General features: G+C 56.7%; 58 protein-coding genes (2 of these 58 running past the window's edge). 33 read left to right on the top strand and 25 right to left on the bottom strand.

Annotated features, from left to right (window positions below; genetic code table 11):
* The 16 genes from ruvB to GOV85_RS10945 all read left to right on the top strand — a co-directional run.
* On the top strand, positions 1-634 hold the 3' portion of the coding sequence (ruvB, locus tag GOV85_RS11020; protein WP_171177976.1) for a Holliday junction branch migration DNA helicase RuvB. It extends 386 nt beyond the left edge of the window; 634 of the gene's 1,020 nt are visible here — the last part of the coding sequence; its start codon lies beyond the left edge, outside the window; the stop codon is at positions 632-634.
* A 63-nt stretch (positions 635-697) separates the two neighbouring features.
* Complete coding sequence (locus GOV85_RS11015; protein WP_171178103.1) at positions 698-1,321, top strand: hypothetical protein; 624 nt, start codon at positions 698-700, stop codon at positions 1,319-1,321.
* Complete coding sequence (gene ybgC / locus GOV85_RS11010; RefSeq protein ID WP_171177974.1) at positions 1,318-1,701, top strand: tol-pal system-associated acyl-CoA thioesterase; 384 nt, start codon at positions 1,318-1,320, stop codon at positions 1,699-1,701. Before GOV85_RS11015 ends, ybgC begins: the two co-directional genes overlap by 4 nt.
* A 110-nt stretch (positions 1,702-1,811) precedes the next feature.
* Positions 1,812-2,507 carry a protein TolQ gene (gene tolQ / locus GOV85_RS11005; protein ID WP_171177972.1) on the top strand — a complete coding sequence of 232 codons (696 nt, stop codon included), beginning with the start codon at positions 1,812-1,814 and terminating at the stop codon, positions 2,505-2,507.
* 2 nt (positions 2,508-2,509) lie between these two features.
* Positions 2,510-2,986, top strand: coding sequence for a protein TolR (gene tolR / locus GOV85_RS11000; protein WP_171177969.1), 477 nt, complete (start codon positions 2,510-2,512; stop codon positions 2,984-2,986).
* A gap of 9 nt (positions 2,987-2,995) precedes the next feature.
* Positions 2,996-4,099, top strand: a complete 1,104-nt coding sequence (locus GOV85_RS10995; protein WP_171177967.1) for an energy transducer TonB — start codon at positions 2,996-2,998, stop codon at positions 4,097-4,099.
* Positions 4,096-5,415: a Tol-Pal system beta propeller repeat protein TolB gene (gene tolB, locus GOV85_RS10990; protein WP_171177964.1), complete on the top strand. Its 1,320-nt coding sequence runs from the start codon at positions 4,096-4,098 to the stop codon at positions 5,413-5,415. Before GOV85_RS10995 ends, tolB begins: the two co-directional genes overlap by 4 nt.
* A gap of 72 nt (positions 5,416-5,487) precedes the next feature.
* Complete coding sequence (gene pal / locus GOV85_RS10985) at positions 5,488-5,994, top strand: peptidoglycan-associated lipoprotein Pal (protein ID WP_171177962.1); 507 nt, start codon at positions 5,488-5,490, stop codon at positions 5,992-5,994.
* A gap of 4 nt (positions 5,995-5,998) precedes the next feature.
* The gene (gene ybgF / locus GOV85_RS10980) at positions 5,999-6,820 is read left to right on the top strand and encodes a tol-pal system protein YbgF (RefSeq protein WP_171178101.1); all 822 of its coding nucleotides are present in this window, start codon (positions 5,999-6,001) and stop codon (positions 6,818-6,820) included.
* Positions 6,811-8,070 (top strand): tRNA lysidine(34) synthetase TilS, encoded by a 1,260-nt coding sequence (gene tilS, locus GOV85_RS10975; protein ID WP_371813587.1) that lies wholly within the window; start codon positions 6,811-6,813, stop codon positions 8,068-8,070. Before ybgF ends, tilS begins: the two co-directional genes overlap by 10 nt.
* A 75-nt stretch (positions 8,071-8,145) precedes the next feature.
* A complete protein-coding gene (gene ftsH, locus GOV85_RS10970) occupies positions 8,146-10,062 on the top strand; it encodes an ATP-dependent zinc metalloprotease FtsH (RefSeq protein ID WP_171177949.1) in 1,917 nt (638 codons plus the stop codon).
* Between the two features lie 99 nt (positions 10,063-10,161).
* Positions 10,162-10,737, top strand: coding sequence for an MOSC domain-containing protein (locus GOV85_RS10965; RefSeq protein ID WP_171177946.1), 576 nt, complete (start codon positions 10,162-10,164; stop codon positions 10,735-10,737).
* A gap of 165 nt (positions 10,738-10,902) precedes the next feature.
* Complete coding sequence (locus tag GOV85_RS10960) at positions 10,903-12,579, top strand: formate--tetrahydrofolate ligase (protein ID WP_171177944.1); 1,677 nt, start codon at positions 10,903-10,905, stop codon at positions 12,577-12,579.
* Between the two features lie 58 nt (positions 12,580-12,637).
* Positions 12,638-12,943 (top strand): chorismate mutase, encoded by a 306-nt coding sequence (locus GOV85_RS10955; protein WP_171177942.1) that lies wholly within the window; start codon positions 12,638-12,640, stop codon positions 12,941-12,943.
* 53 nt (positions 12,944-12,996) lie between these two features.
* Positions 12,997-13,887 (top strand): bifunctional methylenetetrahydrofolate dehydrogenase/methenyltetrahydrofolate cyclohydrolase FolD, encoded by an 891-nt coding sequence (folD, locus tag GOV85_RS10950; RefSeq protein ID WP_171177940.1) that lies wholly within the window; start codon positions 12,997-12,999, stop codon positions 13,885-13,887.
* Between the two features lie 255 nt (positions 13,888-14,142).
* Positions 14,143-14,841 carry a LytTR family DNA-binding domain-containing protein gene (locus GOV85_RS10945; RefSeq protein WP_371813586.1) on the top strand — a complete coding sequence of 233 codons (699 nt, stop codon included), beginning with the start codon at positions 14,143-14,145 and terminating at the stop codon, positions 14,839-14,841.
* A gap of 2 nt (positions 14,842-14,843) precedes the next feature.
* Here the strand turns inward: GOV85_RS10945 and pdeM are convergent, their stop codons facing one another.
* The 15 genes from pdeM to GOV85_RS10870 all read right to left on the bottom strand — a co-directional run bounded on the left by pdeM (position 14,844) and on the right by GOV85_RS10870 (position 30,501).
* The gene (gene pdeM / locus GOV85_RS10940) at positions 14,844-15,506 is read right to left on the bottom strand and encodes a ligase-associated DNA damage response endonuclease PdeM (protein ID WP_171177936.1); all 663 of its coding nucleotides are present in this window, start codon (positions 15,504-15,506) and stop codon (positions 14,844-14,846) included.
* Positions 15,507-15,546: 40 nt separating this feature from the next.
* Complete coding sequence (locus GOV85_RS10935; RefSeq protein WP_171177934.1) at positions 15,547-17,958, bottom strand: ligase-associated DNA damage response DEXH box helicase; 2,412 nt, start codon at positions 17,956-17,958, stop codon at positions 15,547-15,549.
* A 40-nt stretch (positions 17,959-17,998) separates the two neighbouring features.
* Positions 17,999-19,306: an ATPase gene (locus tag GOV85_RS10930; protein WP_171177932.1), complete on the bottom strand. Its 1,308-nt coding sequence runs from the start codon at positions 19,304-19,306 to the stop codon at positions 17,999-18,001.
* Between the two features lie 117 nt (positions 19,307-19,423).
* Positions 19,424-19,969: a prepilin peptidase gene (locus tag GOV85_RS10925; protein WP_171177930.1), complete on the bottom strand. Its 546-nt coding sequence runs from the start codon at positions 19,967-19,969 to the stop codon at positions 19,424-19,426.
* Between the two features lie 3 nt (positions 19,970-19,972).
* A complete protein-coding gene (locus GOV85_RS10920) occupies positions 19,973-20,824 on the bottom strand; it encodes a lipopolysaccharide assembly protein LapB (protein WP_171177928.1) in 852 nt (283 codons plus the stop codon).
* Between the two features lie 29 nt (positions 20,825-20,853).
* Complete coding sequence (locus GOV85_RS10915) at positions 20,854-21,261, bottom strand: tetratricopeptide repeat protein (protein ID WP_371809073.1); 408 nt, start codon at positions 21,259-21,261, stop codon at positions 20,854-20,856.
* A gap of 180 nt (positions 21,262-21,441) precedes the next feature.
* Positions 21,442-22,425 carry a type II secretion system F family protein gene (locus tag GOV85_RS10910; protein ID WP_171177924.1) on the bottom strand — a complete coding sequence of 328 codons (984 nt, stop codon included), beginning with the start codon at positions 22,423-22,425 and terminating at the stop codon, positions 21,442-21,444.
* A gap of 9 nt (positions 22,426-22,434) precedes the next feature.
* Positions 22,435-23,403 (bottom strand): type II secretion system F family protein, encoded by a 969-nt coding sequence (locus GOV85_RS10905; protein WP_171177923.1) that lies wholly within the window; start codon positions 23,401-23,403, stop codon positions 22,435-22,437.
* A gap of 11 nt (positions 23,404-23,414) precedes the next feature.
* On the bottom strand, positions 23,415-24,857 hold the full coding sequence (locus tag GOV85_RS10900) for a CpaF family protein (RefSeq protein WP_171177914.1): 1,443 nt from the start codon (positions 24,855-24,857) through the stop codon (positions 23,415-23,417).
* A 24-nt stretch (positions 24,858-24,881) separates the two neighbouring features.
* Complete coding sequence (locus tag GOV85_RS10895) at positions 24,882-26,120, bottom strand: AAA family ATPase (protein ID WP_171177912.1); 1,239 nt, start codon at positions 26,118-26,120, stop codon at positions 24,882-24,884.
* Positions 26,121-26,319: 199 nt separating this feature from the next.
* Positions 26,320-26,946, bottom strand: a complete 627-nt coding sequence (locus GOV85_RS10890; RefSeq protein WP_171177910.1) for an OmpA family protein — start codon at positions 26,944-26,946, stop codon at positions 26,320-26,322.
* A gap of 17 nt (positions 26,947-26,963) precedes the next feature.
* Positions 26,964-28,370 (bottom strand): type II and III secretion system protein family protein, encoded by a 1,407-nt coding sequence (locus GOV85_RS10885; protein WP_171177908.1) that lies wholly within the window; start codon positions 28,368-28,370, stop codon positions 26,964-26,966.
* A gap of 193 nt (positions 28,371-28,563) precedes the next feature.
* Positions 28,564-29,445 carry a Flp pilus assembly protein CpaB gene (cpaB, locus tag GOV85_RS10880; RefSeq protein WP_171177906.1) on the bottom strand — a complete coding sequence of 294 codons (882 nt, stop codon included), beginning with the start codon at positions 29,443-29,445 and terminating at the stop codon, positions 28,564-28,566.
* Between the two features lie 276 nt (positions 29,446-29,721).
* On the bottom strand, positions 29,722-29,961 hold the full coding sequence (locus GOV85_RS10875; RefSeq protein ID WP_171177904.1) for a hypothetical protein: 240 nt from the start codon (positions 29,959-29,961) through the stop codon (positions 29,722-29,724).
* A 309-nt stretch (positions 29,962-30,270) separates the two neighbouring features.
* On the bottom strand, positions 30,271-30,501 hold the full coding sequence (locus GOV85_RS10870; RefSeq protein WP_171177902.1) for a Flp family type IVb pilin: 231 nt from the start codon (positions 30,499-30,501) through the stop codon (positions 30,271-30,273).
* A 353-nt stretch (positions 30,502-30,854) separates the two neighbouring features.
* Here GOV85_RS10870 and GOV85_RS10865 point away from each other — a divergent pair, with 353 nt between their 5' ends.
* Positions 30,855-31,721 carry a lytic transglycosylase domain-containing protein gene (locus GOV85_RS10865; protein ID WP_171177900.1) on the top strand — a complete coding sequence of 289 codons (867 nt, stop codon included), beginning with the start codon at positions 30,855-30,857 and terminating at the stop codon, positions 31,719-31,721.
* A gap of 36 nt (positions 31,722-31,757) precedes the next feature.
* Here the strand turns inward: GOV85_RS10865 and GOV85_RS10860 are convergent, their stop codons facing one another.
* The 5 genes from GOV85_RS10860 to tldD form a co-directional block, all read right to left on the bottom strand.
* Complete coding sequence (locus tag GOV85_RS10860) at positions 31,758-32,384, bottom strand: 3-oxoacid CoA-transferase subunit B (protein ID WP_050603192.1); 627 nt, start codon at positions 32,382-32,384, stop codon at positions 31,758-31,760.
* Positions 32,384-33,088 carry a CoA transferase subunit A gene (locus GOV85_RS10855; protein WP_171177898.1) on the bottom strand — a complete coding sequence of 235 codons (705 nt, stop codon included), beginning with the start codon at positions 33,086-33,088 and terminating at the stop codon, positions 32,384-32,386. The genes GOV85_RS10860 and GOV85_RS10855 overlap by 1 nt, the downstream gene beginning before the upstream one ends.
* Before the next feature lie 91 nt (positions 33,089-33,179).
* Positions 33,180-35,798 carry a type I DNA topoisomerase gene (gene topA, locus GOV85_RS10850; protein WP_171177896.1) on the bottom strand — a complete coding sequence of 873 codons (2,619 nt, stop codon included), beginning with the start codon at positions 35,796-35,798 and terminating at the stop codon, positions 33,180-33,182.
* A gap of 180 nt (positions 35,799-35,978) precedes the next feature.
* Positions 35,979-37,103 carry a DNA-processing protein DprA gene (gene dprA, locus GOV85_RS10845; RefSeq protein WP_171177894.1) on the bottom strand — a complete coding sequence of 375 codons (1,125 nt, stop codon included), beginning with the start codon at positions 37,101-37,103 and terminating at the stop codon, positions 35,979-35,981.
* A 238-nt stretch (positions 37,104-37,341) separates the two neighbouring features.
* The gene (gene tldD, locus GOV85_RS10840) at positions 37,342-38,763 is read right to left on the bottom strand and encodes a metalloprotease TldD (RefSeq protein ID WP_171177892.1); all 1,422 of its coding nucleotides are present in this window, start codon (positions 38,761-38,763) and stop codon (positions 37,342-37,344) included.
* A 176-nt stretch (positions 38,764-38,939) separates the two neighbouring features.
* On the opposite strand from tldD, the gene coxB reads away from it, so the two are divergent.
* From coxB to GOV85_RS10785, 11 genes are all read left to right on the top strand, one after another.
* Positions 38,940-39,851, top strand: a complete 912-nt coding sequence (gene coxB, locus GOV85_RS10835; protein WP_171177890.1) for a cytochrome c oxidase subunit II — start codon at positions 38,940-38,942, stop codon at positions 39,849-39,851.
* An 89-nt stretch (positions 39,852-39,940) separates the two neighbouring features.
* A complete protein-coding gene (cyoE, locus tag GOV85_RS10830; protein WP_171177888.1) occupies positions 39,941-40,891 on the top strand; it encodes a heme o synthase in 951 nt (316 codons plus the stop codon).
* A complete protein-coding gene (locus GOV85_RS10825) occupies positions 40,888-41,049 on the top strand; it encodes a hypothetical protein (RefSeq protein WP_171177886.1) in 162 nt (53 codons plus the stop codon). The genes cyoE and GOV85_RS10825 overlap by 4 nt, the downstream gene beginning before the upstream one ends.
* Complete coding sequence (locus tag GOV85_RS10820; protein WP_171177884.1) at positions 41,049-41,624, top strand: cytochrome c oxidase assembly protein; 576 nt, start codon at positions 41,049-41,051, stop codon at positions 41,622-41,624. The genes GOV85_RS10825 and GOV85_RS10820 overlap by 1 nt, the downstream gene beginning before the upstream one ends.
* A 22-nt stretch (positions 41,625-41,646) precedes the next feature.
* Positions 41,647-42,462 carry a cytochrome c oxidase subunit 3 gene (locus GOV85_RS10815; RefSeq protein ID WP_171177882.1) on the top strand — a complete coding sequence of 272 codons (816 nt, stop codon included), beginning with the start codon at positions 41,647-41,649 and terminating at the stop codon, positions 42,460-42,462.
* Positions 42,463-42,617: 155 nt separating this feature from the next.
* Positions 42,618-43,295, top strand: coding sequence for an SURF1 family protein (locus tag GOV85_RS10810; protein WP_171177880.1), 678 nt, complete (start codon positions 42,618-42,620; stop codon positions 43,293-43,295).
* Positions 43,292-44,680, top strand: coding sequence for a threonine synthase (gene thrC / locus GOV85_RS10805; RefSeq protein WP_171177878.1), 1,389 nt, complete (start codon positions 43,292-43,294; stop codon positions 44,678-44,680). Before GOV85_RS10810 ends, thrC begins: the two co-directional genes overlap by 4 nt.
* Positions 44,677-45,939, top strand: coding sequence for a pitrilysin family protein (locus tag GOV85_RS10800; RefSeq protein ID WP_171177876.1), 1,263 nt, complete (start codon positions 44,677-44,679; stop codon positions 45,937-45,939). The genes thrC and GOV85_RS10800 overlap by 4 nt, the downstream gene beginning before the upstream one ends.
* On the top strand, positions 45,939-46,523 hold the full coding sequence (locus GOV85_RS10795) for a GNAT family N-acetyltransferase (protein WP_171177874.1): 585 nt from the start codon (positions 45,939-45,941) through the stop codon (positions 46,521-46,523). The genes GOV85_RS10800 and GOV85_RS10795 overlap by 1 nt, the downstream gene beginning before the upstream one ends.
* A gap of 102 nt (positions 46,524-46,625) precedes the next feature.
* On the top strand, positions 46,626-47,444 hold the full coding sequence (locus GOV85_RS10790) for an MBL fold metallo-hydrolase (protein ID WP_171177871.1): 819 nt from the start codon (positions 46,626-46,628) through the stop codon (positions 47,442-47,444).
* 38 nt (positions 47,445-47,482) lie between these two features.
* Positions 47,483-48,898: an FAD-binding oxidoreductase gene (locus GOV85_RS10785; RefSeq protein ID WP_171177869.1), complete on the top strand. Its 1,416-nt coding sequence runs from the start codon at positions 47,483-47,485 to the stop codon at positions 48,896-48,898.
* A 37-nt stretch (positions 48,899-48,935) separates the two neighbouring features.
* Here the strand turns inward: GOV85_RS10785 and GOV85_RS10780 are convergent, their stop codons facing one another.
* Both GOV85_RS10780 and GOV85_RS10775 read right to left on the bottom strand, forming a co-directional pair.
* Positions 48,936-49,418 (bottom strand): fasciclin domain-containing protein, encoded by a 483-nt coding sequence (locus GOV85_RS10780; protein ID WP_171177866.1) that lies wholly within the window; start codon positions 49,416-49,418, stop codon positions 48,936-48,938.
* 170 nt (positions 49,419-49,588) lie between these two features.
* Positions 49,589-50,128 (bottom strand): adenine phosphoribosyltransferase, encoded by a 540-nt coding sequence (locus GOV85_RS10775; protein ID WP_171177863.1) that lies wholly within the window; start codon positions 50,126-50,128, stop codon positions 49,589-49,591.
* Between the two features lie 326 nt (positions 50,129-50,454).
* On the opposite strand from GOV85_RS10775, the gene GOV85_RS10770 reads away from it, so the two are divergent.
* Complete coding sequence (locus tag GOV85_RS10770) at positions 50,455-50,628, top strand: hypothetical protein (protein ID WP_171177861.1); 174 nt, start codon at positions 50,455-50,457, stop codon at positions 50,626-50,628.
* A 7-nt stretch (positions 50,629-50,635) separates the two neighbouring features.
* Here GOV85_RS10770 and GOV85_RS10765 read toward each other — a convergent pair whose 3' ends face one another.
* Positions 50,636-51,265: a LysE family translocator gene (locus GOV85_RS10765; RefSeq protein WP_171177859.1), complete on the bottom strand. Its 630-nt coding sequence runs from the start codon at positions 51,263-51,265 to the stop codon at positions 50,636-50,638.
* 221 nt (positions 51,266-51,486) lie between these two features.
* Between GOV85_RS10765 and GOV85_RS21705 the strand changes: the two genes are divergently transcribed.
* From GOV85_RS21705 to GOV85_RS10755, 3 genes are all read left to right on the top strand, one after another.
* On the top strand, positions 51,487-51,609 hold the full coding sequence (locus tag GOV85_RS21705; RefSeq protein WP_256368547.1) for a hypothetical protein: 123 nt from the start codon (positions 51,487-51,489) through the stop codon (positions 51,607-51,609).
* Positions 51,610-51,624: 15 nt separating this feature from the next.
* On the top strand, positions 51,625-52,290 hold the full coding sequence (locus tag GOV85_RS10760; protein WP_171177857.1) for a hypothetical protein: 666 nt from the start codon (positions 51,625-51,627) through the stop codon (positions 52,288-52,290).
* A 473-nt stretch (positions 52,291-52,763) separates the two neighbouring features.
* Positions 52,764-53,576, top strand: a complete 813-nt coding sequence (locus GOV85_RS10755) for an alpha/beta hydrolase (RefSeq protein WP_245222955.1) — start codon at positions 52,764-52,766, stop codon at positions 53,574-53,576.
* Positions 53,577-53,578: 2 nt separating this feature from the next.
* Here the strand turns inward: GOV85_RS10755 and GOV85_RS10750 are convergent, their stop codons facing one another.
* Both GOV85_RS10750 and GOV85_RS10745 read right to left on the bottom strand, forming a co-directional pair.
* Positions 53,579-54,451 carry an S-methyl-5'-thioadenosine phosphorylase gene (locus GOV85_RS10750; protein ID WP_171177853.1) on the bottom strand — a complete coding sequence of 291 codons (873 nt, stop codon included), beginning with the start codon at positions 54,449-54,451 and terminating at the stop codon, positions 53,579-53,581.
* A 66-nt stretch (positions 54,452-54,517) separates the two neighbouring features.
* Entirely contained in the window at positions 54,518-55,153 is a 636-nt protein-coding gene (locus tag GOV85_RS10745) for an invasion associated locus B family protein (protein WP_245222981.1), read from the bottom strand.
* Between the two features lie 91 nt (positions 55,154-55,244).
* Here GOV85_RS10745 and GOV85_RS10740 point away from each other — a divergent pair, with 91 nt between their 5' ends.
* On the top strand, positions 55,245-56,495 hold the 5' portion of the coding sequence (locus GOV85_RS10740) for a SulP family inorganic anion transporter (RefSeq protein ID WP_171177851.1). It continues 384 nt past the right edge of the window; only the first 1,251 of its 1,635 coding nucleotides appear in the window; its start codon is at positions 55,245-55,247; its stop codon lies beyond the right edge, outside the window.

Below are 56,495 nucleotides of genomic sequence, written 5' to 3'. Positions count from 1 at the left end.
AGATTTTGAGCTGGATCTGGTGATCGGCGAAGGACCTGCGGCCAGAACCGTGCGGATCGAATTGCAGCCGTTCACGCTGGTGGGGGCCACGACCCGAATGGGTTTGCTGACAACCCCTTTGCGCGACCGTTTCGGTATCCCGACGCGATTGCAGTTCTACACAGTCGATGAATTGCACGAGATCGTTACGCGCAACGCGCGAAAGCTGGGGGCTCCGGCAGATGATGACGGCGCGCGCGAGATTGCGCGCAGGTCACGTGGCACCCCTCGGATTGCGGGGCGGTTGCTGCGGCGGGTTGTGGATTTTGCCATCGTTGAAGGCGACGGTCGGATAACACGCGAACTGGCGGACGGAGCCTTAACGCGGCTGGGTGTGGACCACCTGGGGCTTGATGGGGCGGACCGCCGGTATCTAAAACTGATCGCCGAAAACTATGGGGGCGGCCCGGTCGGTATTGAAACAATGTCGGCAGCCTTGTCAGAAAGCCGCGACTCGCTGGAAGAAGTGATCGAACCCTTCTTGTTGCAGCAAGGTTTGATTCAACGAACCCCGCGTGGACGGATGTTGGCGCAGAAGGCGTGGACTCATTTGGGCATGACTGCGCCGAAGCGGCAGAGCGATCTGTTTGGTTGAAGCGGTGCGATCAGGGTTTTGTGCCTCCGGCGGCCGTATTTGAAACAAGAAGAAGGACTGGGTGTGACACCAGAAGAAATTGAGGCGCTGTTTACACGCGAAAGCGGTGAGTTCCTGTTTGCGCGTTGGGGACGTCCCATCGTGCCAATCGTGTTTGGTGTCGAAGACGAGACGCTGGTGACCGTCAAGGGCGCGTTCGAAGCCGTTGTAACTTTGGCTGGGCATAAGATGGCCGAGACCGATCCCGAGCTTGGTGCCAATTGCATGGTCTTCTTTTTTCGCGACTGGCAAGAACTGCTGGAAGTGCCTGATCTTGATCGGCTGGTCCCGGACCTTGGGCCTTTGGTGGAACGCCTGGTGGCTGCGGATGCCAATCAGTATCGAATATTCCGGTTCGAAGAAGATGGCGCAATCCGTGCGGCGTTTGTGTTCCTGCGTATGGACAAGGAATTGTCCAAGGTTCCGGCGGAAACGCTTGCCCTTAGCCAGGTGGTGCAGACCGTCTTGCTTTGGTCCGATACTGCGTTTCGCACGCAATCACCGCTGGCTGTCGCCGGTGAGGCAACGATCCTGCGCCCTGACATTGCTGCATTGATCCGGGCCGCCTATGATCCGGTCCTGCCTGGGGCGGCGCAGGATGCGTCTCATGCACTCAGGCTGTTTGCCCGGCTGGAGCTGCCACAATGAAACACGTGTACCCGGTTCGCGTTTACTATGAAGACACCGACATGGGCGGTGTTGTCTATCACGCGAATTATCTGCGGTACATTGAGCGTGCCCGCTCGGACTGGGTGCGCAATCTGGGCAATGATCAGAATGCCATGCGGGACGAGGGCATTGTTTGGGTCGTGCGGCGCGTTGAGGCCGATTACCTTTCGCCTGCCAAGTTTGATGACGAGTTGATCGTTGAAACCGAAGTGACTGAGATTTCCGGCGTGCGCCTGACGATGGCGCAGTTGGTTCGGCGGGGGGAAACCGAGATTTTTCGCGCTTCAGTTACGGCTGTGTGCATCAACAAGGAAGGCAAGCCGATCCGCCTTCCGGCAGAGATTCGCGCATTGATGTAACAATTTGCGGGCCAAGGGTGGTTCTATTGGCTTTTCAACCCCAATTGCGTTAGCGTTTGGCAAAACAAGGCCAAACAAACGGCCGTCAGGCAAAAACAAAGAGCAGGTTCATGGAAGCTGAAACGCTGGCGCTGGCGCAGGAGATCGATTTCTCCATGTGGGGGCTGTATGCCCGCGCGACCTTTATCGTCAAATTGGTGATGTTGATGCTGATCGGTGCATCGATCTGGTCCTGGGGCATTATCATCCAAAAGCTGATCAACTATCGGGCCGCACGTCGTGAGGCGCAGGTGTTTGATGAAAGCTTTTGGTCGGGCAACCCTTTGGATGAGCTGTTTGAGCAGATCGGAGCGCAACCGGACGGCAGTTCTGAAAAGATCTTTGCCGCAGGCATGATCGAATGGCGAAGGTCGCACCGAAATGATGGTGGGCTGATCGCCGGTGCAACTGCGCGGATCGACCGATCGATGGATGTTGCCATCGCAAAAGAGGCAGAGACCTTGCAGAAAGGGTTGCCCATTTTGGCCACGGTGGGATCAACCGCGCCGTTTATTGGCCTGTTCGGTACCGTATGGGGCATCATGAATGCCTTTATCGAGATTGCCGAGCAGCAGAACACCAATCTGGCCGTTGTCGCCCCCGGTATCGCCGAAGCGCTGTTGGCGACGGGCCTGGGTTTGTTGGCCGCGATCCCTGCGGTTATTTTCTATAACAAGCTTAGCGCGGATAGTGACCGGATTGTTGGTGGCTACGAAGCTTTTGCCGATGAGTTCGCCACCATTCTGTCGCGTCAGTTGGACAGCTGACCATGGGCGCGGCGGTTCAGCAATCTTCGGTTGGTAACGGGCGCAGACGCGGACGGCGTCGCGGGCGCGCTCAACCCATGGCCGAGATCAACGTGACGCCGTTTGTGGACGTGATGCTGGTGTTGCTGATCATATTCATGGTCGCGGCACCGCTGCTGACCGTGGGTGTTCCTGTCGATCTGCCTAAGACCGCGGCAAGCGCTTTGCCCGGTGACAACGAGGAACCATTGACCGTGACGCTCACCGCAGATGGGCGCGTGCAAATCCAGACGACTGATGTCTTGCGCGAAGAGTTGATTGGCAAGCTGCGCGCGATTGCGGCAGAGCGGAGCAGTGACCGTGTGTTCCTGCGCGCTGATGGTGCGATTCCATATGCACAGGTGATGCAGGTCATGGGCGCGCTGAATGCGGGCGGGTTTTCTAACGTTGGCCTTGTAACCGATACGGGCGGGCCAACGCTGGATGAAGGTGGAGAGTGAGGTCGCACGGTGGATACCGGCACCAAGATTTCGGCGATTGCGCATGTCAGCCTGATTGGCGTCGCACTTTTTGGCGGCACCTTTCGGTCCGAGCCGTTGCCGATGGCTGTCCAGGATGTTTCCGTGATCACCGCTGAACAATTCGCGGCTATGACCGCGCAGCGCGACGCGCCCGACGTCTCCGAAGTGCCTGCCGCTTTGCAACAACCGCCCGACCCTGAGCAGGCGGAAACCAGCCCGCCGGAACCGGTGGTTGAGCAACAGCCGCGCCCCGAACCCGTGGCGCCTGCTGAACCCGACCCTGAACCCGCGCCCGTTATCGTTGAAGCCCCGCCCGAGCCCGAGCTTCCGGAGGAGCCGCCTTCATTGGCCGAGCCTGAGGTTGAAACCGTTGCACAGCCCGTGCAGCCCGAACCAGAAGCGCAGCCGCGCCCCGCCGATCGCGTTGCGCCCGAGGCGATTGCGCCGCCACCGCCCGAGGCAACGCCGGATGAGTTTGAAACGCCTCCGGTGTCCTTGGATGAGGGCGCTGAGGTGCAGCAGGAACAGCAAGATCAAACCGCCCCGGAAGAGGCCGCGCCAGAGATTGTGACCGAGGCGGAAGAAACCAAGGAACCCCTGCTCAGTTCACCCCGCCCGCGCACACGCCCCAATCGGCCCAGCCCGCCGCCGGAACCGGAAGTTGCTGAAACGCCCGAGACGACCCCGGAACCCGAAACGCAGACAGACGAGACTGCGATAAACGATGCCTTGGCTGAAGCTCTGGGTGCTGGCACCGAGCCCTCGGGCCCGCCGCTCACCAGCGGTGAGAAAGATGCAATGCGACTGGCTGTATCCAGGTGTTGGAACGTAGGTTCACTGTCTACGGATGCGCTGAAAACGGTGGTCGTGGTTGCGTTTTCGCTGAACCGTGATGGTACAGTTGTAGGCGGCAGTATTCGGATGCTGGACAGCTCTGGCGGGTCTGCCGGTGCCGCCAATCAGGCATACCAGGCCGCGCGACGCGCGATTTTGCGCTGTGGAGCCAAAGGATATGACTTGCCTGCTGACAAATACGCTCAGTGGCAGGATGTTGAGATTACATTCAATCCCGAGAGGATGCGGATCAAATGATGAAACTTCTGACCAGCCTCTTTGTCGGCCTGACATTGATGTCCGCGCCGGTTTACGCACAAAACGGCCCCCTGCGGCTGGAATTGGACCAAGGCATAATCGAGCCCTTGCCCTTTGCGGTTCCCAATTTCGTGCCCGATGGCCCTTCGGCCGCGCAATATGCGCAGGATATTTCGCGCGTGGTGGCAGCGGATCTGACCGGAACAGGTCTGTTTCGCGAAATCTCGTCGGATGCGTTCATCAGTCGGGTTAGCAGTTTTGAAGCGCCGGTTCAGTTCGCTGACTGGAAAGCGATTAATGCTGATGCGTTGGTTACTGGGGCAGTCAATGTTTCGGGGAAACGATTGACGGTCCGGTTCCGTGTCTGGGATGTGTTCTCGGGTCAGGAACTGGGCACCGGCCTGCAACTGGCAGGTACAACCGAGGGCTGGCGCCGCATGGCGCACAAGGTTGCCGATCAGGTCTATAGCCGGATCACAGGTGAAGGAGGGTATTTCGACAGCCGCGTGGCCTTTGTGTCGGAAAGCGGACCCAAGGATCAACGCCTCAAGCGGTTGGCGATCATGGATTACGACGGCGCAAATGTACAATACCTGACCGACAGTTCCGCCATCGTTTTGGCGCCGCGCTTTTCGCCCACGGGCGACCGGTTGCTGTATACCAGCTACGAAAGCGGCAGCCCGCGCATCTATGTTCTGGATGTGGGGCGCGTGAAACGGCAAGAACTCAAGACTCAGGACGGCACCATGAGCTTCTCGCCCCGTTTCTCGCCCGATGGTCGGTCCATTGTGTATTCGCTGATTCAGGGCGGTAACACGGATTTGTGGAAGATGGATCTGGCCTCGGGTCAAAGTACACGCCTGACCAACACGCCCGCGATTGAAACAGCGCCCAGCTATTCTCCGGATGGCAGCCGCATCGTTTTTGAAAGCGACCGGTCGGGCACACCGCAGCTTTATGTGATGCCTGCAAATGGGGGTGAGGCAACGCGGATCAGCTTTGGCGCGGGGCGTTATGGCACCCCGGTTTGGTCGCCGCGCGGCGATTTAATCGCCTTTACCAAGCAAAACAAAGGCCGGTTCCACATTGGCGTCATGCGCACGGACGGGTCGGAAGAACGGTTGCTGACTGCTTCGTTCCTGGATGAAGGTCCCACCTGGTCGCCCAATGGACGCGTTATCATGTTCACCCGCGAAACGCAGGGGGCAAGCGGTCGGGCCTCGCTATATTCAGTGGATATATCGGGCCGAAATCTGCGCCCGGTGCGCACTCCGGATGGTGGCAGCGACCCGTCATGGGGCCCGTTGCAGAATTGATCGCAGCAAAGTTCACAACGAATCGCGCCTGTGGTAGACAGGCGGCAATAAACAAAACACGAGGCACTTGAAATGAACGTATTGAGCAAAGTTCTGGCGCTGGGCGCGCTGAGTGTGATTGCCGCCTGTTCAAATAACGACCCTTCCGCTTTGGGGGGCGGTGGCGCAGGTGGCACTGGCGCTATCGTGCCGGGTTCGCCAAGCGACCCACGTTCGCCGGCGTATTTCCAGCAAACAGTTGGCGACCGTGTCCTTTTCGCTGTTGATCAGTCGACCCTTACACCGCAGGCACAAACCGTTCTGCAGGGGCAGGCAGAGTGGTTGTTGGCTAACCCCGATTTTGTCGCCACGATAGAAGGTCACGCGGATGAACAGGGTACGCGGGAGTACAACCTTGGTTTGGGCGCAAAGCGCGCAAATGCCGCGCGCGAGTATCTGATTTCCCGCGGGGTGGCGGGTAACCGTCTTAAAACAGTCAGCTACGGCAAGGAACGCCCGATCGAGATTTGCAGCACCGAGGACTGCTACGCCAAGAACCGCCGTGCGGTGACGGTGCTGACAGGGTCAACTCTGGGGTAAGATGATGCGTATTGCAGGATGGGTTTTGGCGGCCGTCGTGGCGACGGCGGGTGTGGCGAAGGCACAGGATCAGCAGACCCTGGCGGATATTCGTCAGGAGCTGACGGTGCTGCATGTCGAGATACAGCGCCTGAAGCGCGAGTTTTCCACCACAGGATCGCCTGCGCCCAACCTGTCCGGCAGTTCGGTGCTTGAGCGTGTTGACGCGATCGAGGCTGAGTTGCAGCGCCTGACGCGCCAGACCGAGCAATTGAACCAACGGGTCCAGAACATAGTCACCGATGGCACGAACCGCATTGGCGATCTGGAGTTTCGGTTGGTCGAACTTGAAGGCGGAGACCTGTCGGCGCTTGAGGAAACCTCGACATTGGGCGGTGATACGGCGTCTGACACGGGCCCCGTAAGCGTTGCAACGCCACCAGCAACGGATCAAACCGAGCTTGCCGTGGGCGAACGCGCGGATTTCGATACGGCGTCGCAAGCTTTGGTCGATGGTGATTTCCAAACGGCCGCCACCATGTTCGCGCAGTTCGAGGCAAACTATCCCGGCAGCCCACTGGCCCCTGAAGCGAACCTGAAACGGGGTCACGCCCTTGAGGGACTGGGTGACACTCGCGAAGCGGCTCGCGCCTTTTTGGCCAGCTTCACCGGCGATTCCGAAGGTGCCTTTGCCCCCGAAGCCCTGTACGAGCTGGGCGCAGCGCTGGGCCGATTGGGACAAACCGATCAGGCTTGCATCACACTGAATGAGGTCGGGGTGCGATTCCCCTCTGCTCCTGCGCTGGCAAACGCCACGCAAGAGATGACTGCGCTGGGGTGTTCTTGAGCACTCAGCCAAACAGCCTGATTTCCGATCTTCGCAAAAGGTTGCCGGACAATCTGCCCCGCAAGCTGGGGGTTGCTGTATCAGGTGGCGGAGATTCCGTCGCCCTGATGCATCTGTTGCACACTGTCGCCCAAACAGAAGCGATCACACTCTATGCTGTCACAGTCGACCACGGGTTGCGCCCCGAAGCGGCGCAGGAGGCCGAGGCCGTTGCCCGTCAGGCTGCGACCCTGGGCTTGCAGCACGACACTCTGCGATGGTCGGGCTGGGACGGTGTGGGCAACCTGCAAGATCAAGCGCGTCAGGCGCGATACAACCTGATGACCAATTGGGCAAAGGACAATGGTATTGGTGCAATCGCTTTGGGGCATACCGCAGACGATCAGGCCGAAACTTTGCTCATGCGACTGGGGCGGTCCTCTGGCGTCACAGGCCTGTCAGGTATGTCGCCCATGCGGCAACGGGATGGGGTGACGTTGTTGCGACCAATGCTGGGTATCACCCGAGACAGGCTGCGCACTTACCTAACAGAAATCGAGGCGAGTTGGGTCGAGGACCCATCGAATCAGGACGCGCAATTTGACCGGATCAAGGCTCGTGAAGCTCTTCACGGTCTTGAACCCTTGGGAATCGATGCACTGTCTTTGTCACGCGTAGCAAATAATCTGGCGCAGGCGCATGAGGCTTTGGGTGTTTTTGCGCAGGAATCCGCGCGGAAAGTGACACGGGTCGATCAAAGCGATGTGAGGGTGGACCGGGCTGGGTTTGCTGCACTGCCGAAAGAGATTCAAAGGCGTGTTCTGCTGGGAATTCTCGAATGGATTGCCGGGCAGGGCTATCCCCCGCGTCAGGCGACTGTAGAGCAGGCAATGGATGCTATTGCCTGCGGTCAAGCCGGGTCAATTGCCGGGTGTCTGCTGGTGCCGAAAGGCGTGAGTGTTTGGATTTGCAGGGAATTTAAGTCCGTAGAGGGCCAAATTGCCGCATCTGGCACCGCCTGGGACAGCAAATGGGTGCTGACCGGCCCAGAAACGGAAGGCGCGGAAATTCGAGCGCTGGGCGAAAAAGGGCTGCACCAGGTCGTAAATTGGCAAAACACAGGGCGTCCCAGGCTTGCTTTGACTGCAACCCCTGCGGTTTGGGCGGGCGAAACGGTTGTTGCGGCTCCGCTTGCGGGATTTGCCAATGGATGGCGTGCGGAACCGGTCTCGGATTGGCCTGCATTTCACGCATCTTTTTTATCGCATTGAACATAGGACAATCCTCTCTATTTTAAGAGACAACTTGGCAGTTCCTCACCTGCCGAAACTTTTGGGAGATTTTCCTTGGGCAACGCTCGCAATATCGCGTTTTGGGTCGTTCTGTTCCTGCTTATTCTGGCACTGTTCAATCTGTTCAGTGGACCGGGTGGAACGCTTCAGAGCAATGAGAGAACATATTCCGACTTTGTCGGTGCCGTCCAAAGCGGTGAAGTCAAAAACGTGACGCTGGATGGAGAGCAGATTCGCTATACCACTGAAAACGGCGCGACCTATGTCACGATCAAACCAGGCGACGCCGAGGTCACCAAGCTGCTGATCGATGAGAACATCCCGGTTCAAGCGGTCAAGCAACAGCAGTCTGGGTTCCAGTCCTTCCTGATCACGCTGCTGCCTTTCTTGCTGCTGATCGGCGTATGGGTTTACTTCATGAACCGCATGCAGGGCGGCGGCAAAGGCGGTGCGATGGGCTTTGGCAAGTCCAAGGCCAAGATGCTGACCGAAAAGCATGGCCGTGTGACCTTCGATGATGTTGCTGGCATTGATGAGGCTAAGGAAGAGCTGGAAGAGATCGTGGAATTCCTGCGCAACCCGCAGAAGTTTTCGCGGCTTGGTGGAAAAATTCCAAAAGGCGCGCTTTTGGTTGGCCCTCCGGGTACCGGTAAAACACTGCTGGCCCGTGCGATTGCAGGTGAGGCAGGTGTACCGTTCTTCACCATTTCCGGTTCGGACTTCGTTGAGATGTTCGTGGGTGTTGGTGCATCCCGCGTGCGCGACATGTTCGAACAGGCCAAGAAGAACGCGCCGTGCATCGTGTTTATCGACGAGATCGATGCCGTGGGCCGTCACCGTGGTGCCGGCTACGGTGGTGGTAATGATGAACGCGAACAGACGCTCAACCAGCTGCTGGTTGAGATGGACGGGTTCGAGGCCAACGAAGGCGTGATCATACTGGCGGCGACGAACCGTAAGGATGTTCTGGACCCTGCGCTGCTGCGTCCGGGCCGGTTTGACCGCAACGTGACAGTTGGCAACCCCGACATCAAAGGCCGCGAGAAGATTCTGGGCGTGCACGCCCGCAAGACACCTTTGGGCCCCGATGTCGATCTGCGCATCATCGCGCGTGGTACTCCGGGTTTCTCGGGCGCTGATCTGGCGAACCTTGTGAACGAGGCTGCGCTGATGGCAGCGCGTGTGGGTCGTCGCTTTGTCACCATGGAAGATTTTGAGAACGCCAAGGACAAGGTGATGATGGGGGCCGAGCGCCGGTCGATGGTGCTGACTCAGGATCAGAAAGAAAAGACCGCTTATCACGAATCGGGCCACGCCGTCGTTGGCATGACCCTGCCGCTGTGTGATCCGGTCTATAAGGCGACGATCATCCCGCGTGGCGGTGCGCTTGGCATGGTTGTCAGCCTGCCCGAAATGGATCAGCTGAACTATCACCGGGACGAGTGTGAGCAGAAGCTGGCGATGACCATGGCGGGCAAAGCGGCCGAAGTGATCAAATACGGTGAAGACCACGTCTCGAACGGCCCCGCCGGTGACATCATGCAGGCCAGCCAGTTGGCCCGCGCCATGGTGATGCGCTGGGGTATGTCCGATAAAGTCGGCAATATCGATTATGCCGAGGCGCATGAGGGATATTCAGGCAACACTGCTGGTTTCTCAGTGTCGGCGCATACCAAAGAGCTGATCGAGGAAGAGGTAAAGCGCCTGATCCAGCAAGGCTATGAGCGCGCTCACAAGATTCTGACCGACAAGAACGAAGAATGGGAGCGTTTGGCCCAAGGCCTGCTGGAATACGAGACCCTGACCGGGGACGAGATCAAGCGTGTCATGAATGGTGAATCGCCGACCGAAGGCGATGACGAAGGGGACAGCCCGGATCAGGGCAGCGCACCCAGCGTTACGGCCATTCCCAAGACGAAGGCCAAGAAATCCCCTCCTGAGGGTGGGATGGAGCCAGAACCTACCGCATAAATCACAAAGACCCGGGCGAACGCTCGGGTCTTTTCTCTTTTCATCTGACGTTTGCTGGGCAATATGCCTTTCGAACTCCAGCGGAAAAGGGATGCCATTATGCCGTTTTTGCGTGAAACTGAATATGTAGGCGAAGTGGTTTGGTTGGGCCATGTTCCTGCTGGGAAGTCGCTTCGTGCGACAGCCGTGCAAGAGTTGGACCTGGCATTTGATGGTGTGGCTGGGGAACGGCACGAAGGGCGCAATCGGGCATCCTGTGTGCGGGTCAAGAACCTCTATCCCACAGGGACAGAAATCCGCAATGTACGTCAGTTGTCGGTTCTGTCAGTGGAAGAGCTTGACCAGATCGCGCAGGGTATGGGTTTGGAGGCGCTAGACCCCGCATATCTTGGCGCATCAATTGTCCTGAAAGGCATTCCCGATTTCTCGCACATTCCGCCATCATCACGCTTGCAGGCCGCGTTAGGTGCAACAATCACCGTCGACATGGAAAACGCTCCCTGCGTGTTACCGGGGCGCGAGGTCGAGGCGGATCAGCCCGGGTATGGTGCCGCGTTCAAACCGGCAGCGGTGGGGCGTCGCGGCATAACCGGATGGGTCGAACGCCCGGGGCGTATTCAGCTTGGGGATCATCTGACGTTGTTTGTTCCGGACCAGCCCGCCTGGGCTCCTTAAACGCGTCAGGTTTCCGATTAGAAACCGATGAAATGACCTTACGACGCTTCGCGACACCAGAATGTCGGAATCCATGGCTATTGAGATTGTACACAAGGGTATGGAATGCGCAGCGCCGACGTATCGCGTCGGTATTGCACGGCATTCAATTAGGGACCCCGGCCAATGAGCTACAAATCCGATATCGAAATCGCTCGTGAAGCGAACAAAAAGCCGATTCAGGAAATCGGTGCCAAGATCGGCATCGACTCAGCGGATCTGCTGCCTTACGGCCATGACAAAGCTAAAGTCAGTCAGGACTTCATCAACTCGGTTCAGGACCGCGAAGACGGCAAGCTGATTTTGGTGACCGCGATTAACCCGACCCCGGCAGGCGAAGGCAAGACCACCACCACCGTTGGTCTGGGTGACGGCCTGAACCGCATCGGCAAGAATGCGATGATCTGTATCCGCGAAGCCTCGCTGGGCCCGAACTTCGGCATGAAGGGCGGTGCTGCAGGTGGCGGTTACGCGCAGGTTGTTCCGATGGAAGAGATGAACCTGCACTTCACCGGCGACTTCCACGCCATCACCTCGGCGCACTCGCTGCTGTCGGCGATGATCGACAACCACATTTACTGGGGCAATGAAGCCGAAATCGACACGCGCCGTGTTGCATGGCGTCGTGTGGTCGACATGAACGACCGTGCCCTGCGTCAGATCACCGCCAGCTTGGGAGGTGTTTCGAACGGCTTCCCGCGCGAAGCAGGCTTTGACATCACCGTGGCATCCGAAGTCATGGCGATCCTGTGCCTGGCCAACGATCTGAAAGACCTTGAAAAGCGTCTGGGCGACATCATCGTTGCTTACCGCCGCGATAAAACCCCGGTTTATTGCCGCGACATCAAGGCCGAAGGCGCAATGACCGTTCTGCTGAAGGACGCCATGCAGCCGAACCTGGTGCAAACGCTGGAAAACAACCCGGCCTTTGTTCACGGTGGCCCGTTCGCGAACATCGCGCACGGCTGTAACTCGGTCATCGCGACCAAGACCGCGCTGAAAGTCGCTGACTATGTTGTGACCGAGGCTGGCTTTGGTGCGGACCTTGGCGCCGAAAAGTTCATGAACATCAAATGCCGTAAAGCGGGCATCGCCCCGTCGGCTGTTGTTCTGGTTGCCACTGTACGCGCGATGAAGATGAACGGTGGCGTGGCCAAGGCTGATCTGGGTGCTGAAAACGTTGACGCTGTTAAGTCGGGCTGCGCCAACCTGGGCCGCCACATCGAGAACGTGAAATCGTTCGGTGTGCCGGTTGTTGTCGCCATCAACCACTTCGTCACCGACACCGATGCCGAAGTCGAGGCCGTCAAGAACTACTGCGCCGATCACGGTGTCGAAGCAGTTCTGTCGCGTCACTGGGAACTGGGCTCGGAAGGCTCGGCTCCGCTGGCCGAGAAAGTGGTCGAAATCGTTGAAGGTGGCACCGCAAACTTCGCGCCGATCTACCCCGACGAAATGCCGCTGTTCGAAAAGATCGAAACCATCGCCAAGCGCATCTACCGCGCTGACGAGGTTCTGGCCGACAACAAGATCCGCAACCAACTGCGCGAGTGGGAAGACGCGGGCTATGGCAACCTGCCGGTCTGCATGGCGAAAACTCAGTACTCGTTCTCGACCGATCCGACCCTGCGCGGCGCGCCCACCGGCCACTCGGTTCCGGTGCGTGAGGTTCGCCTGTCCGCAGGTGCCGGTTTTATCGTAGTTGTCTGCGGTGAGATCATGACCATGCCTGGTCTGCCCCGCAAACCGGCTGCAGAAACCATCTGCCTTAACGACGCAGGTGATATCGAGGGCTTGTTCTAAGCCGTTTTTTGAACCATCTCGTGGTCCGGGGATTTCCCCGGGCCATGAGGAGACCGCGATGCCCACTCTGACACCGCCGCAAGACTGTGACACTATGCAGGAATTGCGGGTTCAGATCGACAGGCTGGACCGCCAACTGATCGAAATGCTGGTGAACCGTGCCAGTTACATCGACCGTGCGTCCCAGCTGAAACCCGGCGAGGGGCTGCCCGCCCGAATCCCGGATCGTGTTGAAGAGGTGGTGCAGCGCGTGCGCAAGAGTTCCGATGAACTGGGTATGGACCCTGAGCTTGCTGAAGAACTCTGGCGTATTTTGATAGATTGGTCGATTGCCCGCGAAGAGCGTGTGCTCGGCTCTGACTGACTGACCGGGCGCATCTTGCGCCCGATCCGTTTTTTGAAAGAAGGGATCAAAGGATGGTAGCGCAGGTTATCGACGGTAAGGCATTCGCGGCAAAAGTGCGCGCGCAAGTGGCCGATCAGGTTGCCAAGCTGAAAGAAGAAAACGGCATCACCCCCGGCCTTGCCGTGGTTCTGGTAGGCGAAGACCCCGCCAGCCAGGTTTATGTCCGCTCGAAGGGCAAGCAGACCGTCGAGGTCGGCATGAACTCGTATGAACACAAGCTGGACGTCGACACCTCGGAAGAGGACCTGCTGACTCTGATCGATAAGCTGAACAACGATCCCGCCGTCCATGGCATTCTGGTTCAGCTGCCTCTGCCAAAGCACTTGAACGAAGATCTTGTGATCAACTCGATTGATCCTGCCAAGGATGTCGATGGTTTTCACATCTCGAACGTGGGCCTGCTGGGCACCGGGCAGAAATCGATGGTGCCCTGCACGCCGCTTGGGTGCCTGATGATGCTGCGCGACTATCACGGCTCGCTGTCGGGCATGGATGCGGTTGTGATTGGCCGTTCAAACATCGTTGGCAAACCTATGGCACAGCTGTTGCTGGGCGACAGCTGCACCGTAACGATTGCGCATTCGCGCACCAAAGACCTGCCTGACGTCGTGCGTCGCGCAGACATTGTTGTCGCCGCTGTTGGCCGTCCTGAGATGGTGCCGGGCGACTGGATCAAGGAAGGTGCCACCGTGATCGACGTAGGCATCAACCGGATCGAGCGTGACGGCAAGAACAAGCTGGTTGGCGACGTAGACTACGCCAGCGCGGCTGAACGTGCGGGCGCAATCACTCCGGTTCCGGGCGGCGTAGGCCCGATGACTATCGCGTGTTTGCTGGCCAACACGCTGACCGCCTGCTGCCGGTCCAACGGATTGCCAGAACCGGAAGGTCTGACAGCCTAAACCAACTTGGGTCGGGCCGCTACAGACGGCCCGTCGCCTAACCTGACTGCGTGACACGCCAGGACTAAACCCAAGACAACATGAGCGACGTACTCATGAGTGGGTTTCCCAGCTTGAATTATCTTGATAAGCCTGTATTTCCAGTTGTTTACAGGTTTATTTTCCCTTGTGCCTATCGCGCTCGGGCTATGCACGCACAAAAGCAGTATGTCGTCTAAGTTAAATTCAATTCGAAAAGCTTGCACCCCGCAAAGAGTGTCAGCGGGCGTCGTTTTTCTTCCTGTGCTTGCCTATGCGTTCCCACCATTTCTGGTTGCCGAACTCAGCTTTGGTTTGCGCCTTCTGTTTTGGGTCGGCGTCATGGTCTTGGCACTTTCAGTGACCGGTTTAGTGCGAAAGCTGATGCTCAACAGCCCATTGCTTTTGAACATTCCAGCCCGGGATCTAGCTTACGCCGGTCTGATCCTGTCCTTTTTCACACCGTCGCTTTGGTTGCTGGCGTGGATTTTGTTCACTATCGGTGGTCATATGGCACCAGGTGCGCAAACAGTTGCTGTTTATGGGGTGTTGTTGGTGGCAGGGCTGGTTTTTGTGCAACGCAACGACTTGCAAGCTGCAGTGGCGTTGTCGCCAGACATTGAAAAGCCGCGTCTTGCCAAACGCTTACCTGCTGGTTTCAATGGTCAGATTTATCGCCTGACCGTAAGGGATCACAATGTGGATGTTGTGACTTCGGAAGGAGTTTTCACGCTCCGGTCGCGTTTCACGGACGCCATTGCCGAGATGGAACCGGTTCCCGGCCATTGCTCGCATCGCTCGCATTGGGTGACGGATGCTTCTATCACCGGTGTTGAAAAGACAAATGGCAAAACGTTCTTAAAGCTGGTCAACGGCGATCTGGTGCCAGTCAGCCGAAAGTACAAACCGATGTTGGAACAGGACGGTTTGATCTGACGTTAGCGCGGCATCGGCATCATCTGCGGGTGCGGGCCGGTTAGAATAGCCATGGCGCTTTGATCCATGAGGTCTGCCAGAACTTGATCCGAACTGCGCAGCCCGCCTGTGAAGGTACCGTAAGCCGGCAGGATCAGGCGTTTTTGATCCAATAGAAAAGCGGGTCGCGAAATGTGCCGCCCCCTTACCCTGATCCGCGCTTTTGGGTGGTAATGGCCGGAAACTTCTCCTTGTGCTTGATCCTCTGCAATATGGCGAAAGACAAGCGGGCCAATGCGCCATTCGAACAGGTGAGTTCCGCCCAGCTCAATTGGGCCGGGATCATGGTTTCCTTCGATCCATATCCATTTGCGCCCAGCTTGCAATGCTGCGATCCGTAGTCTTTCGGCTGAAGGCAGCGCTTGGGCGGCTTCAAGGTCGTCAAAGCTGTCACCCAAGCATAGAACAGTTTCCGCGTTGGTGCGCTCCAAATCATCCGCCAATCGATCCAGTGTTTCGCGGGTGTCGTAAGGGGGCAATGCAAGCCCGTTGCGCCGCGCCAATCGTTCGGATTTGCCCAAATGCAGGTCCGAGACACACAGCATTTGCTGCTCTGGCCACCACAGCGCACCCGAAGACAGAGCGCCGAGGCGCTGACTTGCAAAGAAAAACTCGCACACGTTCATGATACGTTCTTGGCGTGTTTCGTTGCCTGACGCAAGAGGATCAAAGCTGATCTAGCCCGGCTGATTGCAATAAACGCTCGCTTTCTTCCGCCAGCAGGCGTTCCTCTGCAGCGCCTTTCACGGGAACTTTTCCGACCTCAAGGAAAAGTGGGGCTGACAGTGGCGATATGCGATCCAGCCGCAGCAGATCCATTCGGTCGCCTATTCGCTCCAGCATGGCTTCAATCCGGCCAAAATCGACCAACCCGCGCATTGCTTTTTCACGGGTGATCTGCATCAACAGGTGATCCGGGTCGTATTTCCACAGAGTGTCATAGAGAATGTCCGACGAAAACGTTGCCTGCCGCCCGCTTTTGCGTTGGCCAACCGTGTTGCGTTCGATCAGGCCCGCTATGGTGGCAGAGGCGCGAAAGGTGCGTTTCATCACGGCATTGCCAGCGAGCCAAGTGTCCAACCCGTCGCGCAACGCGTCGCGTTGAAACAGTGGGGTAGGATCTGTAACTGCATCCAGCCCCCAGATCAGCGTGGCGTAATCCGTTGCAACAAAGCCCATCGGGGCCAGGCCAGTATCTTCCATCCGTTTCGTCAGCAGCAGACCCAGTGTTTGCTGCGCGTTACGACCGGCGAATCCGTAAACACATAGATTTTCCCGACCGTCGCTTGGAAAGCTTTCGATCAGCAAGCGGTCGCGCTGAGGCAGGCGCGAGATCTGCCGCTGCAAGGCCAGCCATTCCGCGGTATGAGAGGGCAGTTGCGGCCAATCTTCTTGGGCAAACATGCGCAGAATGCGGTCGCTGAGCTGGGTGGAGGTTGCAAATTTCGTACCCGAGAAGGTCGCGATCTTGGGTTTGCGATCAGCACGACGGCTGACCTCGACCACCATTTCGCGCAGGCCCTCATACCGCACAATTTGTCCACCTATCAAAAAAGTGTCGCCAGGCGTCAGAGAGGCGGCAAAGGCTTCCTCAACCTCTCCCAACGGCTTGCCGCCCCGGCTGCGCTTTAGACGGACCTTGAGCGTGTCAGTGTCCTGAATTGTGCCCAAATTCATGCGAATGCGCGACGCTGCGCGGGGATCACGCAGCTGCCATTTCCCGTCAGCACGTTTTTGCAGCCGTTGCCAGCGATCATATGCCTTCAAGGCGTAACCACCGGTGGCGCAGAAATCGAGACAGGCGTCAAACTCGGCACGGTTCAGGTGCGCGTAAGGCCCCGCAGCCGTCATTTCCTTGTACAGATCACCAGCCTCAAACGGTCCGGCGCAGGCGGCAATCAGAATATGCTGGCACAAGACATCGCGGGGGCCAGGGCCGCGGGGTTCGCCATCCAGATCATGGGCTTTTACCGCCTCCAGCGCAGCGACGCATTCGACCACTTCAAACCGGTTGGCAGGCACCAGCAGCGCCTTTGAGGGCGCGTTATAACGGTGATTGGCCCTCCCGATCCGTTGAACAAGACGTTTGACATTCTTGGGTGCACCGATCTGGATCACCAGATCCACATCGCCCCAGTCGATGCCCAGATCCAAAGAACCAGTGCAAACGATGGCGCGCAGATCCCCCCGGACCATCGCAGCCTCAACCCTCTCGCGTTGTTGCCGGTCAAGGCTGCCGTGATGAATGCCGATGGGCAGGCCGTCTTCATTGGCCAGCCACAGGTTGTGAAAGAAGATTTCGGCCTGAGCGCGCGTGTTATGAAAGATCAGTGTGGTTTTATGCTGCCGGATTTGATCCAGCACCGCCGGAATCGCATAGGCTGCGCCACCACCGGACCAGGGCGGCATCTCGGTTGTTTCCAGCATTTGGATATCCGGGTCCGGCCCCGGATCTGCCTGCACGATCTGGCAGGGGTCTGGGTGGCGGGCCAGAAAGCGGGCTATTGCTGCGGGGTCTTCAACGGTGGCTGACAAGCCGACGCGACGCAGAGCAGGGTTGAGGCGTTGCAGTCGTGCCAGCGCCAGCATCAGCTGATCACCCCGCGTGCTTTCTGCCAGCGCGTGGATTTCATCGACGATGATCCGTTGCACACCATCGAACATACGTGGCGCATCTTCGTAAGAGGTCAGCAGTGCCAGGCTTTCGGGTGTGGTTAGCAGGATATGGGGCGGATCGGCGCGTTGACGTTTCTTTTGTGTGGCCGATGTGTCGCCGGTGCGATCTTCGATCCGTATGGGCAGGTTGATCTCGTCCACCGGGGTGCGCAGGTTACGTTTGATATCGGCCGCCAGTGCCTTGAGCGGTGAAACATAGATCGTGTGCAAACCGGTATGGGCACCGTCGGCCAGCTCGGCCAGTGTTGGCAGAAAGCCGGCCATGGTCTTGCCACCACCAGTGGGCGCGATCAGCAAGGTTGCGGGGTCTTGCGCCCGGTCGAACATCTCATGCTGATGCGGGTGGATGGACCAGCCTTTGGTGGAAAACCACGTACCGATCCGAGCGGGAATCTGCGTCATGAACACAGATTACCCGCGCGGCAGAGGAATTGGCACAGCGTTATTTGACGATTTTCTCGTCTTTTACGAACATGTTGGCCCAGGCGCGGTCGATCAGATCGGGGCTCATCTGATAGGGGATGCCCTCAAACTCGCAGATCGAGATCATCTGATCGATCAGGAAGATCGGCTGATAATTGGCGTAGATGTTGTTGATGGTCGGGTATTTAACCTTCAGCAGATGCACCAGTGCCGCCTCATCCAGTGGCATGCCGCGTTTGCGGGCCACCATGGCAAGGATTTTCAGGAAGTTTTCCTGGTTCGGACCGTCGATTTTGATTTTGAAGAAGATCCGGCGCAGGGCCGCTTGGTCGAAGATCTCATTCGGGTGGAAGTTGGTCGAGAAGATGACCAACGTGTCAAACGGCACTTCGAATTTCTCACCCGATTGCAGGCCCAGGATATCCTTGTTCTCTTCCAACGGAACAATCCAACGGTTGACCAGCGCCTGCGGCGGTTCGGCCTGACGGCCAAGGTCGTCCACGATAAAGATGCCGCCAGTCGATTTCAACTGCAATGGGGCCTGATAGGTCCGCGCGGTCGGGTTGTAGACCAGATCCAGCATGCTCAGTGACAGTTCACCACCGGTCACAACCGTAGGTCGTTCACATTGGACATAGCGCGAATCAAACCGTTTGCGGCGACGCAGGCTGTTGGGGTCGTCAGGCTCTTGCTCGATCGCAGTGTGTACGATCGGGTCATAGACGGTGATCACCTGACCGGCATATTCGATGGCGTAAGGCACATAGACATTGTCCCCAAGCGCGTCGCGGATACCGTTCGAAACTGAGGATTTACCGTTGCCCGGAGGGCCATACATCAGGATTGAACGACCAGCGCTGACCGCGGGGCCCAGATGATCCAGCAGGCTGTCGGGCAGCACCAGATGGCCCATTGCGCCAACCAGTTGTTCTCGTGTGACCTGAATGTTGCGGATTGACTGGCGTTTAACCTGCTCGCGGTAAACGTCGAGCGGCACGGGCATGGCACCGAAGTATTCTGACTGGCTCAGCGCGTCCAAGGCGCGGGCCTTGCCTGCATCGGTCAGCTGATACCCCATCTCGTTGCCGCTGTTAGCATTCAGGGTCCCGGTCGCCTCCAGCAGTTTCTGATCGCGTGCGATGTCCACCAGTTCTTGCGTTACCGAACCGGGCAGACAAATGGCCGCTGCGATTTCGGAAACGGTGCTGGCATTTTTGCGGAAGACGGTTTTCAGCAGAATATCCCGCATCATCACCAGCGGAAGTTTCATTTCGCCCAGGCCTTTTGGGGCAGGGGGGGCCATAACTGCGGAAGTCTGCATATTCATGCGCGTTGCTCGTTTGTCAAAGTGTCACGCCAAATACCCGAATGAGGGCGGTTTGGAGGAAAAATGACCCAGCTTTGTGGCGGGACAAAGGCAATGACAAGGCGTGCTGATGATAGTTTACGATCCGAGAACAGTACCCAAAATCAAGTACATGGCTAGGGAACCAGCCAGAGCAAGGCCCATTGGAAACTGTTTGCCGCGATCCCAGCTTTCCCAATGCGGCGCAATGGCCCGCAGCGGTGTATGTTTAGCAAGCCGGTGTGTCACAACAGCGGCCAGAATACAGGCCATAAGGATCAGCATCATCACCCTGAGATCACCCAACCAGATAAAAGCAGATGCCGCAGCCATGAACTTGGCGTCGCCCGCACCCATGACCCCTGCAGCGTTCAGGATGATACCCAGAAGCAAGATCACCACGATATGGAGCAGTTGCCATGCATAAATCGGCAACGACACCGACAAAGGACCCAGATTGCCGCTTAGCCAGTCTGTCGACCAGGGTGGTATTGCGATCAGGCCGATTACAACAAAGACCAGCGTCAGCGCGTAAACGGCATGGTTCTTGATCCGCATGTCACGCATATCGGTGAAGGCGACATAAAAACAGATCGGCAGCACAAACGGCAGAAACCAGGCCGCAGCGGCTGCTGGAATGTGCATGTATCAGGCCCCTTCAAGCGCACGAAGCGAGCGGACCGCTTCGTCGAAATGCTGTGGATGGGTAGCGATTGCTTCGCGGAACAGGTTCTTTGCGGTTGTGACGTCGCCTTGTTTAACAGCTGAAATTGCCATTGTGTTCAGCAGCCGCGCCCGCTCGATCTGGGTCATCGGAACGACTGGTAGGCTATAGTTGCCCTGTGCCGAACGGGCCAATACCAGATTGTTCTTGGCGGTGAACAATGAGCTATCCTGACGGATGGCGTCAGTGAACAGGCGCTCAGCTTCGGCATATTCACCGCGGGTCAGTTTCGAATATCCCCAGTTGTTCATAACGCTGCCGGGCCGGGTGGTCAGGCCGACTGCGGTTTCATAAAAGTGGTCAGCACGCTTCCATTCTTTGCGCGAATCCGCGACCACTGCTTCAAGTCGATACCGCTTGAAGGTCTCAAAGGTTGGGGGAACTGTATCCAGAACTGATTTGGCCTTTGTCCAGTCGCCGCTCCTGACCAATGCATCCGCGTACTCGACCCTGTCCGCGGCGTTCGTGCCCTTCATTGTCGTCACGCGCTTCCACGCGGCTGCGGCTTCAGTCGTGCGCTTGGCACGTCCCAGAGAAATGGCCAATCCGCGTTGAAGGTCGATCCGGTCGGGATTTTTTAGCGCGGCACCCTGAAAATAGGTAACAGCTTCGTTTGGGTCAGCCGCGTTCAGAAGCACATCGTTCAAGTTTGTTTCGTCAATCACGTTCACTTCTTGAAACGTGCGTTCGACTTTTTCCTCTTCGGTTTCCTTTGCACAGGCCGAAAGGATCAGACCGCTGATAATGACAGTCGGAATCAAGAATTGCTGGCGCATTTTTGCGTCCTTTACTGCTCTTGCCTCAATTACTGGATCTTGCGGAGCGTAAATTGCCCGTCGCCACGCTGTTCCAGTGTGTATTCTTGTTCTTGAGTAGTAGTATTAACAGGATTTTCCATTTTTGCGAGTGCTAAGCGCAGATTGTCGCGGATTGCGTCACTTTCGCCATTGTCCAATGCAAACGCTCGCTGAAACACCTGTGCGGCCTCGGGATATTCCTGTTTTTCCATCAGAAGGACACCAAGATTGTTCCAGGCGACGGGCCAGTCGGGCTCGTTCTCAACAGCGCGGCGCAAAAGTGTCTCAGCCTGGCCCACCCTTCTTAAGCCAAGATTGGCTGTTCCCAGTGACGTCAGCACCTGTGTGGTCATACCTTGATCCAGCGCGGCGCGGGAAAACGACTCTAATGCCAGCTCGTATTCGCCAGCGGCCATCAATCTGTTTCCGACCGTTATGTTGTCTTCAGCCTCACCTTTGGGATCAAACCCCGGCGCGTCCAAACCGTTTGACGACGACTCTTCCGTGCAGGAAGCCACCACAGCGCAAACTGTGGTGGCCCAAAGTATTCGGCGAAACCCGAAAGGGAAGCACCTGTTTTCAGCTTTCATAGGGTTCTATCCGCCCGCGCGTCCAAAACTCGAAATGACCCTTACCGACGGACCGATCAGAATGATCAGCAATGGCGGCACTGTCAGCGCCATTGTGACAAGAGTCATCTTTGTCGGCAACTTGTTCGCGGCCTCTTCGGCGCGCATGACGCGTTTGTCGCGCATCTCACCGGCATACACCCGCAGAGCTTCGGCAATGGATGTACCAAATGACGCCGATTGGATCATCACGGTCACGAATGAATTCACATCCTGCACACCGCACCGCGTACCGAAGTCGCGCAGAACCGTATCTTTGTCCTTACCGGCCTTCATTTCGTAGGCGACGATTTCAAATTCTTGCGCGATGTCAGGGTAGGAGGCACTCATTTCGCTGGCCACACGGACGATTGCCTGATCCAGGGATTGCCCGGCTTCGACGCATACTAGCATCAGGTCAAGCGTGTCGGGAAATCCTGCGGTAATGGCTTCTTTTCGCTCTTCCACTCGACGTGAGATCCAGTATTTGGGGGCGAAGTAGCCGATCGCGCCCGGAACAAAAACCCGGATGATCATCTGCTGACCGGTGAATTCCTGTCCACCGGAAAAGACGGTGATCAACAGGACACCGACGAGAATCCCAAGAATACCCAGCGAAAACTGAGCGAAATGGAAGAACCGAACCGAGTCTTTCGACCGATACCCGGCCTGCCGCAGTTTCAGTTCGACCGCCGAATATTCTTCTTCGTTCTTAGGCTCAAGGAACGTTGCAAATTTCTCAAGCTGCTCGTTACGGCTTGAGTTGCGAAGCCGTTCTTTTTTGTCTTTTGTTTGCTTTTTAGGGGCTGAGTTTGATCTTTGCAGTTTTTTCAGCGGGTCTTCGGGCTGATTCATCATCAGCGAGACGGCCACAAGAATCATTATCAGACCCAGAATGCCGACAACGATAAGCGGTCCGAATTCACCCAGGTGTTGTGTCAAAAGGTCATTGATGCTGGTCAGAAATTCCATGATGCGCCCTCAGACCTTAATGTTGGTGATGATCTTCATGACGATCAGGTTCAGTGTCAGCATGATGGCGACAACGAAACAGGCGGGGATGAACCAGGGATGGTCCAACACCTCGTCATAATAGCCTGGGTCTTTAACCAGGATGAAAACCAGACAGGCAATCGGAAAGCCAGACAGGAACTTTCCTGACCACTGCGCTTCGGCGGTGATGGCTTTTACCCGGCGGAACAGGCGGAATCGGGCCCGGATGACCTGAGCCAGACCGGCCAGAATTTCAGCGAGGTTACCACCGGATTGCTGTTGGATACCCACAGCGACGGCCAAAAAACGCAAGTCCTGCATGTCCAGCCGCTCGGCCATATCTTTCAAGGCCTCACCGACATCGCGGCCATAGGCACATTCATCCGCAATGACGCCAAATTCAGTGCCCAGCGGATCCTGAACTTCGTTTGAAACCACCTGAATGGTCGACACGAACGGGTTACCCACACGCAGCGAACGCACCATCAATTCAACCGCGTCGGGCAGTTGTTCCTCAATCATACCCATGCGTTTCTTGGCCTTGTGATTGACCCATGCGTAAACGCCTCCGATGCCAATCGCGATAGAGATTACGGCGCGCAGTGCGGTATCTGTGGCAGTGCCAATGCTGAGCCCGACAAACGCCACGCCGGACACCAAAGCCATGATCATGATCAACTGACGCGGGGAAAACGCAATCGCCGCCTTCTGAGCCTTGTCAGCAAGCAGTGAATACAGAGGGATGCTCTGCGATTTCATATGCTGCTGCATTTCCTTGCGCAGCTGCTCAAGCACCTGTTCGCGCCCGGCACCCTTTTCCAGCATGTCCAGACGGCGGTTAACCCGGCTGTTCAGGCTGATGGATTTGCCGAAGGCGACAAGATAGATGCCCTCGACCAGGGCAAGAACCCCCACAAAGATGGCGACATAGATAATCGCCTCCATAGGCACATTCATGCGTGTTTCTCCTACATCGTGGTTGGGTCGTAGATCGACGCTGGTAGATCAAAGCCCCACAGACGGAAGCGTTCCGAATAGTGGCTGCGCACGCCGGTTGCGGTGAAATGACCGATGATCTTGTTGTCGGGTGTTAGTCCAACGCGTTGAAAACGAAAAATTTCCTGCATCGAGATCACATCGCCTTCCATCCCTGTGATCTCGGTGATCGAGGTCATCCGGCGTGAACCGTCCTGTAAGCGGCTGGCCTGCACAATCAGGTTCACAGCAGATGAGATCTGGCTGCGGACCGCCTTGATCGGCATCTCGATCCCTGCCATGGCAATCATGTTCTCTAGTCGCGAAATACCGTCACGCGCCGAGTTGGCGTGGATCGTGGTCATCGACCCATCGTGGCCGGTGTTCATGGCCTGCAACATGTCGATCACTTCGGCGCCTCGCGTCTCACCCACGATGATGCGATCAGGCCGCATACGCAGGGCGTTTTTCAAACAGTCACGCGGGCTGACTTCGCCTTTGCCTTCCACGTTGGGCGGGCGGCTTTCCATTCGTCCCACATGGGTCTGCTGCAACTGAAGTTCCGCCGTATCCTCGATGGTCAGGATGCGCTCGACATCGTCGATAAAACTGGACAGTGCGTTCAAAGTGGTTGTTTTACCGGAACCGGTACCGCCCGAAACGATTATGTTCAGGCGCGTTGATACCGCCGCCTGCAGGTAGGCAGCCATTTCTTCCGTGAAAGCGCCGAAATTGACCAGATCGTCAATGCCCAGCTTGTCCTTTTTGAATTTACGGATCGAGACCAGCGATCCATCCACCGCAATTGGCGGGACCATGGCGTTGAAACGCGAGCCGTCGGCCAGACGGGCGTCAACATAAGGGTTTGATTCATCAACACGACGACCCACAGCGGACACGATCTTGTCGATGATCCGCATCAGGTGTTTTTCATCCTTGAACGTGATGTCGCTGAGTTCCAGCTTACCCGCGCGTTCAACAAAAATCTGTTGCGGGCCGTTGACCAGAATATCGTTGACCGTGTCGTCTTGTAGCAGGGTCTCAAGCGGGCCGAGACCTGTCACCTCATCATACAGTTCTTTGTTCAGTTGAGACCGGTCTTCGCGGTTCAGAACGATGTTCTTGGTTTCCAGAACCTCGCTGGCAATTGCGCTGATTTCTGCGCGCAATTCGGCTTCGCCCGCGTTTTCCAAAGCCGCAAGGTTCAGGTTTTCCAACAATTCCTTGTGCAGCTCGATCTTGATTTCGCCCAGTCGTTCCTTTCGCTTGCGATCACGATCGGATCCAACGACCTCGCCGGGCTTCTTTTTTTGGGGTTTGCGTGCAACCGCTGTCGTTGTGGCAGCGGCCTGTGCAACGGGCGCTGCCGGTTCGGTGGCTTGTGCCGGCGCTTTTACCGGCTGTGCAGCGGACGGTTTCTTATATCTTGAAAACACGGCAGGTACCCCTTTGCAAAGATGTTACGCAGCTTCTTCGGCGCTGCCGCTACCAAGGCTGTGAAGCGATTTTGCCAGTTTCGCGATTTCCCGGCGCAACGGGTTCTTGGCGGCCGAATTCGCCAGTGGCAGACCGTGGTCACCGCTCTGCATGACCGGCTTGCCCCCATCGGGCAATTGCAGGTCGATCGAGATCCCAAGGCTTTCACCCATACGCTTTACTCGGCTCTTTCCGTTGAGATCGGTAAACTTGGGCGCTCGGTTTAGAGCAAAACGCAGTTTATTGAAGGGCAACTCCTCTGCCTGCAAGGCGCGCTTCAGGCGCAGTGCATTCTGCGCAGAGCGCATGTCCAATTCGATCATCGCGAAATACACATGCGCCGCTTGCAAGACCGTTTCGGACCACAGAACCAGCGTCTTGGGCATGTCGACGATCACATAATCGAAATGTGTGCGGGCCATGTCGATAACGCGCTGAATATCATCTGGTGTAATCAGATCCAGCGGCACCATATCCGATGGTGCCGTCAAAACCTGAAGCTTTTCTTCATAAGTTTGAAGCGCTTGTGAGAAAACCTCGTTATCCATCGATTCGGTATCTGACAACATTTCAAAAACCGTTTCGCGCCGCGGCAGGTCCAGATAGGTGGAAACCGTACCGTATTGAAGATCCAGATCGATCAGGCAGACCGAAGGGGTATCTTTTTCCGACGCACAGGCCAGCTCCCAAGCCAGGTTGACGGCCATTGTGGTCGCACCCACACCGCCAGCCAGCCCCTGCACAACGAACAATGCCCCTTCCTTTGCCTCGCCGCTTGTCAAAGGAACGGCGGCGGCTTGAGCCACTGCGACAGGATCGGGCTGCTTCATGCGCTCGATCGCTTCTTGCAGTTCGCCTTCCGGAAGAGGGTAGGGGACGAATTCGTCTGCGCCTTTGCGCAATAGCTGATGCAGTGAGGCCGGTGTGACGTCTTCAGCGATCAGGACAACTTTGATTTTCTTTTCTTTGGCCTGGGTGATGATCTCACCCATCAAAGAAAGGTTGTCTTCGTCCTCTCCATCAATTGCCAACGCCACAAATTCAAGAGATTCAGCTTCTGGCTGGCTGAAAAAGGCCAGCGCCTCGGCAAAGCCCAGATCTCCCCAGCGTTCACCCAGAATGGCCTCCATGTCTTCGATCAAAAGATCGAAATTTTGGACATCCCGGCTGATGGTGCAGGCCAAAATTGCTGTATTGTCATCTTGCGGCGTCGCGCTGGTCATAAACACTATCCTCGTCGTGAGGGCTCAGCATGTCATATGAACGAAATCCGCCAGATTGATGTGCTGTCGCCCCAATACGGTCAAATTTGGCCGCAGGTCACCCTATTGTTCACAATGTTGCTTTGAAGTTGGGCAAGAATTGGGCGCAAAAGAACCAATTGTAGGGAAATGGGCGACGATGCCGCCCATTTCGGATGTATTATCCATCATCGCCATCTGACGCGGTCACTTCTTGGACCGTGATCTTGAATGTCGCACTTTCCACATATTCCCGGTAGATCACATTTGCGTATTTGCCGTCCAGAAGCTGCCGGTTGCCGTCAACAAAGCCTGAAACCTCGGTCACAGTCCGGCGGTTCCGGCGGTCGCGCTGCTGTGTGGCAATCAAAGGCTGCGATTTGCCAAAGGACACAACTGCTTCAAGTCGCGAACGCGAGATTCCTTGGCGCTCAAGGAAGGCCACAACCGACTGGGCACGGCGCAAGCCGAGGCTTTTGTTGTAGCTGGTCGAACCCACAGCGTCGGTATGGCCGTATACCCGGAAGCGCGCTTCAGGGAACTGTTTGATCCAGTCTGCTTGCTGCAACAGGATTCGCTGTGCCGACGCGTCCAACTGTGAACTGTTAAAGGCAAAGTTCACCTGGCTTGGTACATCCGCCGCAAAGCGTTGGCCGAGGATCTGAGCGTAAGTCAGTTCACCGTTTTGTACCTGAATGTTGTTCAACGTTGCGTTGCCGAAAGTTCCAGCATCGATCTCGTATCCGGCCTCGCGCGTACATGCGGCAACTGCGACCGTAAGACCCAATGTGATGATCCACTTTTGCATTGGTCCTATCCTCCTGATCAATCTAGGACGTAGCCGTACGAGCTGCCGAAATCTTGTTTGGCAACTTCGGATGCTCCACCGGAACCGGCACGCTGAGTGCGTGCGACCTGCCCATTCACGAACAGATCAAATTCGCTAGGCGGCTTGACCCGGTCGGTTGGAAGGGCCAGCGCTTCGCCGCGCGTTGGCGAGACCAGGTGCGCAGTAATGATAACAACGAGTTCGCTTTGCTCACGCTGGTAGTTGGCGCTGCGGAACAGGGCCCCAAGAACCGGAACGTCGCCCAGCCATGGAACTTGGTTGCTCAGGTCTGCAAAATCATCCTGGATCAATCCCGCTATAGCAAAGCTTTCGCCGTCACGCAGTTCAATCGTCGTAGTTGCCCGGCGCGTGATGAAGCTGGGAACGGGGTCACCGTTAAGCGTGAAGTCAGAGCTTTGATCAATGCTTGAAACCGCTGTTGCCATTTCAAGGTTGATCAGGTCTCCATCTACGACGCGAGGGATGAAATCGATCTCGACACCGAACGCTTTGTATTCAATGGTTATGACGCCTTCATCCTGTGGTACTGGAATCGGAACTTCGCCACCGGCCAAAAATGTTGCTTGCTGACCAGATAAGGCTGACAAGTTCGGTTCAGCCAAGCTGCGGGCCAGCCCCTTGCTTTCAAGCGCCTCCAGCAACAAGCGAACCTGAGTTGAACCGGCACCAAACCCGAAAAGGATCGCGCCTGTGTTTGTTTGAATCGCAGGTATGTTGTTGTTGAGGGCATTATTAAGTGAAAGCTGGTTGTTGAGAGTGTTGAAACCACCTGTCACATCACTGCCGCCGAAACCCAGTGAAGCGGTCAAGCTCTTGGCAACGGACCGATTCATCTCGGCAAAGCGCACTTTCAACATCACCTGCTGAACGCCACCAACTGACATGAGGTTCGAGACGCGATCAGGCGCATAGCGTTCGGCTAACTCCAGTGCACGCGACAGTTTGGCCGAGCTGGAAACCGTACCGGACAGCACGATGCCATCATTGGCGGTGCGAACTTCAATGGGTTCTTCAGGCAGAATCTGACGCAGACGCTCCTTGAACTCCGAAACATCGGGTGAAACGCGTACGCGGACGTTGGCTAACAGGTTGCCGGCCCCGTCAAACAGGGTCAGTGTCGTTAAGCCCGGAGCCTTACCCAGAACATAAATGGTCCGGTCCGACAACGACGAGATGTCCGCAATGCCTGCGTTGGCAATGCTGAGTTCAGCAAACGGTTGCTCGCTTTCAACGACGATTGCGCGGTTCATAGGGACATCCAGTGTTTCCACCGTACCCTTTTTCACCACGCGCAAAGTTTCAGCCCAGGCGGCGTCGCCAACCGGACTAATAACAAGCGACAACCCCAGCAGGGTTGCGCTGATCCAGGAACGTATTGTCATGTGACCTGCCTCTCCGATCACGCCTCGTTTTTTGGGTCTTATGCCCTATACCAAAGCAGACTGCGCGAATTCCAAATTTATTGCAATAATCAATGGTTTCCGGAATGTTCCTTATGTGGAGAATTGGCAACAACCACAAAAAAAGAGCCGCACCCTAGGCGCGGCTCTGATCTTGTAAGGTTCTGAATTAGCGTCAATTTGTGCAAGGGATAGGCACGTTGACAATCTCGCCGCCGCGTCTGATGCGGGTCGTGCAAACTTCTTCTACTTTCTGTTCCGGTTCCGGTGCTGCAGCTTGAATGCCAAGCAGCTTGCGCTGGTCAACTTCAATCGTAGATGCGACAGATTCATCTGCTACACCAACCAGTGCCAGTGACAGTCGGCCGGAATTTTGAGCTTGTGCCAGAGCGGCGACCTGTTGCGGAGTTACCGCAACTGTGACGGTCCGTGCGATCGTTGTGTTGGTGACGTCGGACCCCGCTGTTTGGTCAACGGCGATCAATTGTACATTGGTTTCGATCAGGCGGGTAATGCCCCCGTTGCCAGTGCCTTCAAGAGTGCCGCTGGAGCCTGTCCAGTAGATGTCCACATTATCACCAGGGCGCAAAAAGCCTGAAACGCCCGACGCAACATCAACACTGATTGCAAAGGCGCGCATCCCTTTTTCAAGACGCGAGGTCAGGCCAGCTTTTTCACCAGGCTCGGTAATCTTGACGCCCATGATCGCTTCGTCTTTTTCCATCGTTCTCAGAACAAAACGTTCTGTAGGACCGTTTTCAGGGAACAGAGCTGTGAGTTCAGTGAAGGTGCCTTCCGGAATCGCGTTTTCCGGCCAGTCCACAGCGCGGACGTCTTCCTGCGTTAGACGCTCGCCGTACTTAAGTGCGCGATTCGACACATATACTGTTACCGTAGGAATTACCTCGACCTGTGCGTTGGCCAGAGCCTCTTCTGCGGCAAGCCTTTGACGGGCCAGCTCGTTTTGGTAAGCCGAGATATAGTTGCGCGCCATATAGACTGCGCCTCCGGCCAGAGCTACGCCGACAATTAGGACAAGTCCGAATACCGCTCGCATGCGAGTACCTCTTTATTTAGTTTGGTCGAATACTAAGCTGCCGCAAGGGCGCTTTGAAACAGCCTAATCCTTAAATGCAAATTGTGTCGAAATGTGGGACAAATATGTCTGATTGTCAGTTTCTCTGCCAAAATCCACACAATTCTGCACATGATCTATCGAGCTTCGCCCGACATTTGAGTTTGACGCAAAAAACGCCACATCCCAATGGACGTCGCGTTTTTTAATTTGGGGAATTGCTTTGCTCAGGCCGCCAAAAGCACCAAGCTGCGTGATTTAACCGCCGCCACCCGCGGTACCCTCGGTGACGATCCCGCCAGGAGCGCTGTTTGAGCCGGTGCTGACTACGGCAGCATTCATGGCTTCGTTTGCATTTCCGCCTAAGCTGTCAACACTGGAACTGATGACGAGGTATGTCGCACCGGACAGGCCAATGACAACAGCCGTCAGCACTACCCAGTCGACTGTCACCGCGCCCGCTTCTTCCGACTTGAAGCGTTTTAGGAACTTGACCATGTTCTCTACTCCAATTGATTTTAACCATATTGCTGGCAGCTTTTATTCAAAAGATTGCGCGGTAATGGCGGAAATTGGGCAATAATAGGCTTTTTAGGATTGAACTTGGACAAACGCTGTTTTCGCGCGAGATTAAAGGCGCTTTGGGAACAAAGCCAGGTTGCGCGTGGTGTCGGGTGTTTCCAAGTTCTAATCCAAGACGTTGCCTGCTTAGTCTTGATGTGAGCATTAAGTTAGTTTGCAGGTCGCCCTGGACAAAAAAGGCCGCGCCAGACTGGCGCGGCCTCGAAAATTCTCTATGTCAACAACTTAGTTGCTTGTGCCTTCGGTGGTGATACCGCCCGAAGTGGTGTTGCTGCCGGTGCTCAGTGCCGCGCCGTTCAGCGCTTCGTTCACGCCGGTTGCCAGGCCAGTGGCGCCGGTTTCGATCTGCTGGTAAGCAACTGCGGCCAGGCCGATGACTGCTGCGGTCAGAACAACCCAGTCAACTGTTACTGCGCCGTCTTCGTCTTTGCGGAAGTTCTTGATGAACTTGATCATGTTACGTCCCTCCTAAAGGATCTAAATAAGTCTAATGAACCTCGGCGTCTTCCAGAGCTTCCTCTCTCAGTCCGCTCCCGTCCGTCTCGGTATGCATCTATGTTTGCCTGTGGTGCGTGGCAGGAATTGGGCCAAACGCAGATTTTTTTTCGTGCAGCGTAACTTTTTAGTTAGAAAATGCATAAGAGACTGAAATAAAACGATTAAAAAAACGCAATGGTCAGATCATACCTGTTTGGACGGTGCAAAATTGCGTCAAATGAGGCGAAATTGCCCCATTTCGCTTTGTTTTTCTGGCTTTGCGCGAAGATTCGAGGTTCAAATCGCCTAAAAAGAAAACATGAGGCAGGCAAATGAATCTCCGGACCGCACTCCAATGCGCCGGTGTACTCGCGTTTCTAGTTTCGAGTGTCACATATGCAGACGCAACCGAAGTAGAACCGCGCGGCGTGTACAAACGGATCAAAGCACCCCAGCCGGGTGAACGCCCCCGCGTGACCGTACAAATCACTGCGGAGGAACATGCAACACAACCTTCTGCGCCCAGCACAGGGGCCGACCTATCGGTGCCAGATGTCATTGCGCGCACAGAAATTGCCCAGCCGATTCCTCCAGAGGCACAAAACAAGCGTAATCCCAAAGGGTCTTATAAAGCTTTCTGGGACAGGATCTCGCCCGAGATAGGTCAGGGTGGTGCAGGACGTTTAGATGCCGCCATCTCGGCCCTTGCAGCCACGAGTGTGCGGTCTCCCCGACTTCAAACCCTGCAGAACATTGCTCAGCAGCAGGGTAAAGAGATTCTGCGCTCGACTGTCGGTACCAATGTCTCACCGGCGCTGGTCTTGGCAGTGATCTCGGTCGAGTCCGCCGGGCGGGTGGATGCGATCAGCTCTGCCGGAGCGCAGGGGCTCATGCAACTCATGCCCGCCACGGCGGCACGCTTCGGGGTGAAAGACAGCCTTCAGCCAGCACAGAACATCGCCGGAGGGGTGAAATACCTCAACTGGCTGATGGAAGAGTTCGGGAACGATCCGATTCTGGTATTGGCCGGATACAACGCAGGTGAAGGTGCAGTGCGTAAACACAGCGGTGTGCCACCCTATACGGAAACCCGGGACTATGTGCCCAAAGTTCTGGCTGCATTCCAGATCGCAAAGGCCTTGTGTGCCACCCCGCCTGATCTGATTTCTGACGGCTGCGTGTTCCAGACCTCAAACTAAATAAGGCCCGCCTCGATTCGGCGGGCCTTTGTTCTTTTAAGAAACAAGTGTCGCTTGTGTTGCTGCGCGCATCTCGTCTTCGCTGACACCATCGGCCAGTTCGACGATCTTCAGGCCGCCTTCGACCACATCCAATACACCGAGATTGGTGATGATGCGATCGACCACGCCTTTACCTGTCAGGGGTAGGGTGCATTCTTTCAGAACCTTGCTGTCGCCGTGCTTGTTGGTGTGATCCATCACAACGATGACACGGCCGACACCCGCGACCAGATCCATTGCTCCACCCATGCCTTTCACCAGCTTGCCTGGAATCATCCAGTTTGCCAGGTCGCCTTTCTCATCCACTTCCATGGCGCCCAGAATCGCCGCAGCGATTTTGCCGCCGCGGATCATGGCAAAAGAAGTGGCGCTGTCGAAATAGGCCGTGCGGGACAGTTCCGTGATCGTCTGCTTGCCTGCATTGATCAGGTCTGGGTCTTCCTCGCCTTCAAAAGGAAACGGCCCCATGCCCAGCATGCCGTTTTCCGATTGCAGGGTGATGTCCTTGTCGCCAACATAGTTCGCCACCAGCGTCGGAATGCCGATGCCGAGGTTCACATACATGCCGTCTTCCAGCTCCTCTGCCGCGCGCGCGGCCATCTGATTGCGGTCCCAGGGCATTATGCTTCCTCCTTCTTGCGGGTGGTGTGTTGTTCGATGCGCTTTTCGTGCTCGCCCTGAATGATGCGATGCACATAGATGCCGGGCAGGTGAATCGAATCCGGGTCAAGTGAGCCGCGCGGAACGATCTCTTCTACTTCGGCTACGCAAATTTTGCCGCAGGTCGCCGCAGGCACATTGAAATTACGGGCGGTCTTGCGGAACACGAGGTTTCCGGTGTCATCCGCCTTCCACGCCTTAACGATGGCCAGATCGGCGAAGATCCCTTCTTCTAGGATGTAGGTCTCGCCATTGAAGTCCTTATGTTCCTTGCCATCGGCGATCACCGTGCCCACGCCTGTCTTGGTATAAAAGCCGGGAATACCGGCACCACCTGCGCGCATCCGCTCGGCCAGGGTTCCCTGCGGATTGAATTCCAGTTCCAATTCACCGCTCAGATACTGGCGCATGAATTCAGCATTTTCGCCGACATACGAGCTGATCATCTTTTTGACCTGCTTCGTTTGCAGCAAAATGCCGATTCCAAAATCGTCCACACCGGCATTGTTCGATGCAAAGCTCAGGTCTTTGACGCCAGACTCTTTAATAGCTTCGAGCAATAGTTCCGGAATGCCGCACAGGCCAAAGCCGCCCGCGGCAATCAGCATACCATCTGTCAGCACCCCATCGAGCGCTTCAGAGGCATTGGCATAGATTTTTTTCATGGAAAACTCCCCCAATGACATGGTGATGGGCAGGTTGTGCCGCCACGTCATGGGGAAGTCAATGAAACCAAGGGTGTGTTGGTATTTCTACCTATTCCGCCGCCTTCTTGGTTGCCTTCTTGGCTGCGGCCTTCTTCTTTGGGGCCGCCTTTTTCTTGGTGCCTTTCTTGGCGGCGCGTTCATTCACCAGTTCGATGGCCATTTCCTGCGTCACGTCTTCTGGCTTGATGTCCTTGGGAATGGTCGCATTGACCTTTTCCCATTTGACATATGGCCCATAGCGACCATCCAGAACTTGCATGGCGCCGCCGTCAGGATGTTCGCCCAACTCCTTCAACGGTTTCGCAGCCGCGCGGCGCCCGCGCCCTGGATTGGCGCGTTTTTCAGCCAGCAACTCGACCGCGCGGTTCATGCCGATTTCGAACACATCGTTGGGGTCTTTGAGATTGGCGTAAACCGGCTTTGCGTCTTCCGGCAGTTGGTGCATCAGGTAGGGGCCAAACCGCCCGAAATTCGAGCTGATCATGCCACCCTCAGAGTGTTCGCCGATCTGACGTGGCAGAGAGAGCAGCGTCAGAGCTTTCTCAAGGTCCATGTCATCTTTGCTCCACCCGCGCGGCAAAGAGGCGCGCGGTGGCTTCTTGTTCTCGGGCGTGGGTTCGCCGCGCTGAACGTAAGGACCGAAACGACCGGACTTCAGCCAGATCTCATCACCCGCATCTTCGCCCAACAAGCGTTCATCCCCTTCGGCACCTTCACCTGCGATGGGACGCGTATAGGTGCATTCGGGGTAGTTGCCGCAACCGACGAAACCGCCCGTGCGCGAGGTTTTCAGGTGCAATTGCCCAGTGCCGCACTTCGGGCATATCCGCGGATCCGATCCATCCTCACGCGGCGGGTACAGCTGCGGCGCGAGCGCTTCGTCCAGCTTGTCCAGTACTTCGGAAATTCGCAGTTCGGACGTCTCGCCAATTGCGGCCGAGAAATCGTGCCAGAACTTGCCCAGCAGGTCCTTATAATCGCGGTCCCCTGCGCTGACGTCGTCCAGTTCTTCTTCCAGATTGGCTGTGAATTCATAACCCACATATTGACGGAAGAAGTTCAGCAGAAAGATCGTGACGATCCGGCCCTTTTCTTCGGGGATCAGTCGGTTTTTGTCTTTGCGCACATATTCCCGATCCTGAATCGTGGTCACGATCGAGGCGTAAGTCGAGGGGCGACCGATGCCAAGTTCTTCCATGCGCTTGACCAGTGTGGCTTCGGTATAGCGGGGCGGAGGCTGCGTGTGGTGCTGCTGCGCCAGAACGGATTCGTTTTCGGACAGGATTGCGGCTTTTTCCTCGGCCTTCGCGAACTGACCTTTCAGTGAGGTTTTGGCAAAACGCGCCGGATCGCCCTGCATGATCTGCGGCAAGCGCTTTTCGTCGTCGTCGGCTACATCGTCGCGACCTTCTTCATAAACACGCATGAACCCGTCAAACATGACTACCTGACCAGTGGCGCGCAAGCCGACCTGACCGTCATCGCTGCCGATCTCTACGGTGGTCCGCTCCAGTCGGGCGGCGGCCATCTGACAAGCTATGGTGCGTTTCCAGATCAGGTCATAAAGCTTGCGCTGATCCTCATCGGTGACTTTCAGGGCCTTGGCATCGCGTGACATATCCGTTGGGCGGATACATTCGTGCGCTTCCTGTGCGTTCTTGGCCTTGTTCTTGTACATGCGCGGGCTGTCCGGCACATATTCGGCGCCATAGCGCTCCGCGATTGTATCGCGGGTGGCGGCCACGGCCTCGGGGGCCATATCGATACCGTCGGTCCGCATGTAGGTAATGTAGCCAGCCTCATATAGCCGCTGCGCCACCTGCATCGCGTGGCGCGCACCCATGCCGAACTTGCGGCTGGCCTCTTGCTGCAAGGTTGATGTCATGAACGGCGCGCTGGGGTTGCGTGCTGCCGGTTTCGCCTCGACCGAGGTGACGCTGAGCGCCCGACTTGTGATAGCCTGAACCGCCAGCTCCGCCTGTGTGGCGTTGGCCAGATCGTGCTTGTCCAGTTTCTTGCCGGCCAGAGTAACCAGCCGCGCCTCATAGGTCTGGCCGCGCGGTGTTTCGAAAAGCGCCTTAACCGACCAGTATTCGACCGGCTTGAACGCTTCGATCTCCATCTCGCGTTCGACGATCAGGCGCAGACAGACGGATTGCACGCGACCGGCGGACTTTGCACCGGGCAGCTTGCGCCAAAGGACGGGAGAAAGGTTGAAGCCCACCAGATAGTCCAGCGCACGGCGGGCCAGATAGGCCTCGACCAGCGGCATGTCGACCTGACGCGGGTTCTGCATCGCCTGGGTGACGGCTTCTTTGGTGATGGCGTTGAACGTTACGCGGCTGACCGGCGTATCTTTCTTGATCGAACGGCGCTTGGTCAGAGCTTCTTGCAAGTGCCAGCTGATCGCCTCGCCCTCACGATCAGGGTCAGTGGCGAGGATCAGTGCGTTATCTTCTTTCAGGGCATCGGCGATGGCTTTGACATGTTTGCGGCTGTCATTGCCAACTTCCCATTTCATGGAAAACTCATGCTCGGGATCGACCGACCCATCCTTTGGTGGAAGGTCCCGAACATGGCCGTAAGAGGCCAAAACTGTGTAGTCGGGGCCGAGATATTTATTGATTGTTTTTGCTTTGGCCGGAGATTCTACAACAACTACAGGCATTTAAGGGGAAACCTCGCTCGACGAATTTGGCGCCTTCTATGGTGGTGCAAAATGTGTGGGGCAAGCGGGAATTGTCAATGCGTTCCTTTTGCAGGTCGAAAAACGCCTTAATTTCAGGTCATTATTCAAGGTGCCGTGTCTCTGGAAGGGCCGACACCATGTTTCATGGAAGTGGTTCGATCAGCCTGCCAGGGACAATAGACCCCCGGGCTGGCGCTGGATTCGTCCATCCAGTTCCAGATCGACCAATGCGGGGCCAAGCTCGCCAGCCGATGCCGCGATGTCTCGCAGCAACTGGTCTTCCGCGATGGGTGAGGGGCCAAGTCGTTCAAGGATTTGAATGTGTAAGTCTTGGGCAGGGTGTGCGACCGGGATAGGTGGCTGCTGGGGGCGGTGTGAAGGCAGGTTGTCCTTGTGGGGCAAGGCTTCAACCACGTCCTCCGCGGACCGGACCAAGATAGCCCCATCCCGAATCAACAGATTGCACCCGGCGGCCCGCGCATCGAAGGGGTGGCCGGGTACGGCCAGAACCTCGCGCCCCTGATCCAAGGCATCGCGTGCCGTGATCAGGCTGCCAGACTTTGCTGCGGCTTCGACCACGACAACAGCTTGCGCAAGGCCAGAGATGATCCTATTTCGGCGGGGAAAGTGCCGAGCCTGCGGTGTCACGCCCATCGGCTGTTCCGACACGCGCAACCCGTTGGAAGCGATGTCATGAGCCAGCTCTGTATTCTCGACTGGATAGACGACATCCACGCCGCCGGCCATGACGGCAATGGTGCCGGATGTAAGGGTCGCTATATGTGCCGCCGTATCAATGCCGCGCGCCAGGCCTGAGACAATCACATAGCCTTTGCTGCCCAAGTCAGTCGCCAAACCCCGGGCCATTCGAGCACCGAGCGAAGAACAATTCCGTGCACCAACCATTGCAACCGCAGGTTTTTGCAAGAGAGACACGTCACCGATTGCCCAAAGCATAGGGGGCGCATCATTCAGATCACTCAGAGCTGCTGGGAAATCGGCGGACCCAAGGCACAAAAGCCGCGCTTTTGCGGCTTTTGCGGCCTTGAGCTCCGCCTCAATCACGCCGGGGGGGCAGATTTCATACCCTTCTATTCCGGCAGCGCGTGCCATTTCCGGCAACGCGGCCAGCGCGTTCTGCGCCGAGCCATGTTCCCGCAGAAGCCGACGAAACGTCGCCGGACCGACCTTGCGAGAACGCAAAAGGCGAAGCCACGAAAACCGGTCCTCTTCCGTGGTGGGTGGGAGTGGGGGGTGATTGGAAGAAAGCTGCTCTTCGGTCATCCGTTGCTCCGCCTTGTTGCAAAACTGGTTTACAGGCGGGCGGGTTAACAGCTTGTAAATCGTGGAAAATTAGATGTGTTTTTGTTCGAACTTGTTCTATCCAACAGAAGCATGCTTATGAAATAAAAGGAAAAATAAAAATCGGCCTTTTTGATGCAAAGGGATTTTCAACTGTTTGGGCGCTTTACGCATGGGCGCAAGGTTAACCATGCGCCCGTGTAACTTGGTCTTTTGCGACTCAGGTTGCCGACCCCCCAACTGTCAGTCCATCCATCAGAACGGTGGGTTGTCCGACGCCCACCGGCACCCATTGCCCGTCCTTGCCGCAGGTGCCCATACCGGGATCCAGCGCCATGTCGTTGCCAAGCCCCCGGATCCGTTTCAAAGCGGATGGCCCATCGCCAATCAGCGTCGCGCCTTTGACCGGGGCGCCGATATTTCCGTTTTCAACGCGATAGGCTTCGGTGCAGGAGAAGACGAACTTGCCATTGGTGATGTCCACCTGACCGCCGCCGAATCCTACGGCCCAGATGCCGTCTTTGATATCTGCGACCAAGGCCGCTGGGTCGGACTCGCCACCCAGCATGATTGTATTGGTCATGCGCGGCATCGGCTTGTGCGCATAGCTTTGCCGCCGCCCGTTGCCTGTGGGCGCAACGCCCATCAGACGCGCGTTCTGACGGTCTTGCATATATCCGGTGAGGATGCCGTCTTCTATCAGCACCGTACGTGAGCTGGGCGTGCCCTCATCGTCTACAGTGATCGAGCCGCGCCGGTCAGCGATCGTGCCATCATCGACCACGGTTACGCCTTTTGAAGCGACCTGTTGCCCCATCAGACCGGCGAAGGCAGAACTTCCTTTGCGGTTGAAATCCCCTTCCAACCCGTGGCCGATGGCCTCGTGGAGCAAAATCCCGGGCCAGCCGGGGCCAAGCGCCACCTCCATCACACCCGCGGGAGCCGGGATCGCGTCCAGATTGACCAGCGCAATGCGCAAGGCTTCGCGGGCCTTGGCCTGCCAGTCTGCCGGATCAATCAATCCGCTCAGGCCCACGCGACCGCCGCCACCCGCCGAACCGCTTTCGCGGCGTCCATTTTGTTCCACGATCACTGAAACATTCACGCGTGTCATCGGGCGAACATCGCGCACCATCACTCCATCAGGTCGCAGTATTTCGACCTCCTGAGTGGCGGCCGAGATCATTGCGCTGACCTGAACAACGCGTGAATCCAGATCGCGGGCAAATGCATCAATCTCGCGCAGGGTTTCGATCTTGACAGGAAACGCGGCAGAATCGATGGGATCTTCGTCGGTATAAAGACGTGTGTTGGTGGATCGAGGTGCTTCGGCAAGGGTTCCGCCGCCATCCCCAACGGCCAGCCGCGCGGTCTCGGCTGCCCGTTTCAGCGCGGGAATGGAAACATCAGTAGAATGTGCATAACCAGCGACTTCCCCTTGAACCGCGCGCAGGCCAAATCCTTCGGAAGCGTCGTAAGATGCGGTGCGCAGCCGACCGTCATCAAACACCAGTGACTCGGATTTTCGACGTTCGACAAACAGTTCTCCGTCCTCGGCCCCAGCGGTCGCCGATTGCAATACAGACAGCGCTTCGTCATGCGCAAGAGCGCTTTCAAAGGGGCGAAATGGGGCGTCGGACATGAGTTGTGACCTTTCGGGTTTGATCCAGATCAAAAATAGCGTCTGTTTGACGCAAGCATTTTGCTTTATCTACCCGACGGAATATGGTTTTTAACGCGGCCAAAGACAACGGGAGAGGTGCGACCGATTCACACCTTTTCGCCAGGGACGCAAAGATCAAACGATCAGGACAGAAAATGAAGAATGCTTTGATGCTTTCAGGGTTTATGACAGCCCTCTCCAGCCTTCCCGCCATGGCTCAGGAGCTAGAGATTATTGGCAAGCCGGTCGACGGCGGTATGGGCTTCCAGCCTGCGGCCACAAGCTTGGCCGATGGAATTCAGCGGCTGGACACAATGATTCTGGTGATCATCACCGTGATCTGTCTGTTTGTTGCGGCCCTGCTGCTTTACTGCATCGTGCGTTACAACCAGCGCGCAAACCCGACACCGGCTCGGTTCTCGCACTATACCCCGGTCGAGATTGCCTGGACCCTCGGTCCGATCCTGATTCTGGTCTTCATTGGTGCGTTCTCGCTGCCGGTTCTGTTCAAGCAACAGGAAATTCCAGAAGGTGACATCACCATCAAAGTCGTCGGCAACCAGTGGTACTGGACTTACGAATATGTTGATCACGATTTTGCCTTCGACAGCTATCTTCTGGGCCACCCGGCAACTCTGGATGAAGGTGCGCGCCCAGCAGATGCGGACGTGACCCCGTTTGTTCTGGATGACGCCATGCGTGCCAAGCTGGCCGATGCCGGGTACAGCGATGACGAATGGCTGTTGGCCACCGACACCGCGGTTGTCGTACCTGTCGGCAAGGTCATCGTGATGCAGGTTACCGCCTCTGACGTGATCCATTCCTGGACCATTCCGTCCTTTGGCGTGAAGCAGGACGGTGTGCCCGGACGTCTGGCCGAACTGTGGTTCGAAGCCGAGAAAGAGGGCGTCTACTTCGGTCAGTGTTCTGAACTTTGCGGCAAAGACCACGCTTATATGCCGATCACTGTCAAAGTGGTCAGCCAGGAAGCCTACGACGAATGGCTGCAGGGCGCGATCGATGAATATGCGGGTCTGCCGCAAAACTATCAGGTTGCCTCGAACTAATCGAAGCGACATGGGCGGGGTAGACCCAGCCTAAGACATGACGCAGGCTGCGCGCGTGATCGCGCAGCTTTCGCCCAAAGGGACCGGAAATGACCGACGCAAGTATCAATGCCAGCACTGCGACCGCTCAGGCGGACGAGGCCAGCTTTGGCGATTACTTCGCCCTGCTGAAGCCTCGCGTGATGTCTCTGGTTGTTTTCACGGCGCTGGTGGGTTTGCTGGCGGCACCTGTTTCCGTGCATCCGTTTGTGGGTTTTTGCGCCATTCTGTTCATTGCCATTGGAGGCGGTGCCTCTGGCGCTTTGAACATGTGGTGGGACGCGGATATCGACCGCGTTATGAAACGCACCAAGGGTCGTCCGATCCCTTCCGGCAAAGTGGAAGAGGGTGAGGCGCTGGCGCTTGGGCTAGCGCTTTCGGGCCTTTCGGTGATCATGCTGGGTCTCGCAACCAACTGGTTTGCAGGCGCGTTTTTGGGCTTCACCATTTTCTTCTACGTTGTCGTTTACACGATGTGGCTGAAGCGTTCGACGCCGCAGAACATCGTGATCGGTGGCGCCGCAGGCGCTTTCCCGCCCGTCATTGGTTGGGTTGCGGCAACCGGATCGATGTCAGTTGAACCTTGGCTGATGTTCGCCCTGACCTTCATGTGGACGCCACCGCATTTCTGGGCGCTGGCTCTGTTCATGCGCTCAGATTACGACGACGCGGGTGTCCCGATGCTGACCGTGACGCATGGTCGCCGTGCGACGCGGGTGCATATTCTGGTTTACACGGCTCTGCTGGCCATTTTGGCATTGGGAACCGCATTCTCTGGTATCGGTGGCCCAGTTTACCTGACCGTTGCTTTGGTGTTGAACGCGCTGTTCCTACACGGAGCATGGCGGATTTCACGCCGGACCGAGGAGGACTCGGAAGCCGACAATTTCAAGGTCGAGCGCAGCTTTTTCAAGCTTTCGCTGCTCTACCTCTTCCTGCATTTCGGCGCCATTCTGGTTGAGGCGTTGCTGAAACCCTATGGGTTGGGAGGCTGGTCATGAGCCTTCGAAAGAACCACGAGCTGCACCAACGGCGATTCAGCCGCAATCTGGGGGTTGGCCTGACACTGGCCGCCTTTATCGTGATCATTTTTGGGCTGACGGTCGTAAAGGTGTCGGGCACGGATTTCGGTATGGCAACACAGGAGGTTCAGAACTGATGGCATTGACTGGTCCCCAGAAAACGGTTGTTCAGACTGTGGGTGTGGTTGTTCTGATGGGCAGCTTGGCCTGGGCGGCTGTGCCATTTTATGATTGGTTCTGTCGGGTGACGGGGTTTGGCGGCACCACGGGTGTAGCCGAAGCAGCGCCCGAAGACATTCTGGACCGCACCATCACCGTTCGGTTCGACGCGTCCAAGGCCAAAGGCATGGCGTGGGAGTTCAAGCCGATTGAACGCGAGATGGAAGTGCGCATCGGCGAGACCGGTCTGGCATTCTACGAAGCATATAACCCAACCGACCGGCCCATCGCGGGGCAGGCCTCGTACAACGTTGCCCCATATTCGGCCGGTGGGTATTTTCAGAAAATCGCCTGTTTCTGCTTTGAAGAGCAGGTGCTGCAACCCGGCGAACGGGTTGAAATGCCAGTAACTTTCTTCGTCGACCCGGAACTGGTCGAGGATCTTGAAGCAAAGTATGTTCATACGATCACTCTGTCGTATACATTCTACGAAATCGACCTGCCCGAGGGCTATGCCGCCCTTGAAACGCAGGCAGAAACAAACACGAACTAACGCCTGTAGGTGAGGGACGCTGATGGCACACGCTAAAAACCACGATTATCACATTCTGGCCCCGTCGATCTGGCCTCTGATCGGAGCCGTCGGTGGCTTTGTGATGCTGCTCGGAGCCGTCCTTTGGATGCATGGCATTACGCCGTGGATGTTCTGGGCTGGCTTGGTCGCGGTGCTGTACACCATGTTCGCCTGGTGGTCTGAAGTGGTTGTTGAAAGCCGTCAGGGCGATCACACACCTGTCGTCCGCATCGGCCTGCGCTATGGTTTCATCCTGTTTGTGATGTCCGAGGTGATGTTCTTCTTCGCCTGGTTCTGGTCGTTCTTCAAGCATCGCATGTACCCGATGTATGACTATGCGGGCACCGAATACATTCAGCCAGACATCCACGCGGTTGACCCTTTCCACCTGCCGCTAATCAACACTCTGGTCCTGCTGCTGTCGGGCTGCGCGATCACATGGGCCCACCATGCGCTGGTGCATGACAATGACCGCAAGGCGCTTATAAACGGTCTGGCCATCGGTATCGTTCTGGGCGTGCTGTTCACCTTCCTGCAGGGTTATGAATATTACGAGCTGCTGGCCCATGAAGGCTGGGAGTTCGGTGGTGATCAGTTCTATTCGAACTTCTTCATGGCAACCGGTTTCCACGGCGCGCACGTGATCATCGGCACCATCTTCCTGACTGTCTGTCTGATACGGGCGCTTAAGGGTGACTTTACACCCGAGAAGCACGTCGGGTTTGAAGCCGCGGCCTGGTACTGGCACTTCGTTGACGTAGTCTGGCTGTTCCTGTTCTTTGCCGTCTACATCTGGGGCCAAGCTCCGCTGATGTAAAACCGGTCAAATGAGCCGATTGCGAAAGCCGCCCCTGGGGGCGGCTTTTTGCTTTTCCCGGTGCAAGATTGCACCCAATACAATTGTGTGGTTGCGTTTTCGACCGCTCCGCCCTTAACAAGACGCCGGTTCCTGCAACGAGGTTTGATCCTGCCATGCGCCGCATTCTGTTTCTGCTGATCTTCGGCCTTGCCGGTTTGGGTGTGCTGCTGTCGCTGGGCATTTGGCAGGTGCAGCGTCTGTCATGGAAACAAGAGGTGTTGGCCGAGATTGAAAGCCGTATCTCGGCGGATCCTGTGGACTTACCAGCGCAGGTGTCAGAAGACGCTGACAAATACCTGCCAGTCACCATTTCGGGCGATATGGAGCCCGGGGAAATCCACGTTCTGGTTTCCGTAAAGCAGGTTGGCGCAGGGTACCGCATCATTCAGTCTTTCACCGCCGGGGACCGCACAATATTGGTGGATCGGGGCTTTGTTCCAACAACTGCCAAAGACGCAAAGCGATTGACTGGCCCGATGAAGATCACCGGTAATTTGCACTGGCCGGACGAGATCGACAGCTATACGCCCGAAGCCGATATTGACGCCAATATCTGGTTTGCTCGCGACGTGCCGAACTTGGCCGCAGCTTTGGGTGCCGAACCTGTGCTTCTGATCGCCCGGTCGGAAACGGACCCAAACATTACGCCTTTGCCGGTAGATACGGCGGGCATTCCCAACGATCACCTACAATATGCAATCACCTGGTTTGGTCTGGCTCTGGTCTGGGCCGCAATGACCGGGTACTTCCTATGGCGCAGCCGTGCCAATTCTGAGAGTGACACGATATGAAATACATCTCGACCCGTGGGCAGGCGCCCGAACTGACTTTTGAAGAGGCGATGCTGACGGGTTTGGCCCGCGACGGTGGCTTGTACTTGCCCGCCGAGATCCCGGTGATGTCGCAAGACGAGATCGCGGCGCTGGCGGGCTTGCCCTATGAAGAGATCGCTTTTCGCGTGATGTGGCCCTATGTCAGCGGCTCCTTTACCGAGGAAGAGTTCAAGGCGATCATCGCCCGCGCTTATGAGGGTTTCGGCCACGACGCCCGCGCGCCTCTGAAGCAACTCAACGAAAACCATTTTCTGCTAGAGCTGTTCCACGGCCCGACACTGGCCTTCAAGGATTTTGCCATGCAGTTGATTGGCCAACTTTTCCAGGTGGCTCTGAAACGCCGTGGCGACCGTGTAACCATCGTGGGTGCGACCAGCGGTGATACGGGTTCTGCCGCTATCGAAGCTTTCCGGGGGCTGGATGCGGTAGACGTGTTTATCCTGTTTCCGCATGGCCGTGTATCCGAGGTGCAGCGCCGTCAGATGACAACGCCTGCGGACAGCAATGTTCACGCTCTGGCCGTCGACGGAGACTTCGACGATTGCCAGGCCGCGCTGAAGGATATGTTCAACGATTTTGATTTCCGCGATGGGGTGAAACTGGCGGGTGTGAACTCGATCAACTTTGCCCGCGTTCTGGCGCAGATTGTCTATTATTTCTCTGCCGCCGTCAGTCTCGGCGCGCCGCATCGCAAGGTCAGCTTCACCGTGCCGACCGGGAACTTTGGAGATATTTTCGCGGGTTATCTGGCCAAACGTATGGGCCTGCCCATCGACCGTTTGGTGGTGGCAACCAACCAGAATGACATTCTGCATCGTTGTCTGTCGGGCGAGGGATATTTCAAGGGCGAAACCATCCCCTCGATCAGCCCGTCGATGGATATTCAGGTCAGCTCGAACTTTGAGCGGGCTCTGTATTACGCCTATGGCGAGGACGGTAGCGCTGTGGCGCAGCTGATGGATGAGCTCAAGAATGGTGGCTTCAACGTCAGCCAGGGCGCGATGGAGGCACTGCGCGAGAGTTTCGATTCGGGTCGCATGTCCGAAGACGAGACGCTGGAAACGATCAAGCATACGCTGGCGCATAGTGCGGAGCTGGTTTGCCCCCACACCGCTATTGGGGTCAAGGTTGGGGAAGACCACCGCGCCGCCGATACACCTATGATCACTTTGGCAACGGCGCATCCCGCCAAGTTCCCGGCGGCGGTCGAGAAGGCAAGCGGCGAACATCCGCCTCTTCCATCCCGCATGTCTGATCTGTATGAACGTTCGGAACGGGTGACCCGCATTGCAAACGAACTGGGTACCCTTGAGGATCATATCAGAAGGCATATCGCTGAGTGACAGTCAGACAAGACCAACTGAAGAACGGCTTTCGTATCGTCAGTGAACATATGCCGGGGCTGCAATCAGCGGCCATCGGCATCTGGGTGACCGCCGGTGGGCGGCATGAGCGGATCGAACAAAACGGCATCGCGCATTTCCTTGAACATATGGCGTTCAAGGGAACCGAGCGTCGTTCTGCGCTGCAAATCGCTGAAGCGATCGAGGATGTGGGCGGCTATATCAACGCCTATACTTCGCGCGAGGTGACGGCCTACTACGCGCGTGTTCTCAAAGACGACGTCGCGCTGGCCATGGATGTGATCGGCGACATCGTTCTGAACCCGGTTTTCGATCCGCGTGAGATCGAGGTCGAGCGTGGGGTGATCCTGCAAGAAATCGGTCAGGCCTATGACACGCCGGACGACGTGATCTTTGACTGGCTGCAAGAGCAGAGCTATCACGACCAACCCCTGGGCCGCACTATTCTGGGGCCAACTGAAAAGGTCAGTGCGTTTTCACGCGAGGATCTGTCGGGCTTTGTAGCCGAGCATTATGGCCCCGAGCAGATGATCCTGTCGGCTGCCGGTGCCGTGGATCACGATGCGCTGATGAAAATGGCCGAAGAGATGTTTGGCCATCTGCAACCGCGCAAGGGCCTGATCCCGGACGCTGCACGGTTCACCGGGGGTGAGGCACGGCAAGAGAAAGAGTTGGAGCAGGCGCACTTTGCCCTGGCGCTGGAAAGCCCCGGGTACCGCGACGATGCGATTTATACGGCGCAGATTTATTCGACGGCTTTGGGCGGCGGCATGTCCTCGCGTTTGTTCCAGGAGGTGAGAGAAACGCGCGGGCTGTGCTACACAATCTTTGCTCAGACCGGTGCTTACGCTGATACTGGTACAACCACGATTTATGCGGGAACCTCGGCGGATCAGGTTGGTGAGTTGGCGACAATCACCATTGATGAGATGAAGCGCGCGGCCGAGGACATGAGCGCGGAAGAGGTTGCCCGCGCCCGTGCTCAGATGAAGGCCGGGATGCTGATGGGATTGGAAAGCCCTTCAAACCGGGCCGAACGTCTGGCGCGGCTGGTGCAGATCTGGGGCAGGGTGCCTTCGCTAGAGGATGCCGTTGCCAAGATTGATGCGGTCGGCACCGAAGATGTGAAAGCATTTGCAGAAACCATGGCTGTACAGGCTCCGGCAGCTCTGGCGCTTTATGGGCCTGTGGCTGGCGCGCCGAGCTTGACCGAACTGCAGGAGAGGCGGGCGGCGTGATGCTGTTGGGCAGACGCAAGCTGAAACTCGAAACCGCGCGGCTCAGCATGCGCCCGCCTGTACATTCCGATTTCAATACCTGGTGCGCATTGCGGCGGGCTTCAAAGGATTACCTGACACCGTGGGAGCCGGTCTGGGCAGCGGATCACCTGAGCCGCAAGTCTTTTACCAATCGGGTCTATTGGGCGCAGCGCTCGGTCGCCAGTGGGACTGCGATACCTCTGTTCCTTTTTCGTCGCGAAGACGACGCGCTGGTTGGGGCCATCACGCTGGACAACATTCGGCGTGGTCCCGCGCAGGCCGGAACCTTAGGATACTGGACCGGTCAAGCTTTTGCCCGCCAAGGTTACATGCGCGAGGCAATTGGTGCCATGGTCCATCACGCCTTTACTCGGCTGGACCTGAGCCGGATCGAAGCCGCTTGTTTGCCTGAAAACCGGGCATCGCGCGGGTTGCTGGAAAGCTCTGGCTTCAAATACGAAGGTGTGGCGCAGTCCTATCTGCAGATCAACGGACGATGGCGAACGCATGTTTTGTATGCAAGCCTGCGGTCCGACAGGCGCGGAAAGACCGACGCGGGTTAGGGGGCTCTGCCCCCGTCGCGGCAGGCCGCGCCTCCCCCGAGGTATTTGGCGCCAGATGAACAAGGGGCATGACTTGGGCGTGTTCTGCGCTAAAGTTAAGTTATGCGCTGGTTGGTTGCGGCATTGATGGTGATTTCTGGTGGAGCTGCAGCGCAAGAGCGGCGGCCAAGCCATTGCATCGCCATTGCTGATGCCGCGCCGGGGATTGAGTACCTTCACAAAGCTGCGTGGCAAGATCCGGTGCCGGAATTTTCTGTGCGGATCAGCTATATCGCGCACGCGTCGTTTCTGATCCAGACGCGGGGCGGGTTGAATGCAGTCACCGATTTCACCGGTTTTATCGGCAGTGCGGATTTGATCCCTGATGTGGTGACGATGAACCATGCCCACAGCACGCATTGGACGGCCCATCCCGATCCGGCGATCCCACATGTTCTGCCGGGATGGGGTGAGTTTGGTCAGGGCATTGAGCATCATCTTGATCTGGGTGAGATGCTGGTGCGGAATGTCTCGACCGATATTCGTTCGGCTTATGGCGGTGTCGAAGAACGGGGCAATTCGATCTTCGTGTTCGAGGTTGAAGGGCTATGTATCGGTCATCTGGGGCATTTGCATCATGTGCCGTCAGACGAGCAGTTCGCCGCGTTGGGGCGGCTGGATGTTGTAATGGCTGCGGTTGATGGCGGGACGACAATGCCCTTGCCAGACATGATCTCGGTTCTGAAGCGACTGAAAAGTTCTGTCATCATTCCGATGCACTGGTTTTCTGGATTCTCGCTTGACCGGTTCCTTGTTGATATTCGGGATACTTTTCCGGTTGAACGCAACGGTGTTTCGGAAATCACTGTCTCGCTTCGCGATCTTCCCGACCGACCTACGGTGATTGTTCTGGAGCCGCAATATCTGATTGATTTGGAATAGGGCTTGCCGCAGCCGCGTCGCTTGGGCATTGAAAACGTATGAATTTAAACCCCGCCGATGCCCGATTTGCCGCGCTGATCCAATCGACAATACGCGACGATGTCCTGCGCCCCGTTGAAGAACGGTATTTGGAAGAACCGCGCGGGCGGTTTTCCGGGCAGATCGGGGTGTTGGCTGTTCCCGACAGCGCCGAAGAGGTTTCCGCACTGGTGCGGTTGGCTTCGGAGGAGCGGGTGCCGGTTGTACCCTATGGCGGTGGCACAGGATTGGTAGGCGGGCAGGTGATGTCAGATGGCCCACTCCCTTTGCTGGTCTCTTTGGAGCGAATGACAGCCATTCGGTCTGTTTTCCCGACCGAGAACATCCTGATCGCCGAAGCCGGGGCCATTTTGCAAGACGTTCAGACAGCGGCCGAGAATGCGGATCGGCTGTTTCCGCTGTCATTGGCGGCGCAGGGGTCGTGTCGGATCGGGGGCAACCTTTCGACCAATGCCGGGGGCGTTAATGTCTTGCGCTATGGCAACGCACGTGACCTGTGTCTGGGGCTTGAGGCGGTGTTGCCCAATGGCGAGATATGGCATGGGCTGAGCCGGTTGCGAAAGGACAACACGGGCTACGATCTGCGGGACCTTTTGATCGGGGCCGAAGGCTCGCTGGGGATCATCACGGCAGCGTCCCTTAAGCTGTTTCCAAAACCTGCTGCGCAGGGCACGGCGATGTTTCAGGTGGCTTCGCCCGAGGCGGCCATCGACCTGCTGGCGCTGGCCCGAGATCAGGTGGGCGAGACTGTCAGTACGTTTGAGCTGATCCATCGGCAAGGACTCGATTTCCTGACCGATGTCCTTCCGGATGTTCGCCAACCTTTCAACACACCGACAGAGTGGAGCGTGTTGATTGAATTGGGACTTGCAAAGGGGCAATCATCGTCAGCCGCGTTGGAGGAGATTTACATCCGCGCTGAAGAGCGCGGTCTGGTTCAAGATGGGGTGATTGCGCAAAGCGAAGCGCAGCGCGCTGATCTGTGGGCGGTTCGCGAACACATTCCCGAGGCCAACCGCCTGATCGGATCTGTTTCGAGCCATGACATCTCGATACCGATTTCCAGGATTCCAGACTTTATTCGCAAAGGTGGGCAGGTGATTGCTGGCCTCGGACCGTTTCGGATCAATTGTTTCGGACACCTTGGCGATGGCAATCTGCATTACAACGTGTTCCCGCCCAAAGGGCAAAGCCGATCAGAGTTTGACACGGAAAGGGGCGCGATCAAGCAGGCTGTACATGATCTGGTTGACGCTTTTGACGGCTCGGTCAGTGCTGAACATGGGGTGGGGCGTTTGAAAACGGACGATCTTGAACGCTATGGCGACCCGGTAAAGCTGGGTGCCATGAGGGCCATCAAGGCAGCTTTGGACCCACAGGGGATCATGAACCCGGGCGCGGTCCTCAAAGGGTGAACACGGCCCATGATACGGGCCGTGTCTTTAAACGGTTTTACGACGCAGGCAGGATCACTTTGTCGATCACGTGGATCACACCGTTCTTGGTTTCGATGTCAGCCTGAACAACGTTGGCATCATTCACCATCACACCCGAGTCCAGATCGATTGTGATATCACCGCCCTGAACGGTTGCGGCAGTCATATCATCGGTCAGATCACCGGACATCACTTTGCCCGGTACGACGTGGTAAGTCAGGATAGCAACAAGCTGGTCCTTATTTTCCGGCTTGAGCAGGTCTGCGACTGTGCCTTCTGGCAAAGCCGCAAACGCGTCGTCTGTTGGGGCAAATACGGTGAATGGCCCTTCGCCTTTCAGCGTGTCAACTAGTTCGGCCGCTTGCACGGCGGCTACGAGAGTTTCAAAGCTGCCAGCGGCAACAGCGGTATCAACAATGTCTTTGCCATGGCCGTCGGCCAAAGCGGTAGTGCTGAACAGGATCGTGGCGACACCAGCGGCGGCGAATTTGCGGAACATATGAGGGTCTCCCTTGGTAAGAATGCTCGAAACAGCATCAACCGAGGTACGCGGCATCCTCACAGCAAGATCACTTGTTTTGCGCCGAATTGTGGGTTGAAGGAACCGAAAGCCGCGCTAAGCCAGCGTGGCTTTCATAGTCCAATCACGCTTTTGTGAAGATTTCTGTGTCAGAGCCCCTCAAATTCGCACAGTATGTGCACGTCCATTCCCATCTCTTCCAGAACTTTACGACCTCCGAGATCGGGCAAGTCGATGATGAACGCGCATGAGACGATCTCGCCCCCAAGCCGTTCGATCAGCTTGATGCCCGCCGCCGCTGTGCCGCCTGTGGCCAGCAGATCATCGACAACCAGAATCTTTTCGCCGGGTTGGATGGCGTCGTCGTGGATCTCAACAATCGCTTCACCATACTCCAATTTGTAGTCCTGGCTGATTGTGGTGCCGGGCAGCTTACCTTTTTTGCGGATCGGCACAAAGCCAACGCTTAGCTGATGCGCAATCGCACCGCCCAGGATAAAGCCCCGCGCTTCCAGCCCCACCACCTTGTCTATCCGCTCACCGGCATAGGGGTGCAACATCTGGTCAATCGCCATCCGAAACCCGCGGGGGTCGGCAAACAAGGTTGTCACATCGCGAAACATGATCCCTTCGTGGGGAAAATCGACAATTGTTCGGATGTAATCTTTGACAGATTTGTTTCTGGACATGGGCCAACCCTTTTAGCGTCAAAACACACCAAGGTGTTTGGCCCATCAAACAGCCCCGCGCAAGGTTCTAATCCGGCGCAACTTTCATGAGCGAGGGGTCATGATGGCCCTAGGCAAGCTTTTGTAGCGATAGAGCGCAGCGGGTAACCAGGACAGGTGCGGTTTGCGCCAATTGCGTTGATCTCGCAATAGAAATGCCTGAGCAGTATGAAGGTTCATTGCCATATTCCTTTTATTGTTGTTAAGTGCCCGATAACGACAATCACTATGCTATGTATATACAATGCATCGCCGAAAATTGCAAGGTCTGCTGGGGGGCAACGCGCGTGGCAAAGAAAGACGGCAAGGGATCAAACAAGAAAAACAGTCAGTTGGTCCTGCGTCTGGATAAAGACGAACGGGACGCTTTTGTCGAACTGTGTAAAGAGCTGGATACCTCAGCCGCGCGAGAAATTCGCCGGTTTATCCGTGGCTTTATGAAAGAACACGCAGAGGATTAGAATGACCTCAGGCCGGGCGGCGTAGAACTGCCGTGGCGACTCCCATCCCTACCAAGGTCAGCCCGCCAAACCGTGTCATTGCTGATATGACACTCGCACGGCCAATCAGGCGCCGCAGTCGGTCGGCCAACAGCGCGTAAGCTAATGCGTTCAGCCAGGCCAGCCCCACGAATGTCACGATCAGGATGGCGAATTGCGGACCCAGCGGTTCGGTCGGGCGCAGAAACTGCGGAACAAAAGCGATGAAGAAGGCAATGGATTTCGGGTTTAGCGCGGTCACGGCCGCAGCGTGCCCAAACACATTGCGCGCAGTCACGTCGCGCGCGGTATCAATTGTGCCTAACCCTCCGGCAGGTGCACTGCGCAACAGTTTGATCCCGAGCCACACCAGATAGGCGGCCCCAACCCATTTGAGTACCGAAAACAAGGTCGCCGAGGCCAGCACCAATGCGCCCAACCCCAGCAATGAGGCTGTCATGGCCACCAGATCACCCACAGCGACCCCGGTCGCCGAAGCAACCGCGACGCTGCGCCCCTTGGACAGGGCATAGCTAAGCACCAGCAAAACGGTCGGGCCGGGGATAAGCAGTAAAGCGGTGGAGGCGGCAACAAAGGCCAGCCAAAGATCAAATTGCATCGCAGAAGTCCTGATTTGACGGTCTGAGATTGAGAGAATCAGCTTCAGGAATCAAGTCGCATATGCACGACGTATCAGCAGCATGCCTTTCGCGCTTGGCTGTGAAACACAAAAATACTCAAATGCTTACTCGGGTTTTATTAGTTTCGCGACAAAACATTCAATTTGTGTTATGGTTGCGCCGCATTTTTTTGTTTCGATTTTAAAATAGGAGGTTCGTCATGAAACTTATCGTTTCCGTTTTTCTGTTGGGCATATTGCTGATCCCGACTGTCGCCTCTGCGTGCCCGGACGGCTACTTTAATTGCGGCGGAGACCTGTGCTGCCCCAATCCTCAGAACTAGTTCAGAGGATATGACATGCCTAAATTCAATTTGCGGTACGCCGCCGTCGTCGTTGTTGGTTTAGCTGCGTTTGGTGCTGGTAAAGCACTCCTGTTCAACGCCAACGAATCGGATTTGCGGTATCAGAAGTTCAGCGTATCCGAAGGTCAGTTGAACGGTCCGGTGCTGGGTGGTGCCTTTGCGTATAACCACATTTCGGAAGAATTCGAACCACAGATGATTTGTGAACTTGTTGTCGGTGGCAACCAAGTTGGGCCGCATCCGGTTTCGATCCACAGTTCAAGTCTGATTGCCCTAGGTTGGAACGGTGCATGGGATTCCATCACGGAATATGTCGGCGACAAGATTGGTGAAGCCATGCAGATCTCTGGTGCTGACGCCAAATGGCAATTCCAGAAACAATTCTGGAAGGCAAAGAACGGTACATCATTCGATGAGTCCTGCCGTTCAAAGGTCGAGGAATTAGCCAGGGATCCGAACTTTTCGGTATTCTTGGTCGAAACACTGTTCTTCGATCAGGAGGCCCTTGACGACATGGAAATGGTGCAATTGTCGCAAACGTCGATAATCTTCAGCGGATGCGAACCAGAATGCCAAGCGCCGGTGCCGGTCAAATCAGTACTCAATCCCGGTTGGTTGACGCGGTCCAAGGACGAATGGGGTATCGTGCGTATCCATTAGTCGCAAGCATTCCCTTGATTGCCTCAAACTGGGACTAAACGACCGCCCTGTGATTTCATCTAGCTTGGCTACCAACGCCAGTTGGCGCTGATCCGGCTTGGATAGTATCGCTATTCCGTTGCCTGATCGCTGCCATGCAGGCCAGACGCGTGCTTGATCCCAGTTGGCGAGTAGGCCATTGACCATTTCGAGGCTCAATCCAGTTGTCCGAGGACAGAATGCATCCCTGTCCAGTAAGCAATCCCATTCTTTTGACGCCGGGCGTATTCGTTCCCGGCTAATTGATGCGTTCTGCGGAGGAAGCTTCCGATTCAACGCCAGCTAGGTTCGCCTTAAAGCCAAGATTAAGTCTCCTCCATCTTCCTTGAATTGCAAACGCCCTCTACCAGTCTATGGTGCGAACAAGTCTAAATGAGGCTGTGATGGAACATAGCGAATACGCAACTCCCGGTAAGGTTCCCAGGACGGGTCTGATGACCAGCCGATGGAAAATCGCGGGCATTGTATCCATTGTTCTGATCACAACGCTCTACGCCGCTGTGGTCGGGTACATGTATCTGAACCAGCGCGCGCTGCTGTTCAAACCTTCGGGAGTACTTCCCGAGCCTGCCTCTGTCGGATTGGTCGATATCGATGTCATGACGAAGTCCATGGAGGATGGGACAGAACTGACCGTCTGGGCAGCGCCCGCGGCCACTCAAGGTGCACCGACCGTATTGTTCCTTCACGGCCAAAGCGGCAATTTGGGTGACCGCGCGGACAGGTTGCGTGAGATACTGAACAGCGGGTATGGGCTGCTGGCACCCAGTTATCGCGGATACCCCGGCAGCACAGGCACACCTTCCCAAGCGACCTTGGTTTCGGACGGATTGGAGCTGTTTGACCAACTTTACGACGCCGGAGAGGCGGTTGTTTTGCACGGCCAAAGCCTCGGTACGGCGGTCGCGGCGCAAGTGGCGGCACAACGACCCGAAGCCACGATGTTGGTGCTGGAAGCGCCCTTCACTGCAACCGTAGATGTGGCGGCGGAACGCTATCCGTGGCTGCCGGTATCGGCCCTGATGCACGACCAGTTTGCCACCCGCGACATCATCGGGACAATCGAGGTGCCGACGTTGATCTTCCACGGCACAGGTGATCAAACCGTTCCAGTGCATCACGGCGCGCGCCTTGCCAAGATGGGCGGCGAGAGGGTCGAGTTTTTCTTGATTCCCGGCGGAACCCACAACGAGTTGTGGTCATACGGCCTGTGGCAGACCGTTCAAGACCGCCTGCCACAGTACTGATTTCAGAGAATTCGCCCGGCGACCGCGTCCAGCTTGGCCAAAAGCGCCGGGTCGCGCTTTTCAGGGGCAGTCAGGATTGCGTATTCCAAGGCCCTATCACAGCCATGCGGGCAAGGTTCACGTTCAGCCCCCAGCAACGCGGGCAGACCCTTGACCAGAGCGCGACCCTTGTCGGCATTGCCTGTCAGAGTGGCAATGATGGTCGCAACGTCCACCTCTCCGTGGTCGGGATGCCAGCTGTCATAATCCGTGACCATCGCGATCGAGGCATAGCAAAGCTCGGCCTCGCGGGCGAGTTTGGCTTCGGGCATATTGGTCATGCCGATCACGTCGCAGCCCCATTGCTCACGATACATTTTCGATTCAGCAAGGCTCGAGAACTGCGGTCCTTCCATCGCCAAATAAGTGCCGCCGCGATGGATGGTGATGCCAGCGGCCTTGCCGGCGGTTTCGCAGGCATCCGACAGGCGCGGGCAGGTGGGATGGGCCACGCTTACATGGGCGACGCACCCCGAGCCGAAAAAGCTTTTCTCACGTGCAAAAGTCCGGTCGATGAACTGATCGACAATCACGAAGTCGCCGGGTGCCATGTGCTCGCGGAACGATCCGCAGGCTGAAACCGAGATCACGTCCGTCACGCCCAGCCGCTTCAACGCGTCGATATTGGCGCGATAGGGCACATCGGTCGGCGAATGCACGTGGCCGCGGCCATGACGCGGCAGAAAAGCCATTTCGACACCGCCCAGCGATCCGGTCAGGATTTGGTCTGACGGCGTTCCCCATGGGGTCTCAACCGCGACCCATTCGGCGTTTTCCAGCCCATCAATTTCATAGATGCCTGATCCGCCAATGACGGCAATCTTGGTTTGGGTCACTGTCCTGCTCCACGTCTTGCAATGCTATTGGATTTGTGCGGGCTTGCGCACAGTTTGACAAGAGGCCTAGTCCTGTTTTGGCAACAGGTTACGTTGTTGAGACTGCGCGGTGAAGTCAGCCCAAGCTGCGTCGAACATGTCCAGTGGCCACGTCAGATTCTGCGATTGTCCGTGCCTGTCGCGGAAAACAAAGCGATACGCATCCCCGGTTTGCATAGCATCCAGCAGGTCTTGTGCGCGTTGGTCTGCAAAGGTACAGCCAAGCCCCGTCAGGCATCCCGGACGCCGCGTGCGCCATATCGTTTCGTTATCTTTGTCGATGCGAAACCCTGACGGGTTGAAAAAGGTGCCGGGCTCCATCCCGAACTCAACTTTGAATCCTTCGGGTTCAGGCGTGATGAACACGAACTGTGCCGCAAACTTCGGCCGAAATGAGAAAACTTCTGCCCGCCGGATGTAGCACCGCTGTTTCAACGCACCATTTTCTTCGCGCTCGTCGCAGATTGAATTCCAGATCCCGAAAATCTCATGATGTGTCACGCGCCAGTTTCCGGCCGTGTCGTTGCCTTGCAAGTCCTGCGCAAGGGCGGGAAGGGCAGAGAAGAAAAAGAGTATGATCCAGCGCATGATCTCAGATTTGGTTGCTGGACCACAGTCCCGCAAATCACGTTGCTGCGAGGATGAGGTATGCGCCAAGAACATGGCTGCATCCCACTTGGTGCAGTAGCTTAAAACCCTCGTGTCCGCTACAACGTCGCCTTCGCGCGAACATAAAACCCTATAGGACTGACCAATGCCCCGAGCCTTGCTGGCAAGTTTTGCCAACCGCGTCGCCATGCCCGATCTGCGCTGGGTGCCTGATGAGGGGCTGACCTTCTCTCGCCTGCGGATCGAACTCTTGTCCGGCCTGACCGTGGCCCTTGCGCTGGTGCCCGAGGCTGTGGCTTTTGCCTTTGTGGCGGGCGTGCACCCTCTGGTTGGTCTGTATGCGGCGTTCCTGGTGGGCCTGATCACGGCACTGATCGGCGGACGGCCCGGTATGATCTCGGGCGCGACCGGCGCACTGGCGGTTGTCATGGTCGCGCTGGTGGCCGAGCACGGGGTCGAATATCTGTTTGCGACCGTAGTTCTTATGGGGATTCTCCAAGTCATTGCCGGGGCAATGCATTGGGGGCGTTTTATCCGTTTGGTGCCGCATCCGGTGATGCTGGGCTTTGTGAACGGCCTGGCCATCGTGATCTTTTTGGCTCAGATGGGTCAATTCAAAGTGCCCGGCACTATGGAAAACACCGGCCATGGCATGAGCGGCGGCGAGTGGCTGTCGGGGATGCAGCTATATACCATGCTGGGTCTTGTGGCGCTGACGATGGCTGTGATCTGGGTGATGCCGCGTGTCACACGCATCATTCCGGCACCGCTGGCCGGTATTCTGGTGGTCGCTGCACTGGTAATAGGTCTGGGTCTGGATGTACCGCGCGTTGGCGATCTGGCCTCGATTGAGGGCGGTCTGCCTGCGTTCCACATCCCGATGGTGCCTTTGAACTGGGAAACGTTTGAGATCATCCTGCCCTATGCCGTCATTCTCGCGGCCATTGGCCTGATTGAGTCCCTGCTGACCTTGAACCTGGTGGGCGAGATCACGGGCAAGCGCGGCGGGGCCTCGCAAGAATGTATCGCTCAGGGCGCGTCCAATATCGTGACAGGATTCTTCGGTGGCATGGGCGGTTGCGCAATGATCGGTCAGTCGATGATCAATGTGAAATCCGGTGGACGCACCCGTATTGCAGGTATTGCAGCTGCGGTTTTCCTGTTGATCTTCATCCTGTTCGCCTCGCCCCTGATCGAGCAAATCCCACTTGCCGCGCTGGTCGGTGTGATGTTCATGGTGGTGATCGGCACCTTTGCGTGGAACTCGTTCAAGATCATGCGCAAGGTGCCGCTGATGGACGCATTCGTGATTGTTCTGGTGACAGTAGTGACGGTGATGGAGGACCTTGCAGTTGCCGTTGTGGTCGGTGTCATCGTTTCGGCCCTGGCCTATGCC

It is taken from the genome of Ruegeria sp. HKCCA4633 (assembly GCF_013034605.1).
Taxonomy (GTDB): domain Bacteria; phylum Pseudomonadota; class Alphaproteobacteria; order Rhodobacterales; family Rhodobacteraceae; genus Ruegeria.
The sequence above is the reverse complement of the archived record's forward strand: the minus strand, read 5'-3'. Positions and strand labels throughout refer to the sequence as shown.

Excerpts from the sequence above, each read along its gene's own strand:
- coxB (WP_171177890.1), top strand. The coding sequence starts at position 38,940 with ATGAAGAATGCTTTGATGCTTTCAGGGTTTATGACAGCCCTCTCCAGC.
- tolQ (WP_171177972.1), top strand. The coding sequence starts at position 1,812 with ATGGAAGCTGAAACGCTGGCGCTGGCGCAGGAGATCGATTTCTCCATG.
- GOV85_RS10920 (WP_171177928.1), bottom strand. The coding sequence starts at position 20,824 with ATGCGCCAGCAATTCTTGATTCCGACTGTCATTATCAGCGGTCTGATC.
- GOV85_RS10915 (WP_371809073.1), bottom strand. The coding sequence starts at position 21,261 with ATGGCCGCTGGCGAATACGAGCTGGCATTAGAGTCGTTTTCCCGCGCC.
- GOV85_RS10780 (WP_171177866.1), bottom strand. The coding sequence starts at position 49,418 with ATGTTCCGCAAATTCGCCGCCGCTGGTGTCGCCACGATCCTGTTCAGC.
- folD (WP_171177940.1), top strand. The coding sequence starts at position 12,997 with ATGGTAGCGCAGGTTATCGACGGTAAGGCATTCGCGGCAAAAGTGCGC.
- GOV85_RS10960 (WP_171177944.1), top strand. The coding sequence starts at position 10,903 with ATGAGCTACAAATCCGATATCGAAATCGCTCGTGAAGCGAACAAAAAG.
- tolB (WP_171177964.1), top strand. The coding sequence starts at position 4,096 with ATGATGAAACTTCTGACCAGCCTCTTTGTCGGCCTGACATTGATGTCC.
- tldD (WP_171177892.1), bottom strand. The coding sequence starts at position 38,763 with ATGTCCGACGCCCCATTTCGCCCCTTTGAAAGCGCTCTTGCGCATGAC.
- GOV85_RS10820 (WP_171177884.1), top strand. The coding sequence starts at position 41,049 with ATGGCATTGACTGGTCCCCAGAAAACGGTTGTTCAGACTGTGGGTGTG.
- GOV85_RS10890 (WP_171177910.1), bottom strand. The coding sequence starts at position 26,946 with ATGCAAAAGTGGATCATCACATTGGGTCTTACGGTCGCAGTTGCCGCA.
- pal (WP_171177962.1), top strand. The coding sequence starts at position 5,488 with ATGAACGTATTGAGCAAAGTTCTGGCGCTGGGCGCGCTGAGTGTGATT.
- GOV85_RS10910 (WP_171177924.1), bottom strand. The coding sequence starts at position 22,425 with ATGGAATTTCTGACCAGCATCAATGACCTTTTGACACAACACCTGGGT.
- GOV85_RS10755 (WP_245222955.1), top strand. The coding sequence starts at position 52,764 with ATGACCAGCCGATGGAAAATCGCGGGCATTGTATCCATTGTTCTGATC.
- GOV85_RS10810 (WP_171177880.1), top strand. The coding sequence starts at position 42,618 with ATGCGCCGCATTCTGTTTCTGCTGATCTTCGGCCTTGCCGGTTTGGGT.
- GOV85_RS10875 (WP_171177904.1), bottom strand. The coding sequence starts at position 29,961 with ATGGTCAAGTTCCTAAAACGCTTCAAGTCGGAAGAAGCGGGCGCGGTG.
- GOV85_RS10965 (WP_171177946.1), top strand. The coding sequence starts at position 10,162 with ATGCCGTTTTTGCGTGAAACTGAATATGTAGGCGAAGTGGTTTGGTTG.
- thrC (WP_171177878.1), top strand. The coding sequence starts at position 43,292 with ATGAAATACATCTCGACCCGTGGGCAGGCGCCCGAACTGACTTTTGAA.
- cyoE (WP_171177888.1), top strand. The coding sequence starts at position 39,941 with ATGACCGACGCAAGTATCAATGCCAGCACTGCGACCGCTCAGGCGGAC.
- cpaB (WP_171177906.1), bottom strand. The coding sequence starts at position 29,445 with ATGCGAGCGGTATTCGGACTTGTCCTAATTGTCGGCGTAGCTCTGGCC.
- GOV85_RS10775 (WP_171177863.1), bottom strand. The coding sequence starts at position 50,128 with ATGTCCAGAAACAAATCTGTCAAAGATTACATCCGAACAATTGTCGAT.
- topA (WP_171177896.1), bottom strand. The coding sequence starts at position 35,798 with ATGCCTGTAGTTGTTGTAGAATCTCCGGCCAAAGCAAAAACAATCAAT.
- ybgF (WP_171178101.1), top strand. The coding sequence starts at position 5,999 with ATGCGTATTGCAGGATGGGTTTTGGCGGCCGTCGTGGCGACGGCGGGT.
- GOV85_RS10745 (WP_245222981.1), bottom strand. The coding sequence starts at position 55,153 with ATGTTCTTGGCGCATACCTCATCCTCGCAGCAACGTGATTTGCGGGAC.
- GOV85_RS10765 (WP_171177859.1), bottom strand. The coding sequence starts at position 51,265 with ATGCAATTTGATCTTTGGCTGGCCTTTGTTGCCGCCTCCACCGCTTTA.
- GOV85_RS10760 (WP_171177857.1), top strand. The coding sequence starts at position 51,625 with ATGCCTAAATTCAATTTGCGGTACGCCGCCGTCGTCGTTGTTGGTTTA.
- GOV85_RS10865 (WP_171177900.1), top strand. The coding sequence starts at position 30,855 with ATGAATCTCCGGACCGCACTCCAATGCGCCGGTGTACTCGCGTTTCTA.
- ybgC (WP_171177974.1), top strand. The coding sequence starts at position 1,318 with ATGAAACACGTGTACCCGGTTCGCGTTTACTATGAAGACACCGACATG.
- pdeM (WP_171177936.1), bottom strand. The coding sequence starts at position 15,506 with ATGAACGTGTGCGAGTTTTTCTTTGCAAGTCAGCGCCTCGGCGCTCTG.
- GOV85_RS10905 (WP_171177923.1), bottom strand. The coding sequence starts at position 23,403 with ATGAATGTGCCTATGGAGGCGATTATCTATGTCGCCATCTTTGTGGGG.
- tolR (WP_171177969.1), top strand. The coding sequence starts at position 2,510 with ATGGGCGCGGCGGTTCAGCAATCTTCGGTTGGTAACGGGCGCAGACGC.
- GOV85_RS10885 (WP_171177908.1), bottom strand. The coding sequence starts at position 28,370 with ATGACAATACGTTCCTGGATCAGCGCAACCCTGCTGGGGTTGTCGCTT.
- GOV85_RS21705 (WP_256368547.1), top strand. The coding sequence starts at position 51,487 with ATGAAACTTATCGTTTCCGTTTTTCTGTTGGGCATATTGCTGATCCCG.
- GOV85_RS10955 (WP_171177942.1), top strand. The coding sequence starts at position 12,638 with ATGCCCACTCTGACACCGCCGCAAGACTGTGACACTATGCAGGAATTG.
- GOV85_RS10935 (WP_171177934.1), bottom strand. The coding sequence starts at position 17,958 with ATGACGCAGATTCCCGCTCGGATCGGTACGTGGTTTTCCACCAAAGGC.
- dprA (WP_171177894.1), bottom strand. The coding sequence starts at position 37,103 with ATGACCGAAGAGCAGCTTTCTTCCAATCACCCCCCACTCCCACCCACC.
- GOV85_RS10785 (WP_171177869.1), top strand. The coding sequence starts at position 47,483 with ATGAATTTAAACCCCGCCGATGCCCGATTTGCCGCGCTGATCCAATCG.
- GOV85_RS10870 (WP_171177902.1), bottom strand. The coding sequence starts at position 30,501 with ATGATCAAGTTCATCAAGAACTTCCGCAAAGACGAAGACGGCGCAGTA.
- GOV85_RS10925 (WP_171177930.1), bottom strand. The coding sequence starts at position 19,969 with ATGCACATTCCAGCAGCCGCTGCGGCCTGGTTTCTGCCGTTTGTGCTG.
- GOV85_RS10790 (WP_171177871.1), top strand. The coding sequence starts at position 46,626 with ATGCGCTGGTTGGTTGCGGCATTGATGGTGATTTCTGGTGGAGCTGCA.
- GOV85_RS10855 (WP_171177898.1), bottom strand. The coding sequence starts at position 33,088 with ATGAAAAAAATCTATGCCAATGCCTCTGAAGCGCTCGATGGGGTGCTG.
- GOV85_RS10895 (WP_171177912.1), bottom strand. The coding sequence starts at position 26,120 with ATGACCAGCGCGACGCCGCAAGATGACAATACAGCAATTTTGGCCTGC.
- GOV85_RS10795 (WP_171177874.1), top strand. The coding sequence starts at position 45,939 with ATGCTGTTGGGCAGACGCAAGCTGAAACTCGAAACCGCGCGGCTCAGC.
- GOV85_RS10825 (WP_171177886.1), top strand. The coding sequence starts at position 40,888 with ATGAGCCTTCGAAAGAACCACGAGCTGCACCAACGGCGATTCAGCCGC.
- GOV85_RS10860 (WP_050603192.1), bottom strand. The coding sequence starts at position 32,384 with ATGCCCTGGGACCGCAATCAGATGGCCGCGCGCGCGGCAGAGGAGCTG.
- GOV85_RS10930 (WP_171177932.1), bottom strand. The coding sequence starts at position 19,306 with ATGAATATGCAGACTTCCGCAGTTATGGCCCCCCCTGCCCCAAAAGGC.
- GOV85_RS10815 (WP_171177882.1), top strand. The coding sequence starts at position 41,647 with ATGGCACACGCTAAAAACCACGATTATCACATTCTGGCCCCGTCGATC.